This window comes from Pseudomonas sp. MT92 (assembly GCF_058792515.1).
The window spans coordinates 1-54115 of record NZ_JBXAFA010000026.1; the positions used below are offsets into that span (position 1 = coordinate 1).

The 54115-nt window shown below is 57.4% G+C and carries 61 protein-coding genes and 3 tRNA genes; 35 read left to right on the forward strand and 29 right to left on the reverse strand.

Annotated elements, in window-relative coordinates:
- Window position 1 precedes the first annotated feature (1 nt).
- The 5 genes from AC1Q6D_RS31130 (at window position 2) to AC1Q6D_RS31150 (ending at window position 6159) form a co-directional block, all read left to right on the forward strand.
- A tRNA-Asp gene (locus tag AC1Q6D_RS31130) sits at window positions 2-78 on the forward strand.
- A 506-nt stretch (window positions 79-584) separates the two neighbouring features.
- On the forward strand, window positions 585-3416 hold the full coding sequence (locus AC1Q6D_RS31135) for a xanthine dehydrogenase family protein molybdopterin-binding subunit (RefSeq protein ID WP_103406186.1): 2832 nt from the start codon (window positions 585-587) through the stop codon (window positions 3414-3416).
- A complete protein-coding gene (locus tag AC1Q6D_RS31140) occupies window positions 3409-3948 on the forward strand; it encodes a (2Fe-2S)-binding protein (RefSeq protein WP_007982256.1) in 540 nt (179 codons plus the stop codon). The genes AC1Q6D_RS31135 and AC1Q6D_RS31140 overlap by 8 nt, the downstream gene beginning before the upstream one ends.
- 2 nt (window positions 3949-3950) lie before the next feature.
- Window positions 3951-5186 carry a c-type cytochrome gene (locus tag AC1Q6D_RS31145; protein ID WP_103406187.1) on the forward strand — a complete coding sequence of 412 codons (1236 nt, stop codon included), beginning with the start codon at window positions 3951-3953 and terminating at the stop codon, window positions 5184-5186.
- Window position 5187: 1 nt separating this feature from the next.
- Window positions 5188-6159 (forward strand): XdhC family protein, encoded by a 972-nt coding sequence (locus tag AC1Q6D_RS31150; RefSeq protein ID WP_103406188.1) that lies wholly within the window; start codon window positions 5188-5190, stop codon window positions 6157-6159.
- Between the two features lie 52 nt (window positions 6160-6211).
- On the opposite strand, the gene AC1Q6D_RS31155 is transcribed toward AC1Q6D_RS31150, so the two are convergent.
- The gene (locus tag AC1Q6D_RS31155; RefSeq protein ID WP_047531210.1) at window positions 6212-7495 is read right to left on the reverse strand and encodes an NAD(P)/FAD-dependent oxidoreductase; all 1284 of its coding nucleotides are present in this window, start codon (window positions 7493-7495) and stop codon (window positions 6212-6214) included.
- A 183-nt stretch (window positions 7496-7678) separates the two neighbouring features.
- On the opposite strand from AC1Q6D_RS31155, the gene AC1Q6D_RS31160 reads away from it, so the two are divergent.
- Window positions 7679-7755: transfer RNA gene (locus tag AC1Q6D_RS31160), tRNA-Val, on the forward strand.
- A gap of 113 nt (window positions 7756-7868) precedes the next feature.
- Here the strand turns inward: AC1Q6D_RS31160 and AC1Q6D_RS31165 are convergent.
- From AC1Q6D_RS31165 to AC1Q6D_RS31205, 9 genes are all read right to left on the reverse strand, one after another.
- Complete coding sequence (locus tag AC1Q6D_RS31165; protein ID WP_103406189.1) at window positions 7869-9008, reverse strand: tyrosine-type recombinase/integrase; 1140 nt, start codon at window positions 9006-9008, stop codon at window positions 7869-7871.
- Window positions 9008-9241: a hypothetical protein gene (locus AC1Q6D_RS31170; protein ID WP_103406190.1), complete on the reverse strand. Its 234-nt coding sequence runs from the start codon at window positions 9239-9241 to the stop codon at window positions 9008-9010. Before AC1Q6D_RS31170 ends, AC1Q6D_RS31165 begins: the two co-directional genes overlap by 1 nt.
- Window positions 9242-9277: 36 nt before the next feature.
- Window positions 9278-9511 carry a hypothetical protein gene (locus AC1Q6D_RS31175; protein WP_103406191.1) on the reverse strand — a complete coding sequence of 78 codons (234 nt, stop codon included), beginning with the start codon at window positions 9509-9511 and terminating at the stop codon, window positions 9278-9280.
- 36 nt (window positions 9512-9547) lie between these two features.
- Window positions 9548-10042: a hypothetical protein gene (locus tag AC1Q6D_RS31180; protein ID WP_103406192.1), complete on the reverse strand. Its 495-nt coding sequence runs from the start codon at window positions 10040-10042 to the stop codon at window positions 9548-9550.
- A gap of 52 nt (window positions 10043-10094) precedes the next feature.
- Window positions 10095-10406 (reverse strand): hypothetical protein, encoded by a 312-nt coding sequence (locus AC1Q6D_RS31185; protein ID WP_103406193.1) that lies wholly within the window; start codon window positions 10404-10406, stop codon window positions 10095-10097.
- Between the two features lie 67 nt (window positions 10407-10473).
- On the reverse strand, window positions 10474-10911 hold the full coding sequence (locus AC1Q6D_RS31190; protein WP_103406194.1) for a hypothetical protein: 438 nt from the start codon (window positions 10909-10911) through the stop codon (window positions 10474-10476).
- Between the two features lie 66 nt (window positions 10912-10977).
- Window positions 10978-11274, reverse strand: a complete 297-nt coding sequence (locus AC1Q6D_RS31195) for a hypothetical protein (RefSeq protein ID WP_103406195.1) — start codon at window positions 11272-11274, stop codon at window positions 10978-10980.
- Window positions 11271-11555: a hypothetical protein gene (locus AC1Q6D_RS31200; protein ID WP_103406196.1), complete on the reverse strand. Its 285-nt coding sequence runs from the start codon at window positions 11553-11555 to the stop codon at window positions 11271-11273. The genes AC1Q6D_RS31195 and AC1Q6D_RS31200 overlap by 4 nt, the downstream gene beginning before the upstream one ends.
- Entirely contained in the window at window positions 11555-11869 is a 315-nt protein-coding gene (locus tag AC1Q6D_RS31205) for a hypothetical protein (RefSeq protein ID WP_103406197.1), read from the reverse strand. Before AC1Q6D_RS31205 ends, AC1Q6D_RS31200 begins: the two co-directional genes overlap by 1 nt.
- Window positions 11870-11956: 87 nt before the next feature.
- On the opposite strand from AC1Q6D_RS31205, the gene AC1Q6D_RS31210 reads away from it, so the two are divergent.
- The 6 genes from AC1Q6D_RS31210 (at window position 11957) to AC1Q6D_RS31235 (ending at window position 16742) form a co-directional block, all read left to right on the forward strand.
- Window positions 11957-12550, forward strand: coding sequence for a tellurite resistance TerB family protein (locus tag AC1Q6D_RS31210; protein ID WP_256590376.1), 594 nt, complete (start codon window positions 11957-11959; stop codon window positions 12548-12550).
- 394 nt (window positions 12551-12944) lie between these two features.
- Complete coding sequence (locus tag AC1Q6D_RS31215) at window positions 12945-13751, forward strand: hypothetical protein (RefSeq protein WP_146041521.1); 807 nt, start codon at window positions 12945-12947, stop codon at window positions 13749-13751.
- An 11-nt stretch (window positions 13752-13762) separates the two neighbouring features.
- Window positions 13763-14062: a hypothetical protein gene (locus AC1Q6D_RS31220; RefSeq protein ID WP_103406201.1), complete on the forward strand. Its 300-nt coding sequence runs from the start codon at window positions 13763-13765 to the stop codon at window positions 14060-14062.
- A gap of 579 nt (window positions 14063-14641) precedes the next feature.
- Window positions 14642-15175: a glycoside hydrolase family 19 protein gene (locus AC1Q6D_RS31225; protein WP_103406202.1), complete on the forward strand. Its 534-nt coding sequence runs from the start codon at window positions 14642-14644 to the stop codon at window positions 15173-15175.
- On the forward strand, window positions 15172-15687 hold the full coding sequence (locus AC1Q6D_RS31230; RefSeq protein WP_103406203.1) for a DUF2514 family protein: 516 nt from the start codon (window positions 15172-15174) through the stop codon (window positions 15685-15687). Before AC1Q6D_RS31225 ends, AC1Q6D_RS31230 begins: the two co-directional genes overlap by 4 nt.
- A gap of 191 nt (window positions 15688-15878) precedes the next feature.
- Window positions 15879-16742, forward strand: a complete 864-nt coding sequence (locus tag AC1Q6D_RS31235) for a sensor domain-containing diguanylate cyclase (RefSeq protein WP_103406204.1) — start codon at window positions 15879-15881, stop codon at window positions 16740-16742.
- 187 nt (window positions 16743-16929) lie between these two features.
- On the opposite strand, the gene AC1Q6D_RS31240 is transcribed toward AC1Q6D_RS31235, so the two are convergent.
- Window positions 16930-17139, reverse strand: coding sequence for a hypothetical protein (locus AC1Q6D_RS31240; protein ID WP_103406205.1), 210 nt, complete (start codon window positions 17137-17139; stop codon window positions 16930-16932).
- 617 nt (window positions 17140-17756) lie between these two features.
- The gene (locus AC1Q6D_RS31245) at window positions 17757-18011 is read right to left on the reverse strand and encodes a Pathogenicity locus (RefSeq protein ID WP_103406206.1); all 255 of its coding nucleotides are present in this window, start codon (window positions 18009-18011) and stop codon (window positions 17757-17759) included.
- A 438-nt stretch (window positions 18012-18449) separates the two neighbouring features.
- On the opposite strand from AC1Q6D_RS31245, the gene AC1Q6D_RS31250 reads away from it, so the two are divergent.
- Window positions 18450-18653: a hypothetical protein gene (locus AC1Q6D_RS31250; RefSeq protein ID WP_047531197.1), complete on the forward strand. Its 204-nt coding sequence runs from the start codon at window positions 18450-18452 to the stop codon at window positions 18651-18653.
- A 63-nt stretch (window positions 18654-18716) separates the two neighbouring features.
- On the opposite strand, the gene AC1Q6D_RS31255 is transcribed toward AC1Q6D_RS31250, so the two are convergent.
- Window positions 18717-19469 (reverse strand): carbonic anhydrase, encoded by a 753-nt coding sequence (locus tag AC1Q6D_RS31255; RefSeq protein ID WP_103406208.1) that lies wholly within the window; start codon window positions 19467-19469, stop codon window positions 18717-18719.
- A gap of 469 nt (window positions 19470-19938) precedes the next feature.
- Window positions 19939-20133: a carbon storage regulator CsrA gene (gene csrA / locus AC1Q6D_RS31260; protein ID WP_007938114.1), complete on the reverse strand. Its 195-nt coding sequence runs from the start codon at window positions 20131-20133 to the stop codon at window positions 19939-19941.
- Between the two features lie 250 nt (window positions 20134-20383).
- On the opposite strand from csrA, the gene AC1Q6D_RS31265 reads away from it, so the two are divergent.
- On the forward strand, window positions 20384-20749 hold the full coding sequence (locus AC1Q6D_RS31265) for a penicillin-binding protein activator LpoB (protein WP_103406209.1): 366 nt from the start codon (window positions 20384-20386) through the stop codon (window positions 20747-20749).
- Between the two features lie 129 nt (window positions 20750-20878).
- Here the strand turns inward: AC1Q6D_RS31265 and AC1Q6D_RS31270 are convergent, their stop codons facing one another.
- The 3 genes from AC1Q6D_RS31270 to AC1Q6D_RS31280 form a co-directional block, all read right to left on the reverse strand.
- Entirely contained in the window at window positions 20879-21568 is a 690-nt protein-coding gene (locus tag AC1Q6D_RS31270; protein ID WP_103406210.1) for an endonuclease, read from the reverse strand.
- 4 nt (window positions 21569-21572) lie between these two features.
- The gene (locus AC1Q6D_RS31275; protein ID WP_103406211.1) at window positions 21573-21842 is read right to left on the reverse strand and encodes a DUF1654 domain-containing protein; all 270 of its coding nucleotides are present in this window, start codon (window positions 21840-21842) and stop codon (window positions 21573-21575) included.
- Window positions 21843-22024: 182 nt separating this feature from the next.
- On the reverse strand, window positions 22025-23113 hold the full coding sequence (locus AC1Q6D_RS31280; RefSeq protein ID WP_047531181.1) for an asparaginase: 1089 nt from the start codon (window positions 23111-23113) through the stop codon (window positions 22025-22027).
- A 336-nt stretch (window positions 23114-23449) separates the two neighbouring features.
- Here AC1Q6D_RS31280 and AC1Q6D_RS31285 point away from each other — a divergent pair, with 336 nt between their 5' ends.
- The 8 genes from AC1Q6D_RS31285 (at window position 23450) to AC1Q6D_RS31320 (ending at window position 31074) form a co-directional block, all read left to right on the forward strand.
- Complete coding sequence (locus tag AC1Q6D_RS31285; protein WP_103406212.1) at window positions 23450-23908, forward strand: hypothetical protein; 459 nt, start codon at window positions 23450-23452, stop codon at window positions 23906-23908.
- 188 nt (window positions 23909-24096) lie between these two features.
- Window positions 24097-25053, forward strand: a complete 957-nt coding sequence (locus tag AC1Q6D_RS31290; RefSeq protein WP_047531179.1) for a sugar ABC transporter substrate-binding protein — start codon at window positions 24097-24099, stop codon at window positions 25051-25053.
- Between the two features lie 55 nt (window positions 25054-25108).
- Window positions 25109-26662, forward strand: a complete 1554-nt coding sequence (locus AC1Q6D_RS31295) for a sugar ABC transporter ATP-binding protein (protein ID WP_103406213.1) — start codon at window positions 25109-25111, stop codon at window positions 26660-26662.
- The gene (locus AC1Q6D_RS31300) at window positions 26659-27636 is read left to right on the forward strand and encodes an ABC transporter permease (protein ID WP_103406214.1); all 978 of its coding nucleotides are present in this window, start codon (window positions 26659-26661) and stop codon (window positions 27634-27636) included. The genes AC1Q6D_RS31295 and AC1Q6D_RS31300 overlap by 4 nt, the downstream gene beginning before the upstream one ends.
- A gap of 3 nt (window positions 27637-27639) precedes the next feature.
- Window positions 27640-28659: a LacI family DNA-binding transcriptional regulator gene (locus tag AC1Q6D_RS31305; RefSeq protein WP_047531173.1), complete on the forward strand. Its 1020-nt coding sequence runs from the start codon at window positions 27640-27642 to the stop codon at window positions 28657-28659.
- 24 nt (window positions 28660-28683) lie between these two features.
- Window positions 28684-29601, forward strand: a complete 918-nt coding sequence (rbsK, locus tag AC1Q6D_RS31310; protein WP_103406215.1) for a ribokinase — start codon at window positions 28684-28686, stop codon at window positions 29599-29601.
- Window positions 29598-30002, forward strand: a complete 405-nt coding sequence (rbsD, locus tag AC1Q6D_RS31315; RefSeq protein ID WP_047531171.1) for a D-ribose pyranase — start codon at window positions 29598-29600, stop codon at window positions 30000-30002. Before rbsK ends, rbsD begins: the two co-directional genes overlap by 4 nt.
- Before the next feature lie 73 nt (window positions 30003-30075).
- Entirely contained in the window at window positions 30076-31074 is a 999-nt protein-coding gene (locus tag AC1Q6D_RS31320; RefSeq protein WP_256590378.1) for a nucleoside hydrolase, read from the forward strand.
- Between the two features lie 3 nt (window positions 31075-31077).
- Here AC1Q6D_RS31320 and AC1Q6D_RS31325 read toward each other — a convergent pair whose 3' ends face one another.
- Window positions 31078-31287, reverse strand: a complete 210-nt coding sequence (locus AC1Q6D_RS31325; protein WP_047531169.1) for a hypothetical protein — start codon at window positions 31285-31287, stop codon at window positions 31078-31080.
- A 132-nt stretch (window positions 31288-31419) separates the two neighbouring features.
- Between AC1Q6D_RS31325 and AC1Q6D_RS31330 the strand changes: the two genes are divergently transcribed.
- Window positions 31420-31725: a hypothetical protein gene (locus AC1Q6D_RS31330; RefSeq protein WP_047531168.1), complete on the forward strand. Its 306-nt coding sequence runs from the start codon at window positions 31420-31422 to the stop codon at window positions 31723-31725.
- Between the two features lie 163 nt (window positions 31726-31888).
- Window positions 31889-32209, forward strand: a complete 321-nt coding sequence (locus AC1Q6D_RS31335) for an I78 family peptidase inhibitor (protein WP_047531166.1) — start codon at window positions 31889-31891, stop codon at window positions 32207-32209.
- A 68-nt stretch (window positions 32210-32277) separates the two neighbouring features.
- On the opposite strand, the gene AC1Q6D_RS31340 is transcribed toward AC1Q6D_RS31335, so the two are convergent.
- Together AC1Q6D_RS31340 and AC1Q6D_RS31345 are read right to left on the reverse strand one after the other, a co-directional pair.
- On the reverse strand, window positions 32278-32490 hold the full coding sequence (locus AC1Q6D_RS31340; RefSeq protein WP_003179963.1) for a cold-shock protein: 213 nt from the start codon (window positions 32488-32490) through the stop codon (window positions 32278-32280).
- A gap of 292 nt (window positions 32491-32782) precedes the next feature.
- Window positions 32783-33085: a hypothetical protein gene (locus AC1Q6D_RS31345; RefSeq protein ID WP_103406217.1), complete on the reverse strand. Its 303-nt coding sequence runs from the start codon at window positions 33083-33085 to the stop codon at window positions 32783-32785.
- Between the two features lie 376 nt (window positions 33086-33461).
- Here AC1Q6D_RS31345 and thrS point away from each other — a divergent pair, with 376 nt between their 5' ends.
- The 9 genes from thrS (at window position 33462) to AC1Q6D_RS31390 (ending at window position 40918) form a co-directional block, all read left to right on the forward strand.
- Entirely contained in the window at window positions 33462-35384 is a 1923-nt protein-coding gene (gene thrS / locus AC1Q6D_RS31350) for a threonine--tRNA ligase (RefSeq protein WP_103406218.1), read from the forward strand.
- Window positions 35384-35935 (forward strand): translation initiation factor IF-3, encoded by a 552-nt coding sequence (gene infC / locus AC1Q6D_RS31355; RefSeq protein ID WP_172668659.1) that lies wholly within the window; start codon window positions 35384-35386, stop codon window positions 35933-35935. Before thrS ends, infC begins: the two co-directional genes overlap by 1 nt.
- Before the next feature lie 60 nt (window positions 35936-35995).
- The gene (rpmI, locus tag AC1Q6D_RS31360) at window positions 35996-36190 is read left to right on the forward strand and encodes a 50S ribosomal protein L35 (protein WP_002553160.1); all 195 of its coding nucleotides are present in this window, start codon (window positions 35996-35998) and stop codon (window positions 36188-36190) included.
- Between the two features lie 28 nt (window positions 36191-36218).
- On the forward strand, window positions 36219-36575 hold the full coding sequence (gene rplT, locus AC1Q6D_RS31365; RefSeq protein ID WP_007905879.1) for a 50S ribosomal protein L20: 357 nt from the start codon (window positions 36219-36221) through the stop codon (window positions 36573-36575).
- Between the two features lie 109 nt (window positions 36576-36684).
- Complete coding sequence (pheS, locus tag AC1Q6D_RS31370) at window positions 36685-37701, forward strand: phenylalanine--tRNA ligase subunit alpha (protein ID WP_047531155.1); 1017 nt, start codon at window positions 36685-36687, stop codon at window positions 37699-37701.
- 26 nt (window positions 37702-37727) lie between these two features.
- A complete protein-coding gene (pheT, locus tag AC1Q6D_RS31375) occupies window positions 37728-40109 on the forward strand; it encodes a phenylalanine--tRNA ligase subunit beta (RefSeq protein ID WP_103406219.1) in 2382 nt (793 codons plus the stop codon).
- Between the two features lie 3 nt (window positions 40110-40112).
- Window positions 40113-40415 carry an integration host factor subunit alpha gene (ihfA, locus tag AC1Q6D_RS31380; protein ID WP_002553164.1) on the forward strand — a complete coding sequence of 101 codons (303 nt, stop codon included), beginning with the start codon at window positions 40113-40115 and terminating at the stop codon, window positions 40413-40415.
- Window positions 40396-40752 carry a MerR family transcriptional regulator gene (locus tag AC1Q6D_RS31385; protein WP_003179985.1) on the forward strand — a complete coding sequence of 119 codons (357 nt, stop codon included), beginning with the start codon at window positions 40396-40398 and terminating at the stop codon, window positions 40750-40752. Before ihfA ends, AC1Q6D_RS31385 begins: the two co-directional genes overlap by 20 nt.
- A gap of 89 nt (window positions 40753-40841) precedes the next feature.
- Window positions 40842-40918, forward strand: a tRNA-Pro gene (locus tag AC1Q6D_RS31390).
- Window positions 40919-41378: 460 nt separating this feature from the next.
- On the opposite strand, the gene AC1Q6D_RS31395 is transcribed toward AC1Q6D_RS31390, so the two are convergent.
- Window positions 41379-41888 (reverse strand): ProQ/FinO family protein, encoded by a 510-nt coding sequence (locus AC1Q6D_RS31395; RefSeq protein WP_103406220.1) that lies wholly within the window; start codon window positions 41886-41888, stop codon window positions 41379-41381.
- Between the two features lie 296 nt (window positions 41889-42184).
- Here AC1Q6D_RS31395 and AC1Q6D_RS31400 point away from each other — a divergent pair, with 296 nt between their 5' ends.
- Window positions 42185-44560 carry a hypothetical protein gene (locus tag AC1Q6D_RS31400; RefSeq protein WP_103406222.1) on the forward strand — a complete coding sequence of 792 codons (2376 nt, stop codon included), beginning with the start codon at window positions 42185-42187 and terminating at the stop codon, window positions 44558-44560.
- A 62-nt stretch (window positions 44561-44622) separates the two neighbouring features.
- On the opposite strand, the gene AC1Q6D_RS31405 is transcribed toward AC1Q6D_RS31400, so the two are convergent.
- From AC1Q6D_RS31405 to AC1Q6D_RS31435, 7 genes are all read right to left on the reverse strand, one after another.
- Window positions 44623-44859, reverse strand: coding sequence for a hypothetical protein (locus tag AC1Q6D_RS31405; protein WP_103406223.1), 237 nt, complete (start codon window positions 44857-44859; stop codon window positions 44623-44625).
- Window positions 44844-45515, reverse strand: a complete 672-nt coding sequence (locus AC1Q6D_RS31410) for a hypothetical protein (protein ID WP_146041523.1) — start codon at window positions 45513-45515, stop codon at window positions 44844-44846. The genes AC1Q6D_RS31405 and AC1Q6D_RS31410 overlap by 16 nt, the downstream gene beginning before the upstream one ends.
- A 275-nt stretch (window positions 45516-45790) precedes the next feature.
- On the reverse strand, window positions 45791-46393 hold the full coding sequence (locus tag AC1Q6D_RS31415; RefSeq protein ID WP_103406225.1) for a hypothetical protein: 603 nt from the start codon (window positions 46391-46393) through the stop codon (window positions 45791-45793).
- Between the two features lie 38 nt (window positions 46394-46431).
- A complete protein-coding gene (locus AC1Q6D_RS31420; protein ID WP_103406226.1) occupies window positions 46432-46704 on the reverse strand; it encodes a hypothetical protein in 273 nt (90 codons plus the stop codon).
- A 400-nt stretch (window positions 46705-47104) separates the two neighbouring features.
- Window positions 47105-47434 (reverse strand): hypothetical protein, encoded by a 330-nt coding sequence (locus AC1Q6D_RS31425; protein WP_103406227.1) that lies wholly within the window; start codon window positions 47432-47434, stop codon window positions 47105-47107.
- Between the two features lie 401 nt (window positions 47435-47835).
- Window positions 47836-49836 carry a UvrD-helicase domain-containing protein gene (locus tag AC1Q6D_RS31430; RefSeq protein WP_103406228.1) on the reverse strand — a complete coding sequence of 667 codons (2001 nt, stop codon included), beginning with the start codon at window positions 49834-49836 and terminating at the stop codon, window positions 47836-47838.
- Complete coding sequence (locus AC1Q6D_RS31435; RefSeq protein WP_103406229.1) at window positions 49833-51995, reverse strand: ATP-dependent nuclease; 2163 nt, start codon at window positions 51993-51995, stop codon at window positions 49833-49835. Before AC1Q6D_RS31435 ends, AC1Q6D_RS31430 begins: the two co-directional genes overlap by 4 nt.
- Window positions 51996-52274: 279 nt before the next feature.
- Between AC1Q6D_RS31435 and AC1Q6D_RS31440 the strand changes: the two genes are divergently transcribed.
- Window positions 52275-53606, forward strand: coding sequence for a DUF5623 domain-containing protein (locus tag AC1Q6D_RS31440; protein WP_256590379.1), 1332 nt, complete (start codon window positions 52275-52277; stop codon window positions 53604-53606).
- A gap of 190 nt (window positions 53607-53796) precedes the next feature.
- On the opposite strand, the gene AC1Q6D_RS31445 is transcribed toward AC1Q6D_RS31440, so the two are convergent.
- The coding region (locus AC1Q6D_RS31445) for a hypothetical protein (protein ID WP_256590380.1) at window positions 53797-54115 on the reverse strand (319 nt) is incomplete at its 5' end.

The following is a 54115-nucleotide window of genomic DNA, read 5'->3' on the forward strand; positions in this document are numbered from 1 at the left end:
CGCAGCGGTAGTTCAGTCGGTTAGAATACCGGCCTGTCACGCCGGGGGTCGCGGGTTCGAGTCCCGTCCGCTGCGCCATATCTGCTCCGAGGCCCACTGAACGCCTTGGAGCTACGAAGAAAGCCAACTGCGCTACTTCGAGTCGATAGCAAAGACCCTGGTCGAAAGACCGGGGTTTTTTGTGTCTGAAATTTGACCTTTCTCCTGTTTCCCTCCTGGCTGCAACCCTATATCCAGTGCACATCCCTGTAGGAGCGAGCTTGCTCGCGAAGGCGTCGGCACATTCAAAATTTACATCAGCTAGAAGGGCGCATTCGCGAGCAGGCTCGCTCTTGCAGGGAGAGTAGATGTCAGTTCGGCCGGTGGTCTGCTGTGGTGCAAAGCCGCAGTTTTTTGATTCTTTGGTCAGTTTTTTGTATCTGGTTATTTGCCGCGAGCGCATAAGCCTATAAACTTAACCTTTCGGTCAGCTTTGCACTGCCACTACAGCCCTTTGCAGCGTCAAGGAAGGGCTTCTGCAAGACTCGAGATTTCCAGTACATAACCAGAAGGGCGGATCCCCATAACCGCCCAGAGGATGATCCATGTCCAACCGTGAAATATCCCGGCGTTCGTTCCTTCAGGGCGGGCTGGTAGCGGGTGTGAGCGTGACGCTTACACCGCTCAGCAGTCAGGCGCTGGCCGCCTTGATGGAAAACAGCGTGACCGTGCCATCCGAGCAATGGCTCGGCAACAACGGCAAGGCGCGTGCCCGTAACGATGCCTTGTCCAAGGTCTGCGGCAGCAAGGTTTTTGCCCGTGATATCCGTTCCAGGGACATGCCTGGTTGGCCGCAACAACAAGGCCACGCGATGCTGCTGAAAACCGTCAAGGCTGATCGCATTTACGACGGTTACGATCTGTCATGGCTCGGTGCCGACCTGCAGCCGGACCGCATCGTCACCGCCGAGGATCTGGTCAAGGACGGCATCGTCTTCCCGGAAGAGCACGCTCCCGATCCATTGTTGCCAGCCGGCAAGGTGCCGATGTTCATTGGTCACCCGGTGGCGATCCTTATCTGGAATGACTTCGAGCGTTTCCGCCAAGCCAAGGCCAAACTCAAGTTCAATGACAAGGCGATTCGGTACGGGGCCCAAGTGCCGTACTACGAAGGCGATCCCTATGGCAGTTTCCGCTATGTGCGGGTGGGCGGCGCGACCTCGGCGGACGAAGACGAATTCGCCAGCCTCAAGGATTCGATCCTGTTCCCGATGCTGCGCAATCGCCGTCCGGTGTGGAATTCCCAACCGAACCTGCACGGTAACCTGACTGAGCGCGGCTTGTTCTACGCCGAGCGCATGAAGCAACAGCTCGAGACGCCGCCAGACAACTGGCTGGTGTTCGACGAGCGTTACAAGACCCCGTCGATCGAACCGGCGGCGATGGAGCCGGACAACGGCAACGGCTGGTATGACCCGGCGACCAAGACCCTGCATTTCGTGGTGGCGAACCAGTGCCCGCTGGAAGCTGCAACCGAGACCGCGAAGATGATCGCGCCGTCGCGTTTCGGCCTGGCGAACCTGAACATGCACCCGGGCTACACCGTTGGCTACGGCTCGAAAGACCACAACATTTTCGTTTATTACGCCGCCTTGGCAGCGCTGTACGGCGCCGGTGTGCCGGTGCGTCTGGCCAACGACCGCTACGAGCAATTCCAGAGCGGCATCAAGCGTCACCCGTTCGATATTCGCTATCAGCTGGCGGTGGACAAGAACGATCACAGCTTCAAGATTTTCCGCGCCGACATGAGCGTCGACGGTGGCGGACGGGTCAACTACAGCCCTTCGGTGGCGGCGGTGGGGGCCACGGCGGCGCAATCGATCTACTACATGCCGCAGAACGATTTGCAGGTCACGGCCTATCATTCCCGCGCCGTTGAAGCCGGGTCGATGCGTGGCTATGGCACCCTGCAGAGCATGGCGTCGACCGAGATGATGGTCGACGAAATCGCCGGTCGGCTGGGCGTCGATGCCATCGACCTGCGCAAGAAAAACGCCCTGCGTTCGGGCATGAAAAACACCCAGGGCGCAGTGCCGGCAGGGGCGTTGCGTCTGCACGAGATTCTCGACAAGGCGGCGGTTCACGAGGTCTGGAAAAACCGCGACGCGATCAAGAAGCAGCGCGAGGCGGCTGATCCGGATCACTGGTATGGCATCGGGTTCGCCATTTGCCAGAAAGACTTCGGCACCGGCTCCGAAGCGCCGATGGCCAGCATCGAATTCACTGCCGAAGGCCGCATCACCCTGCGTCACATCGGCATCGAAATCGGTACCGGCATGTCGACTTCGCAAGCGATGGTCGTGGCCGATTTCCTCGGTAACCCGGCGCACGAAGTAAAGACCGGCGAAACCGAATGGAAAGAGATGCAGCTGATCACCGGCGGCAACCCTTACATCATGAGCCAGGCCGAGCAGGACAACTTCCTGCGCAATCCGCGCTGGGTCGGCAAAATCGCTTCGGCCTCGTCGGCGACCAACTCCGCCTACTACTTCAGCCACGCCACCCGTGAAGCGGCACGCGTGCTGTTCAACCACGGTTTGTGGCCGGCGGCGCTGGAGATCTGGCGCCAGGGCCCTTATGGCGGCCAGGCCAACCCGTATGTGGTGCGCCGCGAGGACGCTCACTGGGTCGACGGCAAACTGACCGCCAACGGCATGGAGCCGTTGCCGTTCGAAGTGCTGGCCAAGCGTGCTCACGAGCGTGGTCTGGTGACGGCTGCCACGGTGCACGGCTTCAACCGCTGGAGCTGGGCCGAGGCCGAGTTCAGCATCGATGGCGTGCGTGAGCGCTTGCCGCTCGATGGCCTGGCGGTCAAGTACGGCGACGGTGCACCGAAGGCGAAGCTGGCGCAAATGAACAGCGCCGGTTTCCATTTGCTGGATCGGCAGAACATCGCCTACCCGGCGACCCAGTTGAACAACGCAGCCGTGACCTACTACAGCCCCGTCGCCACACTGGTCGAGTTGAAAGTGAACAAGGGGTCGGCGGAAGTCGAAGTGCTCAACCACCACTCATGGGTCGAGTGCGGCCGGGTACTGGTGCCGGAGCTGGTCAAGGGCCAGATCGAAGGCGGCATCGCCATGGGCATCGGCCATGCGCTGATGGAAGAAATGCCTCTGTACGAAGGCGGACCGGGGGAGGGTGACTGGAACTTCAATCGTTACCGCTTGCCAATGGCGCGCCACGTGGCGGTGTGGAAACAGACTGCGGAAATCCTGCCGCCTCTGTCGCCGAGCGACCCGTCCAAGGGCATCGCCGAGGTGGTGATGATCCCGGTGGTCGGTGCCATCGGCAACGGTGTGGCCCACGCCATCGGCAAGCGCGTACGCGACCTGCCTATCACTTCTGCACGCATCAAGGAGGCACTCAATGGCTAACCGTCCGCTTCAACTGACCCTCAACGGTCAATCCGTCGGCCCGGTGGACATCCCTGATGACCTGCCGATGATCGACTACCTGCACGAATACAAGAACCTTACCGGCTCGCGCCTGGGTTGCGGCCAGGGCATTTGCCATGCCTGTGTGGTCATCGTCGACAACCCTGACGGCACCAGCGAAGAAGTGCGCACCTGCATCACTGGCGCGCATTATTTCGAAGGCAAGAAAGTACGGACCATCGAAGGTCACGCGACCCGCGACGAGCAGGGCAAGGTCACCGAGCTGAATCCGATCCAGCAGCGTTTCGTCGACGAGTTCGCCTTCCAGTGCAGCTACTGCGCGCCCGGTTTCGTCAACGCGGCGACCGTGCTGGTGGAAAAGCTGCAGCGCCAGCCCATCGTCAAAAGCCAATTGGAAAAGGTCATCGAGGACAGCCTTGGCCACCACATCTGCCGCTGCACCGGGTACGTGCGCTACTACAGCGCCACGCGCAACGTGCTCACCGATCTCGGCCTGGTCAAGGAGGGTTAAACATGAAGCAACTACTTACCCGCCTGGCGCTGGCGGTCGGCCTGGCTGCGCCGGTGTTTTTGGTTCATGCCGATGATCAGGTTAAACGCGGCGAATACCTCGCCCGCGCCGCCGACTGCATGGCCTGTCACACCGCGCCGGGTGGCGCGCCGTTCGCGGGCGGTCTGCCGATCGTTTCGCCGTTCGGCACCATCTATGGCACCAACATTACCCCGAGCAAAGAGCACGGTATCGGCCTGTACAGCGATGACGAATTCTTCGCCGCGTTGACGGAAGGCAAGCGCCGCGACGGCGCGAATCTGTACCCGGCGATGCCGTACACCTCGTATCACTTGATGCCGCGCGAGGACTCCGACGCGATTCATGCGTACCTGAAGACTGTCGAGCCCATCGAGCGCGCCGCGCCGGTAACCCACCTGAGCTTTCCGTTTAACGTCCGCCTGGGCCTGACGGGCTGGAACATGCTCTACGGCAAAGATGTGAAGCTGGCGCCGGCTGAAGGCAAGAGCGAAGCCTGGAAGCGCGGCCAGTACATGGTCGACGTGCTGGGGCACTGCGGCGAATGCCATACCCCACGCGGCTTGCCTGGTGCGATGCAACAGGACAAGCGCATGACCGGCGGTCTGCTCAATGGCTATCTCGCGCCGAGCCTGCTGGCCACTGACCTGGCGGCTCGGGGGTGGAGTCATCAGGACCTGAGCTCGTTCCTCAAACACGGCATGAGCGCCCAGGGCACGATGTTCAACGAGATGTTCCCGGTGTTCCACAACAGCACCCAAGGCCTCAATGACCCGGACCTGGCAGCCATGGCGACCTTCCTGCTCGGCGATCAACCACCGGCGGAAAAAGTGCTGACCGATGTGCCATTGGAGCAATTGACTGCGAGTGCCCAGCGCGGGCGTCAGGAATATTTGAATGTTTGTGCCGGTTGCCATGCGGTGGGTGGTGAAGGTAAACCGCACGTCGCCGTGGCCATGCGCGGCAACACAACGCTGCGCCTGGAAGATCCGCGCAACCTGGTGCGGGTGATCGACGATGGTATCGGCGAACAGAAATTTACCGGGTTCGAACACATGCAACCGATGCCGGGTTTTGCCCAAAAGCTCAGTCAGGAGCAGCTCACTGATCTGCTGAACTACCTGCGTCAGGGCTGGGGCGGGCAATCGGGTGACTTGGCGGTAAACGACGTGCAGAAGCTGCGGGCAGAAGCTTCGCCGCTCGAGCACAAGGCGCACTGACATGCAGCATCTCGACCTGCAAGTGGTGCGCCGGGCTCTGGAGTGGTCGGCGGCCGGTCAGCGCGTCTGGCTGTGCACCGTGCTCGCCACCTACGGCTCGGCGCCCCGAGCGCCGGGCTCGCTGCTGGCGGTGAATGCCGAAGGGCTGTGGATCGGATCGCTGTCCGGCGGCTGCGTCGAGGAGGACTTCCTTGAGCGCGTCGCCGAGGGCGCCTTTGAGCAAGCGGTCAGCGTCGTTCGCTACGGCGAAGGCGATGACCCGCGCTCGCGGGTGAGCCTGCCCTGTGGCGGCGTGCTCGATGTGCTGGTGGAGAAGCTCGAGCCCGGTTGCGAGGAGCAGGCGCATTTGCGGGAACTGGAGGCGGCGCTGTTGGGTCGACGCCGGTTGATCCGCGAAGTCGATCTGGCCAGCGGCGCGCGCAGTCTGTTCGATGATCGCGAGCAGGGCGTGCGGGTCGAGCGTGAGATCGACCGGGTCCGACTGCGCATCGGCGCGGCTCAGCGTTTGTTGCTGGCCGGGTATTCCAGCGTGGCGCACGCCTGCGCGGAGTTTGCCGTGGGCCTGGGCTTTGAAGTGATCCTCTGTGATCCGCGCGACGAGGTGCTGGAAGGCGTGGTGCTGGAGGGCGTGGAGATCCGTCGCCAATTGCCCTCGGTGTTCATCGCCGATGGCGGCTGCCATAGCGATACGGCGGTGGTGGCACTGACCCACGATCCGCGCATCGATGACCTGGCAATGATGGAAGCGGTGCGCACCGAGGCGTTTTACATCGGTGTGATGGGGTCGGTGCAGACATCGCAAAAGCGCTTCGAACGGCTGCGGCGCATTGGCGGGCTGGGTGATGTTGAGCTGGCGCGGATTCACGCACCGATCGGTCTGAAGCTGGGCAGCAAGACGCCGGCGGAAATCGCGCTGGCCGTGCTGGCAGATATCTTGCGAATTCGCAGTGGAATTGCACGGGATCGACTTTGAAGCGCTATTAAAAGAAAGGGCCGCATCAAGCGGCCCTTTTCATATCTGGCGGTCAGTACCCGAACTTGTCCCGCAATCCGTAATACCAGGCGCCCAATGCCGCAAAGGGTGTGCGCAGCAATTGGCCGCCAGGGAACGGGTAGTGCGGCAGGTCGGCAAAGGCGTCGAAGCGCTCCGCCTGACCGCGCAATGCCTCGGCCAGCACCTTGCCCGCCAGGTGCGTATAGGTCACGCCATGGCCGCTGCAACCCTGGGAATAATAGATGTTGTCGCCCAACCGTCCGACCTGAGGCAGGCGGGACAGGGTCAGCAGGAAATTGCCGGTCCAGGCGTAATCGATCTTCACGTCCTTGAGTTGCGGGAAGGCCTTGAGCATTTTTGGTCGAATGATCGCTTCAATGTTCGCCGGGTCGCGCGCGCCATACACCACGCCGCCGCCGAAAATCAGGCGCTTGTCACCGCTGAGGCGGTAGTAGTCGAGCAGGTAGTTGCAGTCCTCGACGCAGTAATCCTGGGGCAGCAGGCTTTTCGCCAATGCATCGCCCAAGGGTTCAGTCGTAATGACCTGTGTGCCGCACGGCATCGACTTGGCGGCCAGCTCGGGTACGAGATTGCCCAGGTAGGCGTTGCCCGCCACGATGATGAATTTGGCCCGGACCTTGCCCTGCGGTGTGTGCACCACCGGGTTCGTGCCGCGTTCGATGCGCACTGCCGGCGATTGCTCGTAGATCGTGCCGCCCAGCGACTCGACCGCAGCTGCTTCGCCCAGCGCCAGGTTAAGCGGATGAATGTGCCCGCCGCTCATGTCGAGCATGCCGCCGACGTACTGATCGCAGTCCACGACTTCACGAATACGCCGTTGATCCATCAACTCGAGCTGCGTGTGCCCGAAACGTTCCCACAAGCGCTTCTGGGATTCCAGGTGACCCATCTGCTTGGCGGTGATGGCAGCGAACACGCCACCGTCCTTCAAGTCGCACTGGATGTTGTACTTGGCCACTCGCTCACGAATGATCCGCCCACCTTCGAACGCCATTTGCCCCAGCAACTGAGCCTGCCTGGGGCCGACACTGCGCTCGATCACGTCGATATCGCGGCTGTAGCTGTTAACGATCTGGCCGCCGTTGCGTCCCGAAGCGCCGAAACCCACCTTGGCCGCTTCAAGCACCGTTACCCGAAAGCCGTTCTCCAGCAGAAACAGAGCCGAGGACAACCCGGTATAACCGGCGCCGATCACACAGACATCAGTCTCAACGTCATCCTGCAAAGCCGGACGCGGTGGGGTCGCATTGGCCGATGCGGCGTAGTAGGACTCTGGGTAGGGGGTGTGCGCCATCCTGCAGCCTCTGTTTAATATATTTTACGAGTGTGTTGATCCTACCCGAGTTAAAAAACGACCGCCAGCCACCGGAAAATCTTCTTTGCAGCAGCAAAATTAAATATTTTGCATATTCATAGGGTTAGCTCGAAAAAAGGTGTTGACACCCCTCCGGAATTCCGTAGAATGCCGCCTCACAGCAGGCACGTAGCTCAGTTGGTTAGAGCACCACCTTGACATGGTGGGGGTCGTTGGTTCGAGTCCAATCGCGCCTACCAAACAAAATCCGCTCTGCTGGGCGGTCTAGAAGGGCTCACCGAAAGGTGGGCCCTTTTTTGTTGTCTGGCGTTTGGGCAAACTTTGGGAATATTTTGGGCAAACGACCACCGCGCTACACTTTTAGGTCTGCTTTCACCTTCATATAAACCACCGCATCATCGCCGTGTCCTGCCTGGTAGTGCTCGGTCATTTTCACATCCGCATGCCCCATCAAACCTTGAATGTATTCCTGATCGAAACCCTGCTGTTCGTACAGCCAGGCGCCGAGCGCACGGATCTCATGGAAAGTAGGGCGCTCGCCGGCCGGAATGTCGGCGTAGGCTTTCGAATCGTCCCGAGCCTGGGCAAAAGATTTGGTCAGATAATCAGCCGTCACCGCATTCCAGTGAAGCTTGGCATCCAATTGGGAACGCTTACGGGCCTTCGGCGAGTAGTGGATTAGGTACGGGCAGACGACCGGTGACTTCATGCACTCCATCACTACCTCGCGTAATGCTTGGCCCATAACAATCTCCAAGTGCACGGGCTTCTCGTAGTTCTGCGTCTTCCCGGGCGACACCTTAATAGTGTTCTGCTCGAGGTCCACGGCCGATTTCGGCCACACCACGATATCTTCCCGCCGCTGAAGACTCAGCAATCCGAGCCGAATGGCGCGCTTCAGCCAGATCGGCGTCCCGACATACTCCAAAATCTTGTTCAGTCCCTCGACCGTATGGCGCTGGCGCTTCTTCTCAGCTTCCTTCTTCACCAGGGTAAGCTCCGCCGAGTTGCGTTCGCACAGGCCCTTGGCCACGGCAAACGCAAACACTTGGACCAGCAGGCCGCGGTGCTTGGTGTAAGCGTTGTTCTCGAAGCCGTCCAGGTATTCGGCAATTGTCAGCACATCCAATTGCCCCATCATCAAATCGCCCAGGTCCTCGCGGTACCGGGCCAGCTTGAATTTGATTTCCTTCAGCGTGCTGGCGGCGTAAGACCTTGTGGTAAGCCATTCATCCTCAAATCGCTCCAGGCAGCGAGTGAACTTCGGCGCGGCGTCACCGGTGATCATGGCCAGCAACGACCCGTCATCGGCCAGCAGCGGGAGCAGCTTGGCGTTGGCGGCGTTCGCCAGCTTGATGGCCTCGGCCATTGGCTTGTTGATGCTGGTCTTCTTGCCGGTGATCGGGTTTTTGTATTGCCAATATTTCCCGTTCGGGTACAGGTTGGCCGGTAGATCACGATTTTTAACGGTTCGGGCGCGCGGGGGAGCCATCAGCCCACCTCCATCATCTTGGCGAGCAACGGATCGTTTGAGCCAATCACGGCCGCCTGCAGGTCCACGAAATACATCCCGCCTTTTACTTCTCCAACCACTTCGCCTTCCTCAATCCATTTTTTCAATTGTTGCAAACTCGGCTTGCCGCCGGCGTAACGCAGTTTCCGATACTCGCCTGCTTCCATGAGTCGCGGCAGTCGGGCGGTGATCTGAGCTATGACCTTTGCCATATTGGTGTCCTATTCCCCGTCCGGGGCCGTGAATGTCTAATTGGTCGCGAGCGGGTTTTTTCGGAACTGCCAGGTGTGGCCGCATTGACGACATTTGCCATGAGTTCGGCCAGTTGTATCCAGGAGCGCGGTGGGAGTGATCTCGACCACCTTGCCACTTCGAAGCTCGTACTGGTCGTTACCGACAAACTCTTCTGTAATCTGAATGTTGCGACTGCCGCAGGGAGAGCACTTTGCATCTACGGCTTCCCCGATTTCTTTTGCGGGCATGAGTTGCTCCATGCCGCGCGTGGCGGCAGAAGTTGGTTATTGGGTGGCTTTGGCTAGGGCAGCGTCAGCGATCTTCATCGCCGCCTGGGCCTCGGTGACATAGGCTGGATCGAAACCACCGCACAGGTGGATGGTTGCTTGGCAAGCACGAAGGTTCTCTCGGGTGAGCTTCAGCGCCGCGACCAGCTCTTCGCAGAGCGCGCGTTCTTCCCGGCCAATATCCCAGAAGCGCTGACCCCAATGCCCGGCCGGTGGCGGGTTTCTGTTCTGCACGCCGAAGGCCATCGCTCCCACAGCTGAATCAAGCACGTCGCGCTTGTAGGCGTTGTCGCCGTCGATGCTCAGGCCGCGCCGGCGCAGCGTGGAAAGTACTTCGTTGAGGTCCAGGCCTTTGTCCTGCAGGACGATGTCGAGTTCTGGCTTTTCGGGGGTGTAGATGGCCAGGCAGATTTTGGCGCCCGGCGGCAGACTGGTGCTGATCTGCTCCAGTGCATGGCTGGCTGTTTCGTGGAATCGGTTTAATGCGGACATAGCGAATCCTCGCCCGCCGTTCACCGGCAGGCTGTTGATTACTGGTAGGGGGTTAGTAGCGGTCGAAGAAGTTGCCGCCGCGCCGGGCGAATGGCGTCGTTGCCAGTTTCTGCGCCGCGTATCCGGCCTGCCGCAGGCTGACCTGTTCGTGGTCGCCATAGCCGGTATGCAGGACCTCGTCGCCAGATGCACCGCTCAGCACGATCATTGCCGCCAGTGGCTCGCGCTCTACGTAGTTGCCTTCGACGTGTGCCGCGATTGTGCGGAACCAGTCCGCCAGCTTTTTGCGTTGAGCCTGGTTCTGCTCGACTACTCGGTTGTGCAATCTGGCGCGCGCCGGGAATTCAAAGATCTCAGCACTCATCACCGCTGCCCCTTGTAGCAGTACACGCAGGCGGACCAGGTGAGGGCTGGCGCTGTGAGCAAAATCATCAGCAATACCCCCAGCCCAGTCCCTGGATGTGCTCGTTCGGGATGATCAGCTTGTCGGTGACGGGCGCCTCATTGGTCACGGACAGATCACCGAAGTAGCCAAGAGCCGCCCGGGCGCGCTCCAACGTCAGTTCGGCATGCCCCAGCTGACGCGACTTGCGGATCTTGTAGGAGCGCAGAGCATGCGCCTTGTCAGGGTAGGCGAACCGCTTGCCGCCGGAATCCTTCGATACGCGCTTGCGGCGCTTCTTCACGGCTTCAGCGGTCCAGCTGTGCTGGTAGCCGTTGATCATGTTCACCGTGTAGTCATCGGCGATGTACCAGCACTGCGCGGTTTCACCGATCACCTGATAGGTGATGCAATGAACCTCAAGGCCATCGGGGCCGATTTCATCAACGTAGCGATAATGGTCCGGGCCGAGCTTTTTCTTTTCCATGGTCGAGCGCGTCCTTGCCGCTTTAGCGGCTGACTTTGAAGGGGGGGGAGTTACTGCGTTCTGGACCTAAACGCCGGGGCGACCTTTGAAGGCGAGCCAGATGTAGTGGCGCCCTTTGGCGGTGACCTTGATTTTGCTGGTCTGCTTGTTCCAGCTGATCAGGCGTAGCTCGTCCAGGATGGTGGTGAGCGTGTGGCCCTGGTGCCAGCCGGCCAGCGCTTTGATGCAGCCTTGGCCGAGCAGGCCACGAAAGTCAGTGTGGCCGAAGTTTGTGCCTTGGAAGGCACCCTGCATCTGCTCATCAGTCACAAGGTCGGTAACGGCTTTTACGTCCGGATCGCGCCGGTAGCATTTGTGGGTCATGGCAGTTCGTCCCCGACGATCATCTTGCACGGGCCTTGCCGCGCTTTTGCAATTTCTGCCGAAAGCTCATCAATCCGCCGGTTACGTCGAGCGATTGCGGCCTGAAGATCGTCAATGGTCTGGTCTGCGGTGGTCAGGCTCAGCTGTAGGCCATCACGCTCGGCGGTGACCCGGTCGAATTCGGAAGCCATGACAACCTCTGGCCCGTGAGGGTCGTAGCCGATTCGGTTACCGCCCTCAGAAAGCATTGTCACAACGGTGTAGCGATGAACTTCGCTCATCATGCAATCTCCATCGATACCAGGTCATGGGCATTCGCGACTGGTGGCATGTCGTGGCCAGGGCAGCCACCGCCCGCAAAGTCGAAGCCCTCGCAGGGTGGCCCCATCGGGAGCACTTCTTTGCCCTGTGCTAAGCACTCAAGCAGATGATCCTTCGCCTCTTCTGCGGTGCAGTCGCGGCCACCCTCCATGCTAAACATTCCTTTGAGCTGGCGTTTGCTGAAGTCGCGCAGCGCACCGCGCACGCTCAGATGAATATGGAAGGTGCGACCGTTTGGGCCGAAGGGCGCGGCCGGTTTGTTTTCTGTGGGCATGGGGCGTCCTAGCCGGGGCATGCCCGGGCGGTGGAGGGTGGGGGATCAGCTACAGTTGAACGACCAACAAACGGAGGTGGATATGGAATGTTTTATCTGTTCAACCTTGACGAAGTTGCTCGGGGCGATCAGCCAATCGAACGTGGCGCGGAATGCTTTGGCACCGTTGCGACCAGGAACCTTGCCGGTCAGGAACGGGGAGTTTTTCACCTGGAAGAAATATTCGGCCCAGAAATTGAGGTCGCGGTGAACATCGCTTTCACGCCACCGGGCCTGCAATTTCGCTTTGCGGTCGCTGTTCAGGATCGCAACTGCTGGCAGTTCGTCGGTGGCGGGCTGCTGGTAGCGGCAGCGGATGGCGAGATTGAGCCTTCCGAAGTCTCGAAGCTCGACGAGCTGATTCGCGCAAACCCAAGCCTGTCCCACTTCGGTAGCGAAATCACCGAAACCATCAATCGCTTCACCGCACAGCTGAATGCGAACTTTCAAGTTGGCCGACTCGCCATCAAGCGCGAACTGGCCGACGTGAAGAACTGCCAGCAGGACGCAGAAGAAGCCTTCGTGAACATGATCGCCATCGCCCAGGCAGACGGTGAAATCGAACCGGCTGAACTGGTCGTGCTGAAAGAGATCGGGCTTCACTTCGGTCTGCGCCTCAGTGACTTCGGTATTGAGGCGTGAGGCAGCGCTCAAGGCAGGCGCTGATCATCTCTGCCGCAGCCATCGCCCTGGCAGTCATTGCCAACAGCGTCATCAATCGCGGCATCTGCTCCTACTACGGCTACCAGACTGACAGAGAAACGAAATACGCCCCGTTCGTTGGCTGTATACCGATACCATCACCATTGACCCTAACGCCTCAGAAACGATTGACGGTGTGGCAACCCTGAGACTGGGCAGGGGTGAAGGTGTACAGGTTATCTGCGACGGAGTTAGTTGGCAGACTGGTAGTAAGAAGGCAATACGGGGGTACGTGGAGAACTTTTCTCCGGCGACTTCACGTCCCTCGGCGACAGTTCACCTTGCGGTCGCTATCGGTGCTGGTGCAGCGGCGTCGAATACGGCGGCAATTGCGATGGGTTTTGCCAGCTCTGCGGCGGCTGCCTATTCAGCTGCGATTGGTAACAACTCCGCTGGCACAGGCTCCCAAGTAGCAACAGGCGCCGGCGCCATGGCCCTCGGCGGCTCCTACGCTTCGGGCGTCGACAGCTTCGCCGCGGCGATTGGTAACAACACGTCGAGTTATGGGGCGCTAGGTGCAAGTAGTATCGCCATAGGTGATCGAGCTTTGGCATCCGGCGGCAACTCAGTCGCAGTGGGCGGTCGGCTGAATATCGCATCAGGCACGTATTCAACAGCTCTGGGTGGATTTGGTAATACAGCGTCCGGCATCTATTCTCAGGCCTCTGGTGCATATGCTGTAGCGGATAAGTATGGCAAAAAGGCCTTCGCATCCGGGCAGTTCTCCGTTGCCGGCGATGCCCAGGCCGGAAAGATGGTCCTGCGAAGGAAGACGACCGATGCAACCCCCACAGTCTTGACCAGTGATGGGGTTGCTGGGTCTTCCACAAACCAAGTCATTCTGCCGGACTACTCAACCTTCACGTTCCGAATCCAAGTCGTCGCCATGCAGAAAGTTGGGGATGGTTCGAAAACTGCTGGCTACGAATTCACCGGGGTCATCCGCCGAGGTCCCGGCGCAGCCTCTACCGTAATCAAGAGCTCCACCAAGAACGTCCTCTATGAAGACGATGCTGCATGGGATTGCAATGTCTCAGCTGATGGTGTGAGCGGCGGCCTGTCCATTGCCGTGACCGGCGCCGCTTCCACCAACATTGCCTGGGCGGCCACCGTCTGGACCACCGAAGTCACTTATCTCTAAGGAGCCAAACTATGGCAATTCAAATCGACCTCACCAGCTCCAACTTCGGTATTCCCTTCGCAGGCGCTTACTTCCGCATCGTTACAGCGTGCGTCTCTCGGGAACGTCAAGAAGACCCTCGTCATTCCGTACTCATCGATGTTGTGGGTTACGCCGCCCAACCAGAAGACGAAGACACCAAAGAAGTGGACTTCCGTCGCTATCACGTCCCTCTCGCTGAAATCGAGGCTCAAGCAGGTCCTGACTTTCTTGAGAAGGCCTACCAGTGGGTGATGGTACATCCGGATATGACTGGTTCGATTGCTGCGTGACCGCCTGCGGAAACCAGCGCCACTGATGACTGATCCGCTACGCAACCGACCGCCTTGAGCGGTTTTTTTGTGCCTGGAGAATGCCCGACCCGTTCGGGGTTTTCTTCGTCTGGGGATTGAAAAGACGAAGCCCCAGTGAGCTGTAATCACCAGGGCTTCTATTTTCCCAGCTCTACCGCAGGGGAACGTGGCGCAAATCCTACCAGCGGTAATATAAAAGCAAAACCCCGGCGGTTCGCAGTCGCCAGGGTTTCTATTTTCTCCCGCACCCTTTAATACGGGAGAACATGGCGCGGATCCCAGTCCAGATAAACGGTGAGTTTCAAGGGATAGCCGGGCAAAATCACATCGCCATGCTTCCATTAGGAAGGCCGTCGAAACTCAACAAGGAGTGAGGATGTATCGATTTTTTGTCGCCGTACTTTCTGGATTGTTACTCGCGGGATTTGTGTACGCCTCGTACGCTGCGTACTCAGGTCTATTGTCCATGCCTGGATGGGGCGCCCTATAAATAGCCTTTGAAAATTATTATGAGAGAAGCCCGCCACTGCGCGGGCTTTTTTTCGCCTGGAGAAAAGTATGCCCATCACCACGCAGCAACTGCTGCAGATCCTCCCGAGCGCCGGCGCCAAAGCCGGCGTTTTTGTTCCCGTCCTCAACCCCGCGATGGGCCGGTTCCAGATTGTCGGCTCCAAACGAGTGGCCGCATTCATTGCCCAGATCGGACATGAGTCCGGCCAGCTGATCTACGTCCGTGAGATCTGGGGACCGACTCCCGCCCAGGCCAAGTACGAAGGCCGCAAGGATCTGGGCAACACCGTCCAGGGCGATGGCTTCAAGTATCGCGGGCGCGGCCTGATCCAGATCACCGGACGGGCGAACTATGCGGCGTGCGGCGAAGCCCTGGGCCTCGACCTGATCAACCAGCCTGAGCTGTTGGAGAAGCCGAAGAACGCCTGCCTGTCTGCGGCATGGTTCTGGGCAACCAATGGACTGAACACCCTGGCTGATGCTGGCGACTTCGAAAAAATCACCCGGCGGATCAATGGCGGACTCAACGGACAGGTTGATCGGCTGAAGCTGTGGAGCAAGGCGACGGCGGTGCTGGCATGACGACCTATGCCAAAGCCGGCGCGATCCTGCTGCTTATTGCTCTCGCCGTCGGCGCTCTGTATGGCGCCTACGACCACGGGCTATCAGTGAAGGATGCTGAATGGCAATCAGCCTGGAGCGATCGCGATGTTCGGGACAGCAGGGCCAAAGCCGACAACGAGGCCGCCGAGCGCGCCCTGGAGCAAGCCCGACAACTTTCAATCAATAAGGCGGTTCAAGATGGCCAACGCATCATCGATCAAGCCACGGCTGATGCTGCTGCCGCTCGCGCTTCTGCTGACGGCCTGCGCGGGGCAGTCGACGACCTTACCGCTCGGCTCGCAGCCAGTGATGCCAGCGGCCATTCCTGCACTGCCGCCGCAAGCCAGGCAGCTGCCCGCGCGGCAATGGTGCTTGCCGACGTGCTCAAGCGCGCTGACCAGCGAGCGGGCGAACTGGCTGAAGTTGCTGACCAAGCCCGGGCCCGAGGACTGACATGCGAACAGGCCTACCTTTCACTCGGGGAAAATTAGCGTGCCGCCGGCGACTGAGGACTGAGAGCCCTCAGTCTTTGGGTAGCGGTAATGACCTGTGCGCATTATATTGGCGAAGCGAACTGATATCTGACTTTGCGTATACCTACTATGAAGTCTGCAGGATTCCTTGCCGGCGTCCTTCGCGATCGGGCTATGATCAAGCTATATAAACCGGACGCTTCTGACCTATGCCCATTGACCTACAAGCGCTCTACCCCAAACTGATCCACCTGATGCTGGACACGGTCTTCGTGGTTGATAGGGACAACCAGATTGAATTTGTGAGTGATGCCTGTGAGGCACTGCTCGGTTACCGTGCCGAGGAGCTGACCGGCACCTTGATCACTGACTATATGCATCCTGACGACTTGGCGGCCACGCGCGCCTCCATTATCCGGGTCATGAATGGTCAACCCCACATTGATTTCCGCAACCGTTATATTCGCAAGGATGGAAGTATCGTACACATCCTATGGGCGGCCTTCTGGTCCGAGGAGGTGGGTGCGCGGATCGGTGTCGCGCGGGACGTGACGGCCCTCAGTGAGGCCGAGGAGGAATTACGCTTCCTCGCCCATCATGATCCGCTTACAAAACTGACCAACCGGTCACTTTTCAATGATCGACTGGACTCGGCCCTGCGAGCGGCACACCGCCACAGCAGCACTCTGGCGTTGCTGTTTCTGGATATCAATGACTTCAAGGGTATCAATGATGTCCATGGACATGCAGCGGGCGACCGTGTGCTCTGTATGATTGCACGACGGCTGGAAGGCTGCGTACGTGAGACAGACACGGTGGCCCGGATGGGCGGTGATGAATTCACTGTTCTATTGACGGATATCCAGTCGGAGAGCGCCGTTTCCGAGAAGATGGCGCAAATTCTCGCGATCATGGCCGAGCCGCTGGGCGCTGAATTTGGCGGGATCAAAATGCCGTCCTGCAGTATCGGTGTGGCCTTTTATCCTGCGGACGGGGAAGACGCGGATACTCTGCTCCGCCATGCGGATGGCGATATGTACCGGATAAAAAGGCATTGTTCTGCAGCTGGGTGACGAGCTACAGGGTTTGGGATTGTGTTCGGTCGGCAGGACGCCGTGAGAAGGGATGGATCTCGTACCAGATTCTGTACCACTTGATGTTCCCTTGAGGGCCTCTAAGGGGTCTCAATAAGCGCTGAAACCCCTTGTCTAGCGCCTTTTGAATACGCCAGCTAATCCGCACAACGCGTGCTGTCCATGCTCACTCCGGGGTCATCATGACCGCGAGCGTCATATTAATGAATTCCTCGTTGCGGTCGATGGCGACCAGGGCGCCGCGGATGTTATCGGCAACATCGGCCGAGCCCCGCTGCTCGACCCAGTTCGAGAGCTCCATGATGGCGGCTTCCAAGGCAAGCTGGTTTTCATTGATCTTGAAGAGCAGGGAAGGGAGTAGGTCTGAGTTTGGCATGTGCTTTTCCTCCGTGGACAAGGAAAGCGTAGCAGTCGGTAAGCTGGTTTGGATGGAGGGTATTCAGTCGGCAGAACGCCAGGGAGGGGGTAACTACTGTAGGAATATACAACGCTAAGTTATTGATTCTTATAGGGTGATGTAGCGGTTTTTCACCTGTTGAAAAGCACCTATTTTTCCTTATAGATCAAATGCTTGTGTCAGTTTCGGGGTCACCTTGACATGGTGGGGGTCGTTGGTTCGAGTCCAATCGCGCCTACCAAACAAAATCCGCTCTGCTGGGCGGTCTAGAAGGGCTCACCGAAAGGTGGGCCCTTTTTTGTTGTCTTGGATTTTCAAAACTTTTGCATAACGTTTGCAGAACTCCCGCCTCAAAGCGCCAATGAGCCGTGAGCGTAATTTGGGTCAGTGATCATCACGTCATGCGTTCAGGTGGGCTTTCGCGTTCATGAGTGCTGCTTGGTTATCGCTGTACCCGTCTTGGTCTCGTGGACCCGCAGAAGGTCGCGAGATCTATCCAGTGGATGACCGGTCATGACGATCACGGCCTATCAAGATGGCGTGATCGCTTATGACTCCAATGTCCTTGTTTCTCTTCGCTGTGGCTGCAGGTGAGGTCAGCGAAGTGAGGAGGGCAGCTTTGAGCCTTTCGCAAACTCGACTGCCGCGGTAATGGCAGCCCGGGCTTGAGGGCTATTCTTCCAGCATGTCGAGCCTGACGCTGCGGATGCCTGGGCCAGGATGTCACTAACATTCGATGTGCCGAGTTCGGCAAGCGATTCGATCCCCATCTGTTCAAGCCGGGCAATGACAGCCGGGCCTACCCCCTTGAGCGCTAAAAGAGCGGTTCTTTCTTCCAGTGAAAATGGCATCCGTGAAGTCCTTTTGATCAGTGGGCCCTATTAAGTTGGCCCAACGCTGTGGTTAAAGTCGGCAGGCTGCTGAATAAATAATGCAAAAACCAGTAGCTGTCACCGTCGTCGCGCAGACTGGTCTTCATGCCTTGAGCATTGATGAAAAACTGAATAAAAATCAGTTCCAGCTACATTGAACTGTGATCGTTGAATTGCATCCAACTAAAACAGACCACCCAACGTTTGTTTCGCGAAATTAAGCGGGAGGGCAAGTTGATGGGGCGGCGATCGATGATTCGTTTTTTTGCGGCTTACTTGTCCATTTGCCTCTTGCTCCAATGGGCGGTGGTTCAGGCGTCCCCCTGGATTGCCTCTCGTGTTCTTTTGAGGTGGATCCTCTAAGGCCGTAATTCAGGCGTAAAATGAGCCGTGCTACCTCCCCACGAGGAGTCTCCCATGATTTGCGACCCAACAAACAAACAGGCATCCGACGACAAGCTCGTCTGGGATCAATACTTTTGCGCTGCCTTGATTGCCGAAAGTAACCTGACCGCTCCGGTCGTCGGCGGCACCACTGGCGCTACTCACGAAGACAGACAGAATATGTTGATCGAAAGGGCCAAGGCGCTTGCCGACAAAATGATGGAAAACAGAAAGTGAACAGAGCCCAGCCATCGCGCTGGGCTCGTTTTTTCTACGGCCTGCCATGAATGGCTTTTCGGCTCAGGCGATCAGCTCGACTTTTCCGGTCGCCAGGCGATAGATGCCGCCCACTATTTTCAATTTGCCTTTGCTCAGCGCATCAGTCAGCAGGGGCGTGGCCTTTTTGAGGCGTTCGACCGAGTTTTTGACATTTTGCACGGTCGCATTTTCCACCAGATCCCCAGGTTGTTTGAGGGCGGCCTCGACAGATGACTTGAGTGCGTCAGTCAGTTTCGGAATATGCCCCGGGAATACGGTGTGGTCTTTGACGGCTTTTATGCCGGCCTCGATGGCGCCGCAACTTTCGTGTCCCAGTACGAGAACCAGTGGTGCACCGAGCACGGCGACGCCGTATTCAATGCTTGCCAGTCCTTCGTCGGTAACGAAGTTACCGGCAACGCGTATGGCGAAAAGATCACCTCGCGCGGTATCAAATGCGTATTCGGGTGCGATGCGCGAGTCAGAGCAACTCAGTACGGCCACGAAGGGATTCTGGCCGGAAACCAGTGCTTCGCGCTCGTCCTTGAAGTCGTGGGTCTTTGAGTTACCGCTCACGTACCGTTCATTTCCCTGGATCAGCCGTTGCAGTGCCTCGTCAGGGTTGATTGCATTTTGAGGTTTTGGAAGGGCGGATGTTTTTTCGGCTGCCTGGATGATTCGGTTGGGCAGTGCGCCGGCGAGAAGCAGAGCGCCTGCTCCCAGTCCGGCAAGCCGAAGAAAACGGCGACGATCATTTGTGGGTGGGGCAGAGTTTGAATCACATGATTCACACATGATTTTGTGTACTCAAGTCAACACGGTGGGAGTGACTGCTGTTGGGGGTGGTGGCTGCAGGAGCCTGCAATTGCCAGCGTGTTGGAGTCTAGTCGGTCCGGAGCGCCGCGTTCTCCAAGGGGGGGGGCTCGAATGTCGACAGTTTGCGAGGCGGCGCAATCCATCGATTCATGGGCTACTACTGACAGGCCGTTTCAACTTTGTCCTGACAGGAGTTTCTCGATGCTGATTCACTGGACCCTTGCCGCCGTTCACCTAATTGCTGATCATCGTGGCGGCCACGGGCATGGCGCGGGGGGTGACCTATGGTTGAGCGTTGGGAGGGGGCGGCGAGAATATCTGGCCGTCATGGCCTGCGACTTGGTCTGAATCAGCCAGGTCAGCGACTGAGCGGAGTTTGTGGTGACACCTGAATCTTTAGCCAGCCGTCGTTCCGGAGCGAACGGGCTGGCTACTGACGGCGCAGGGTTCAGGGAGTTTGCGGTTTGTCGGGCGCGGTCAGGCCGGCCTGAATGCGCTGGTAAATTTCTTCGCGATGCACCGCAACGTCTTTCGGAGCGTTGATGCCGATCCTGACTTGCTGGCCGCTTACGCCCAGGATGGTGATCGTAATGTCATCACCAATGTTTATGCTTTCACCGACTTTGCGGGTGAGTATCAGCATGGTCTTCTCCTTGATTGCTTTGTGGGGCACCTGATTCGGACAGTGCAGAGGTCGGTGGTATGTATAGATTAGTGCGAAGTCTCAAAGTTTGGGTGCCTCTTTCTGACGTGCAGATGCAGCATTAATTCCCAAGGCGTAACTATACAGAGGCCGCATCCATCATTCTCGTTGTTTTAAGCCCATTTTGCGGCACTCGAGAAGTATTCATGAATGATAAAATCGCTGTTTTAGGCATTCAGAGGGAAACGCTGTGCGCAAAATGGTCTTGGTTATGGCAGTGCTGGCGCTGGCGGGATGCGGTGAGGGCAAGCGCGTTGAACCACCTAAGCCTGTGCCGGCAACGGCCGCTGCTCCAGTGCAGGCCTCGGGTCCTCAATGGGATCTCGAGGTTCGAGGTGAAACGCCTCAGGCTGTCAGCGACCTCAGCGGCTGGTTGATCGAACACAGTTTCATGTCCAGTGTCGTCAAGGAAAACGGCAAGGTCCGCATTCTGATGGGCCCTTACAGTTCGAAAGCCGAAGCCGAGGCTAAACAGGCCGAGGTGAACGCGGCCATCGTCCGAGCGAAGAAACAGAATGTTGAAGTGCTGGTCCTTGAGCGTCCGACAGCTCAGTAACGATCCATTTTACGGGTGATGTCCGGTGGTGCCTCCTGGAGGATGTCTACAGTGACTCGTTTTTCGGCGGTCTGAAAATAACAAGGCCTCGGGTGTTGAACCCGAGGCCTTGTTCGTTTCGTAAAGCGACTAACCGCAGGCTTTCATGTCTACTGGCCCGACAAACTCGTTACCGCGCCCCATCACGCACGCCACGCTCTGGTTACGCTGACGTTCCCAAGCCTGGACCGGATAGGTTTTGTCCCAGGCTTCGTACAGTTGCCGATCCTGTTTCGACAAACGCAAGCCGTACTGTTTGCTCATGTAGAAATAAGTCCGGGCGATCATGCCGCGAATGGAGGGGCGCGGCATGACTTTCTTTGCCTTGAAATCGATTTGGGTCAGGCACGAGCCATATTGGCCAGGCTGTTCCGGCAGCCAGCCGAAACTGAAGTTGCTGCGATCGCCATTCACCTCCCCGATGCTCGGCACCAGGTTATGCAGATCCGCCTCAGCCTTCTGATAGGTCGGATCGTAGCGCGTGCAATTCTTGCGGCCTCCCTCCTGCCAGCACTGGCGCTGGTGACCGATTTGCCAGGCTGGAACAATGTGTTCCCACTCGATGCGCGTCGCGCGTTTGGCATTTTTACGCGGCACATAACCGCAGGCCGAGAGATTCACCCGGTTACCGGTGTATTTGCAGCCGCAATAAAATTCGGTGGACTGTGGGGCGTACAGCTTCCAGGCAACTTTCTTGGCTTCGTTGAAGGTGCGCGGTGCGTCAGCCTGGGCCCCCATGGCGAACAGCAGCAACAGCAAAGCAAAACAGCGGACAATCATTGACTCAGTCTTCCTTCGGCACAACCCAAAAAATCTGCACGCCGCCATCGTCGCGATAGGCGAGGGTCACGTTGTCGTTCTCGTCAATTTCTTCGAGCAAGCGCTCCCACTCATCCACCGGCTCATCGGGTTGTCGGAAGATCAGTGCGGCCTTGGCTTTTTGGGCAGTCGGGGAGTTGATGATTTTCTGAACGCGCAGACCCATGCGTACATAGGCGTCATGTGAGGCGGAGGTGGTGTCCACAGAATTATCCTTATTAAGCTGTACGTGCATACAGTATTTAACTGTAGGCAATTTCGCAACTGCTTAAAATTCCAGAACATCCTCTGACAGCCGTTTTTTCCAATTGGTGTAGGGCGGTAGGCGTTTTTTTGTCAGGCGAGGTGCGAGCCACTCGCCAAAGATCGGCGAGTGGCGAAGCAGTGCCCGACCGGAACCGGTCAGGCGAGGGCGAATCAGTATTCCCAGAACATCCGTTGCAGCTCTTTGCTGTCGTTGGTCTTGGTCAGGGCGACCATGGCCAGGATGCGGGCTTTTTGCGGGTTCAGGTCATGGGCCACGACCCAGTCGTATTTGTCGTCAGGCTGTTCGGCGTTACGCAGGACGAAACCACCGGCATTGACGTGTGACGAACGAATGATCTGCACGCCGTCCTTGCGCAGTGCCTGCAGGGCTGGAACCACACGCGAAGAGACCGAGCCATTGCCGGTGCCGGCGTGGATGATGGCCTTGGCGCCTGACTGAGCCAATGCCTTGTAAGCGGTGTCGCTGACGTTGCCGTAGGAGTAGGCGATTTCAACATCGGGCAAGCTCTTGATGGTCTTGATGTCGAATTCCGAGTCCATGGTGTGGCGCTTGGCCGGCAGGCGGAACCAGTAGGATTTACCTTCAACCACCATGCCGAGCGGCCCCCAAGGGCTTTTAAACGCCTCGGTCTTGATGTTGATCATTTTGCTGACGTCGCGACCCGACTGGATTTCATCGTTCATGGTCACCAGGACGCCTTTGCCCCGCGCATCTTTACTGCTGGCCACGGCCACAGCGTTGTACAGGTTCAGCATGCCGTCGGCGGACATAGCGGTACCTGGGCGCATGGAGCCGACGACGATGATCGGCTTATCGGTTTTTTCCACCAGGTTCAGGAAGTAGGCGGTTTCTTCCAGGGTGTCGGTGCCGTGGGTGATCACGATGCCATCGACGTCATTGCTGTCGGCCAATTCGGCCACGCGACGGCCCAATTGCAGCAGGTTCTCGTTGGTGATGCTCTCGGAGGCGATTTGCATGACCTGCTCGCCGCGGACGTTGGCCACTTGACTCAGTTCGGGGACGCCGGCAATCAATTTGTCGATACCGACTTTTGCCGCTTGGTAGGTCGCGCTGTTGGCGGCGCTGGCGCCCGCGCCGGCGATGGTGCCACCGGTAGCCAGAATGACCACGTTTGCCAGTTTTTGTTGGGTTTCAGCTTCTTTTGCCTGAAGAGCGGTCGGCAAAAGCAGAAGGAGGGCCAAGGCGCCCGGCACAAAGGTCTTGAAAGCAGATGTCATTATTTTTCTCTCTAGGGGTGACGGTGCAGATGCAAGTTCATCTAGATGTGCCCCAAACGAATCTGAACGCTTGGGGTGTCGGATCAACAGCAGGATCTGTACCAGACACTCTTTGAATGGAGAAAATGGCTTAACCGCTTGATTTGTTTAGTGAATTAAACTTTCTGTCGGCGCGCGATGGCCGTTGCGTGTCCGGGTTTCCGATTTTTTGCAGCTTCTGTGTTCGGCTCTCCGACAGCCTTGTTGAATCCCCCCTGTTTCAATTGTGAATCATTGCTAAAGAAACTCGCGCTCAGGTCGATGCTCTTTCAATGGATTTTCATTTAAGGAGTTCACATGTCGTTATCTGTAGGTTTTCCAAACGCGGCGGGCATCACCATTGGTGGACAGTCGGCCACGACGCTTCGTGCACTGAGTGATGCGGCCGCCGATGCCGCTGCTCAAGCGCTAGGCACGAAGGAGGATGACGACAAACAAGTCAGGACCGGCCCTGTTGGTTTGGACAAAAGCGCAGACACTCAAAAGTCCGAAGCCGACGATAACACCAGTGTCGCCGTGAAAGTCTTGCTCAAGCGCCTGAAAGAGCTGCAGCAACAGTTGCGCGAGCAGCAACAAACACTGGCGGCAGCTCAGGCAGCGAGCTACCCCACGCCGGAAACCAAGATAGCCATAGTGTCAGGCATTCAAGGGCAGATCGCGCAAACCAACAGCGCCATCCTGGAAGTCAGCGCCAGCTTGATCAAAGAAATGGCCAAGGGCAGCAGCACTGGATCGGTAGTCAATACTACGGCCTGAGGTGAATGCCGGCCGTCGCGCTATTCAGCGCGTCACGGTCGTTGACAAATATCAGCAGGGTTCGCATAGTTCGATCTACGCAAACGTTTGCGCGGCGTCATCGATGAGTTAAATCCATCGCCGGGCGCCATCAAGCCAAACGCCAGCGCAAGCATTGCTCAAAATAATCATAAGATCGGAGTGAACCCATGAAGCTGCCATTCGCTGGACGCCTTCTCGCTGTCGCTATGCTGGCTGCCGCATCCGTCGCGCTGCCTGTTTCTTCGGCCTTCGCCGAGACGCCTGCAAAACCAAAAGTCGCGCTAGTGATGAAATCCCTGGCCAACGAATTCTTTCTGACCATGGAAGACGGCGCCAAGGCCTATCAGAAAGGCCACTCCGATGAATTCGATCTGATTTCCAATGGCATCAAGGACGAAACGGATACGGCCGGCCAGACACGTATCGTCGAGCAAATGATCCTGGCCAAAGTCAATGCGCTGGTCATCGCCCCTGCTGACTCAAAAGCCATGGTGCCGGTAATCAAGAAAGCCGTTGATGCGGGTATCACGGTGATCAACATCGACAATCAGCTGGATCCAGCCGTCGTCAAAAGCAAGAACATCAATGTCCCGTTCGTAGGGCCGGATAACCGCAAAGGTGCGCGTCTGGTCGGTGAGTACCTGGCCAAACAGCTGAAGGCCGGTGATGAAGTCGGCATCATCGAAGGCGTGTCCACCACCACTAACGCTCAGGCTCGTACTGCAGGCTTCAAGGACGCGATGGAAGCGGCGCAGATCAAGGTTGTGTCCGTACAGTCCGGCGACTGGGAAATCGACAAGGGTAATAAAGTCGCCGCTTCGATTCTGAGCGAGTACCCGCAAGTGAAAGCCCTGCTGGCTGGCAACGACAGCATGGCCGTGGGTGTGGTGTCTGCCGTGCGTGCCGCAGGCAAGGCCGGCCAGGTGCAAGTGGTGGGGTATGACAATATCAACGCCATCAAGCCGATGCTCAAGGATGGCCGGGTCCTGGCCACTGCCGACCAGTTTGCGGCCAAGCAAGCGGTGTTCGGCATCGAGACTGCGCTCAAGATCATCAAGGGTGAAAAAGTCGACATCGGCGCCAATGGTGTGATCGAGACCCCGGTAGAGCTGGTTACCAAATAAGCCCTTGGCGACACAAAGGTGCTCGCCCGTCCGGGCGAGCGCATGGAGAGTTTTTATGTCCGTTCGCGACCCGAACGCTGTCCTCTCGGTCAGCGGTATCGGCAAGACCTACGCCCAACCGGTCCTGGCCGGCATCGACCTGACGCTCATGCGCGGTGAAGTGCTGGCGCTGACCGGTGAGAACGGCGCTGGTAAAAGTACGCTGTCGAAGATCATTGGTGGCCTGGTCACGCCCACCACCGGCCAGATGCAGTTTCAGGGGCAGGATTATCGCCCTGGCAGCCGGACCCAGGCTGAAGACCTGGGCATACGTATGGTCATGCAGGAACTCAATCTACTGCCGACCCTGTCGGTGGCGGAAAACCTGTTTCTCGACAATCTGCCGAACAATGGTGGCTGGATCAGCCGCAAGCAACTGCGCAAGGCCGCCATTGAAGCCATGGCTCAGGTCGGCCTCGATGCAATCGACCCGGACACGCCGGTCGGTGAGCTGGGTATCGGTCATCAGCAAATGGTCGAGATCGCCCGCAACCTGATCGGCGATTGCCATGTGCTGATCCTCGACGAACCCACGGCGATGCTCACGGCGCGTGAAGTCGAAATGTTGTTCGAGCAGATCACCCGCCTGCAGGCACGGGGTGTATCGATAATTTACATCTCCCATCGCCTCGAAGAGTTGGCCCGGGTGGCGCAGCGCATAGCGGTACTGCGAGACGGCAACCTGGTGTGCGTCGAGCCGATGGCCAATTACAACAGCGAACAGTTGGTCACCCTGATGGTGGGCCGTGAACTGGGCGAACACATCGACATGGGGCCGCGCACCATCGGCGCTCCGGCGCTGACGGTCAAAGGGCTGACCCGCTCCGACAAGGTTCGCGACGTGTCCTTTGAAGTGCGTGCCGGTGAGATCTTCGGCATTTCCGGTTTGATCGGGGCAGGGCGCACCGAATTGCTCCGGTTGATCTTTGGCGCCGATATCGCCGACAGCGGCACCGTGGCCCTGGGCTCCCCGGCGCAGGTAGTCAGCATCCGGTCTCCGGTGGATGCGGTCGGTCACGGCATCGCCCTGATCACCGAAGATCGCAAGGGGGAAGGCCTGCTGTTGACGCAATCGATCGGCGCCAACATTGCGCTGGGCAACATGCCCCGCATTTCCAGCGGCGGCTTCGTCAACAATGGCGAAGAGTTTTCCCTGGCCCAGCGGCAAATCGACGCCATGCACATCCGCAGTTCCGGCCCTGCACAACGGGTGTCCGAATTGTCCGGCGGCAACCAGCAGAAAGTCGTGATTGGCCGTTGGCTGGAGCGCGATTGCTCGGTGCTGCTGTTCGACGAGCCAACCCGTGGCATCGATGTCGGCGCCAAGTTCGACATCTACGCCTTGCTCGGCGAACTGACTCGGCAGGGCAAGGCGCTGGTGGTAGTGTCCAGCGATCTGCGCGAGCTGATGCTGATCTGCGACCGCATCGGCGTGCTGTCGGCAGGGCGCCTGATTGACACGTTCGAGCGCGACAGCTGGACCCAGGATGACTTGCTTGCGGCCGCTTTTGCCGGCTACCAAAAACGTGATGCGCTGCTCAACGAAGCAGCGCCTAGGGATCTTCAATGAAAACCGCATCTTCCGCCGGCAAACGCAGTGGCAATTTTTACGGTCTCGGCACTTACCTGGGCCTGGCCGGTGCCTTGCTGGCGATGGTGGTCCTGTTCTCGCTCCTGAGCAGCCACTTTCTTTCTTACGATACCTTCAGCACGCTGGCCAACCAGATTCCGGACTTGATGGTCCTCGCGGTCGGCATGACGTTCGTGCTGATTATCGGTGGCATCGACCTGTCGGTCGGTTCGGTGCTGGCGCTGGCCGCGTCGACAGTCAGCGTGGCGACACTGGGCTGGGGCTGGAGTGTCCTGCCCGCCGCGCTGCTCGGCATGGCGGCCGCCGCATTGGCCGGGACCATCACCGGTTCCATTACCGTGGCGTGGCGGATTCCGTCGTTCATCGTGTCACTCGGCGTGCTGGAGATGGCGCGTGGCGTGGCGTATCAGATGACCGGCTCGCGCACCGCCTACATTGGTGACGCCTTTGCCTGGCTGTCCAACCCGATCGCCTTCGGCATTTCACCGTCCTTCATCATTGCCTTGCTGATTATCTTCATTGCCCAGGCCGTGTTGACCCGCACGGTGTTCGGGCGCTACCTGATTGGCATCGGCACCAATGAAGAGGCGGTTCGCCTGGCGGGGATCAATCCCAAGCCCTACAAGATCCTGGTGTTCAGCCTGATGGGGCTGTTGGCCGGTATCGCGGCGTTGTTCCAGATTTCGCGCCTGGAAGCGGCGGACCCGAATGCGGGTTCCGGTCTTGAGCTGCAGGTGATCGCCGCCGTGGTCATCGGCGGTACCAGCCTGATGGGCGGCCGCGGTTCGGTGATCAGCACGTTCTTTGGTGTGTTGATCATTTCCGTGCTGGCGGCCGGCCTGGCGCAGATCGGCGCGACCGAACCGACCAAGCGCATCATCACCGGCGCGGTGATCGTGGTGGCGGTGGTGCTCGATACCTACCGCAGTCAGCGCGCCAGTCGGCGGGCCTGAGTCATGGCAACGATCAAGGATGTAGCGGCACTTGCGGGCATTTCCTACACCACGGTTTCCCATGTGGTGAACAAAACCCGGCCAGTCAGCGAGGAAGTACGGGTCAAAGTCGAGGCTGCCATCAAGACCCTCGACTACGTTCCCAGCGCCGTGGCCCGTTCCCTCAAGGCCAAAACCACCGCGACCATCGGCTTGCTGGTGCCCAACAGCCTCAACCCGTACTTTGCGGAGCTGGCGCGGGGCATCGAGGATTACTGTGAGCGCAATGGCTACTGCGTGATTCTCTGCAACTCCGACGACAATCCGGACAAGCAGCGCAACTACCTGCGCGTACTGCTGGAAAAACGCATCGACGGGCTGATCGTCGCGTCGGCCGGCGGCGACAGCAGCCTGGCCCAAGGCCTGGCGGGCGTGCGTACACCGATGGTGATCGTCGACCGAGGCCTGGAAGGTGTCGATGTGGACCTGGTGCGCATCGACCACGAATACGGCGCGTATCTGGCGACTCGACACCTGCTGGAGTTGGGGCATAGGGATATCGCCACCATCAGCGGGCCGACCACCACCAGTGTGGCGCAAATGCGGCTGGCCGGATTTTGCCGTGCACTGACGGACGCAGGTATCGAGGTGCCACGCGAACGCATGCTGGAAAGTGACTTCACCAGTACCGGCGGTTACAACGCTGCCGCGATCCTGCTGGAGCGCAATCCGCCCAGTGCAATCTTCGCCGCCAACGACATGATCGGCATCGGTGTGCTGCGAGCCGCCGCGGAGCGCAACATTCGCGTACCGACACAGTTGTCGGTGATCGGCTTCGACGATATCCAGATGAGTCGCTATGTCTATCCGGCATTGACCACCGTCGGCCAGTCGATCCTGCAGTTGGGCGAGATGGCGGCCGAAGTGCTGCTACGACGGATCGCCAAGCCGCAACTGAGCACTGAGCAACGGATTGTGACACCCAGCATCGTGATGCGTGAATCGACCGCGCCATTAGCAGGCGTGTTTGCCGAATATCGCTGAAACAGAACGAATGAGTAGTGATGTATGCCAGCAAAAGTAGTGGTAATAGGCAGTCTGAACATGGATTTGGTCACCCGCGCGCCTCGGCTGCCGCGGGGCGGGGAAACGCTGATTGGTGAATCCTTTACCACGGTTTCCGGCGGCAAGGGCGCGAATCAGGCCGTAGCCGCCGCGCGACTCGGGGCGCAGGTGTCGATGGTTGGCTGCGTGGGCAGCGATGCCTACGGTAAGGAGCTGCGCGAAGCGCTGTTGGCCGAACGGATCGATTGTCAGGCAGTCAGTACCGTGGACGGTTCCAGTGGCGTGGCGTTGATCGTGGTCGATGACAACAGCCAGAACGCGATCGTGATCGTCGCCGGTGCCAACGGTTTGCTGACGCCAGCCGTGATCGGCTGCTTCGACTCGGTGCTGCAATCGGCCGACGTCATCATCTGCCAGTTGGAAGTGCCGGATGCGACGGTCGGCCATGCGCTCAAGCGTGGTCGAGAGCTGGGCAAGATCGTGATCCTCAACCCCGCGCCGGCCAGTCGTCCGCTTCCGGCGCACTGGTACGCGAACATCGACTATCTGATTCCTAACGAGAGCGAGGCGTCGGCACTGAGTGGCGTGTTGGTGGACTCTCGGCAATCGGCGCAATCAGCCGCTAACCGATTGATCGAGATGGGGGCCGGAAAAGTGATTGTCACGCTTGGGGCCGATGGCGCCCTGTTCAACGATGGCACGCGTTCCGAGCATTTTCCGGCGCCAGCGGTGAAGGCGGTTGACACCACCGCGGCCGGCGATACCTTCGTCGGCGGATTCGCCGCCGCGCTGGCGTCTGGCCAAAGTGAGGCTGAAGCGATTCGTTTCGGGCAGGTCGCTGCGGCGCTGTCGGTCACCCGTGCTGGTGCGCAACCCTCCATTCCCACCTTGTCCGATGTACAGGCTTTTAATACACCATGAAAAAGACACCCTTGCTCAACGTCGCGCTGTCGCGGCTGATTGCTTCGCTGGGCCACGGCGACAAAGTGGTGATCGGCGATGCGGGGTTGCCGGTGCCTCCGGGGGTCGAGCTGATTGACCTGGCCTTGACCCACGGCATTCCGGACTTCATCAGCACTTTGAACGTTGTACTCAGCGAAATGCAGGTCGAAAGCCATGTGTTGGCGCAAGAGATTCTGGAGAAAAAGCCGTCGGCGCTGGTCGCGCTGGACAAGCTGAACGCCGAGGGCGCGCTTGGCCGGCGTGAGCTGCTGAGTCATGAACAATTCAAAGTCCTCAGCCGGCAAGCCCGGGCGATCGTTCGTACCGGTGAATGCCAGCCTTACTGCAATATCGTCCTGGTCGCCGGAGTGACGTTCTGAATCGCTTGGTTTCTCTGTTTCTGTCCTGCACAAGGCATGGGTCATGTGTCGCTATACTCGGAAACTGTAACTCTTGCGTCGGAGTCTGTTGCTTTTGTCCCTGATTAACCCAAGCAGCGTTCAGGCTGTGGAAAAGATCGACTTGATCATCGATACCGACCCCGGTGCTGACGACGTGATCGCATTGTTGTTTGCGCTGGCATCGCCGGACGAACTCAATATCCATGCGTTGACCACGGTCGCTGGCAACGTTCGGCTGGACAAGACGTCACGCAACGCACGATTGGCCCGGGAGTGGGCGGGGCGCGAGGACGTGCCGGTCTACGCCGGGGCACCGACACCGCTGCAGCGAACGCCTATCCATGCCGAAGATATTCATGGCAAGGAGGGTCTGTCGGGTGTCCTCGTTTACGAACCGAAGAAAGGTTTGGCCAAGGGCGGTGCGGTCGACTTCCTGATCGACACCCTGAAGGCAGCCAGGCCCCACAGCATCACCATCGCCATGCTGGGGCCGCAGACCAACCTGGCGCTCGCGCTGATCCAGGAGCCCGAAATCGTCCAGGGCATCAAGGACGTCGTGATCATGGGCGGTGCGCATTTCAATGGCGGCAACATCACACCTGTCGCGGAATTCAACCTGTTCGCCGATCCACACGCTGCCGAGGTTGTACTCAAAAGTGGCGCAAGGCTGACTTACCTGCCGCTGGATGTGACCCACAAGATTCTCACCAGTGATGCGCGACTGCAGCAGATCGCGGCGCTGGACAACAATGCCAGCAAACTGGTCGGCGATATTCTGAGTGAGTACATCAAGGGCGACATGGAGTACTTCGGTATCCCGGGTGGCCCCGTGCATGACGCTACGGTCATTGCTTACCTGCTCAAGCCGGAGCTGTTCAGCGGTCGCCATGTCAACGTAGTGGTCGACAGTCGCGAGGGGCCGACCTTCGGTCAAACCATTGTCGACTGGCATAACGGCCTCGGGGCGCCGAAGAATGCGTTCTGGGTGGACAGCGGCGACGCCCAGGGATTCTTCGATCTGCTGACCGAACGCTTGGCCCGCCTGAAGTAACCCTTACGAGCGTTCGGAATGTCCGCCGCCCTGATGGGGCGGGTATTTCTCGAAAATCTGTTGGATAAAGGATTGGGCAGCTTCGGTGCCCAGTTCCTTGACCAGTAAATCGATACCGATGATTGCGAGCTCTTCCGGGCTGCCGGGGCTATAAGAGCTGTGGCCCTCTGACCACTTGGCGTTAATGGCGGCGTCGATGCTTACGGTGGTCATTGTGGTGCTCGTGCGGTCGGGAGGGTCTGAGTGCCGAGTTAACCATTTTGCAAGACTTTTGGCACTCCAACTTAGGCATCAATGGAGGGCTATGCGACACTTGGTCTTTAACGACTTTTCAAGGACTGCGCTGTGCAGATCGATTTGAACACGCCTGATGGCTTGACCCTTGAGGCGGTGCGTCAGCTGCTGGCTGCCGCCAGCGATGATGAGCACACCCAGTTGCGGGTGACCAAGGGCGGTATCGCCTATATTTCATCGGGTGTCGTGGGCGGCACCGATATCGACGGGTTGCTGTTTCGCCTGGAGACTTGGGCCAAGGGTTCTGGTTATGTCGGACGGGTCGCGGCCAGTGACGAGGTCTGGGTCATGCAAATCTTCAATGCGCTGAAGCAGAACTGGCCGAAGCCGGCATTCGATTACATCGACGTCTACTGACCCGTTCATATTCAGTCACGATTAAGGCATGAAGGGCAGGGCAATGCTCAGGCAAACTTGCCGTTTGTCTGCGGCGGCGGCCTTGTTGCCAGAACGCTCGATGAACCAAGCGCCGGATTGGCGGTCGCACAAATTCAGCTTAACTATTGAAAAAGGAGGCTTCATGCCTTGGAAGCTCGCGTCATTGGGTGCTCTGTTGGCCGTTGCCACGCTGGCCGGTTGCAGCACTGCCGCTACCGATTCGGCAACTGACCCTGTCACGACGACTGACACAGGTCACAGCCGTTGCGAAGCGAAAGCGGCCGAATTCACCCTGGGCAAAACGGCTTCGGCTGAACTGCTGGAGCAGGCGCGCAAGCGTGCAGGCGCACAGAATGCGCGGTTCCTGTCGCCAAATGACATGGTGACCCTGGAGTATCGCTCCGATCGTCTCAACCTGAGCACCGACGCCAATAAAGTCGTGACTCGCGTGAACTGCGGCTGATCGCCAACTTTTGCGTTATCCATAAAAAACCCCGTCACATGGACGGGGTTTTTTAGTGCGCCTGGAAATTACTCTGGGCGAACTTGAGCAGCTTGCATACCCTTTTGGCCTTTCTCAGCCACGAAGGAAACGGTTTGGCCTTCTTTCAGGCTTTTGAAACCGTCGCTTTCGATAGCTTTGAAGTGTACGAACAGGTCGTCACCGCCACCTTGAGGAGTGATGAAGCCGAAGCCTTTTTCATCGTTGAACCATTTAACGGTGCCGGTTTGGCGATTAGACATGGTGTATCTCCAAGAAACATATATTTTCAGTAGTACTGTGCTGCTCAGGCCAACTGGGCACACCGGGGTATCATAGTCGAAATGTTCGCTTTGGGAGCCCCCCACGGGTGCTGTTTGCCCTGCAGTCGCACATTCTTTGTTGGCTGATATCGCTGAAAGCCCTGATTTAAAAGGCTTTCAGCCGAAAGTAAAGGTGATAAAAAAAGCTGTAAAACCTGCATAAAATGTCCGAAAAAGCGATTTTCAGGGGCTGTTTGCTGGCTGAAAATGCCTTTTTGAAGCTTGAACGGGCTTATTTTTGCGTCGGATTGGTGGCCTTGCACTTGGCAATCTGGGTAAGGGCTTGCTGTTGCAGTTCATTGCTGGCCTTGTTGTCCATCAGGGCCTGTAGATCTTTGGCGGGGTACGATTTGATTGCATCGGCACCGCAAGCACAGTGGGCCTTGGCCGCAGCGTCGCCGATCCTTTGTGCGGCCGCAGGGACGCACTGAGCCATGTATTTATCGCGCGCGCCTTTGGGCCATTCAGCGTGGGCGGCCAGCGGCAACAGCAGGACGATGGGTGCGACTACAGCGAATAAACGATTCAGACGCATGCCGAGGATGCTCCTTTGTGGGTCGATGACTTAATGTTCGAGGGGTAAAGCGGGGATCAAGTTCAGCACTCTGGCATAAAAACGTAAGATTTACCCTGTTGGTAAAGCTCTGCACCGCGACGACCATTCATCTGTGCTAGCATGCCTGGCTCGGGCATTTGCAGGCTCCGGTCGACCTTCAGTCCCGGTCGCGGCAGGCGCACGAATAACCCTGATTTGAATCCCAGTCACTCTGGTTCGGTTTTCCGGTTGGCCGCAAGGCTCCTGCCGCTGTAAGGCAGGCGTTCGTCAGTGAACGGCCTGGATCGGATCTTGTACTGGCTCATCCCAACCCACGTGACCTTTGGTAGGGGTCACCACTAGGAGAGGAGGCGCCATGCCAACTATTACTCTTCCCGACGGCAGTCAACGTTCATTCGATCACCCGGTATCCATCGCCGAGGTCGCAGCATCCATTGGTGCGGGCCTGGCCAAGGCCACGGTGGCCGGTAAGGTCAATGGCAAGCTGGCCGATGCCAGCGACATCATCGACAGCGACGCAACGCTACAAATCATTACGCCAAAGGATGAAGAGGGGCTGGAGATCATTCGCCACTCTTGCGCCCACTTGGTCGGCCACGCGGTCAAGCAGCTGTATCCAACCGCCAAAATGGTGATTGGCCCGGTCATTGACGAAGGCTTCTATTACGACATCGCCTTCGAGCGTCCTTTCACTCCGGACGACCTGGCCGCCATCGAACAGCGCATGCAGCAGCTGATCGAAAAAGATTACGATGTCATCAAGAAAGTCACTCCGCGCGCCGAAGTGATCGAAGTGTTCAAGGCTCGCGGTGAAGACTACAAGCTGCGTCTGGTCGAGGACATGCCGAACGAACAGGCAATGGGCCTGTACTATCACGAAGAATACGTCGACATGTGCCGCGGTCCGCACGTGCCGAACACCCGTTTCCTGAAATCATTCAAGCTGACCAAGTTGTCCGGCGCCTACTGGCGTGGCGATGCCAAGAACGAGCAGTTGCAGCGCGTTTACGGCACCGCATGGGCTGACAAAAAACAGCTGGCGGCGTACATCCAGCGTATTGAAGAAGCTGAAAAGCGCGATCACCGCAAGATCGGCAAGCGTCTGGGCCTGTTCCACACCCAGGAAGAAGCGCCAGGCATGGTGTTCTGGCACCCGAACGGCTGGACGCTGTACCAGGTGCTCGAGCAGTACATGCGCAAGGTTCAACGCGACAATGGTTACCTGGAGATCAAGACTCCCCAGGTCGTTGACCGCAGCCTGTGGGAAAAGTCCGGGCACTGGGCCAACTACGCCGAAAACATGTTCACCACGCAGTCGGAAAACCGCGACTACGCCATCAAGCCAATGAACTGCCCTTGCCATGTGCAGGTGTTCAACCAGGGCCTGAAGAGCTACCGCGAGTTGCCAATGCGTCTGGCCGAGTTCGGTGCCTGCCACCGTAACGAGCCATCGGGTGCCCTTCACGGCATTATGCGCGTTCGTGCGTTCACTCAGGACGACGCCCACATCTTCTGCACCGAAGAGCAGATGCAGGCCGAATCCGCAGCGTTCATCAAACTGACCATGGACGTTTACGCCGACTTCGGCTTTAAAGATGTCGAGATGAAACTGTCCACTCGTCCGGAAAAGCGCGTCGGTTCCGACGAGTTGTGGGATCGCGCCGAAGCTGCATTGGCTGCAGCCCTTGATAGCGCAGGCTTGCCGTACGATCTGCAGCCCGGTGAAGGTGCGTTCTACGGTCCGAAGATCGAATTCTCTCTGAAAGATTGCCTGGGTCGTGTCTGGCAGTGTGGTACCCTGCAGCTCGATTTTAACCTGCCAGTCCGACTGGGTGCCGAATTCGTCTCCGAAGACAACAGCCGCAAGCATCCGGTGATGTTGCATCGGGCGATCCTGGGTTCCTTCGAGCGTTTCGTCGGAATTTTGATCGAGCACTACGAGGGTGCATTCCCTGCGTGGCTGGCGCCGACTCAGGCAGTGATCATGAATATCACTGATAAACAGGCAGATTTTGCCGCCGAGGTCGAAAAAACTCTCAACGAAAGCGGGTTTCGTGCCAAGTCTGACTTGAGAAATGAAAAGATCGGCTTTAAAATCCGCGAGCATACCTTGCTCAAGGTTCCCTATCTCTTGGTTATCGGAGATCGGGAAGTCGAGATGCAGACTGTCGCTGTGCGTACTCGCGAAGGTGCTGACCTGGGCTCGATGCCCGTCGCCCAGTTTGCTGAGTTCCTCGCGCAAGCGGTTTCCCGGCGTGGTCGCCAAGATTCGGAGTAATTATTATTAAGCGTGAAATGAGACAAGATAAACGAGCTGCACCGAAAGCCCCGATCAACGAGAATATCTCGGCACGCGAGGTTCGGTTAATTGGGGCTGAAGGCGAGCAGCTTGGGATTGTGTCAATTGAAGACGCGCTTCTTAAGGCTGAAGAGGCCAAACTGGATCTGGTGGAAATTTCCGCCGATGCAGTACCCCCTGTTTGCAAACTGATGGACTACGGCAAGTCGATCTTCGAAAAGAAGAAGCAGGTTGCTGCGGCCAAGAAAAACCAGAAGCAGATTCAGGTTAAAGAAATCAAGTTTCGTCCAGGGACGGAGGAAGGGGATTACCAGGTAAAACTGCGCAACCTGGTACGTTTCCTGAGTGACGGGGACAGGGCCAAGGTATCCTTGCGATTCCGCGGCCGTGAGATGGCCCACCAGGAGCTGGGGATGGAACTCCTCAAGCGAGTTGAAGGTGACTTGCTCGAGTACGGTTCGGTCGAACAGCATCCTAAGATGGAAGGACGCCAGCTGATCATGGTCATCGCCCCGAAAAAGAAGAAGTAATCAACAGGGCACGGCAGGCCTTCTGATTATGTTTATCAACTGAATGCGGAGTATCCGAACATGCCAAAAATGAAGACCAAAAGTGGTGCTGCTAAGCGGTTTCTGAAAACTGCTAACGGTATCAAGCACAAGCACGCTTTCAAGAGCCACATCCTGACCAAAATGTCGACCAAGCGTAAGCGTCAACTGCGCGGTAGCAGCTTGCTGCATCCGTCTGACGTGGCAAAAGTCGAGCGCATGCTGCGCCTTCGTTAATTTTAGTCAAGAATAGAGGAAGTAACTCATGGCTCGTGTAAAGCGTGGCGTCATTGCCCGTAAACGTCACAAAAAAATTCTGAAACTTGCTAAAGGCTACTACGGCGCTCGCTCGCGCGTATTCCGTGTTGCCAAGCAAGCGGTAATCAAGGCAGGCCAATACGCCTACCGTGACCGTCGTCAGAAAAAACGTCAGTTCCGCGCTCTGTGGATCGCTCGTATCAACGCTGGTGCTCGTATCAACGGTCTGTCCTACAGCCGTTTCATCGCCGGCCTGAAAAAAGCGTCCATCGAGATCGACCGTAAGGTTCTGGCTGATCTGGCAGTGAACGAAAAAGCGGCGTTTGCTGCGATTGTCGAGAAAGCTAAAGCCACCTTGGCTTAAGTACCCCCGACAGTCACCCGGTCTCACCTCTGTGGGGCCAGGTGTTAAACGTCATAAATAGGGGAAGAGCCTTCAAGCTCTTCCCCTATTTTGTATCTGGAGTCTGTACATGGAAAACCTGGATGCGCTCGTCTCGCAAGCTCTAGAGGCTGTGCAAAGCGCTGAAGATATCAATGCCCTGGAGCAAATCCGGGTTCACTACCTTGGCAAAAAGGGTGAATTGACTCAGGTGATGAAGACCCTGGGGAATTTGCCGGCAGAAGAGCGTCCGCAAGTCGGTGCGCTGATCAACGTTGCCAAGGAGCGTGTCACAGACGTTCTCAATGCGCGCAAGGCATTGTTTGAAGAGGCCGATCTGGCCACCAAACTCGCAGCCGAGTCCATTGACGTGACCTTGCCTGGCCGTGGTCAGACCTCTGGTGGTCTGCATCCGGTTACTCGCACTCTGGAACGCATCGAGCAGTTCTTTACCCATATTGGCTACGGTATTGCCGAAGGCCCTGAGGTCGAAGACGACTACCACAACTTTGAAGCGCTCAACATCCCAGGCCATCACCCGGCCCGGTCGATGCATGACACCTTCTATTTCAATGCCAACATGTTGCTGCGCACCCATACCTCGCCGGTACAGGTCCGCACCATGGAATCCAAGCAGCCGCCGATCCGCATCGTCTGCCCTGGTCGTGTGTATCGAAGCGACTCGGATATCACCCATTCGCCGATGTTCCACCAGGTCGAAGGCCTGCTGGTCGATCGCGACATCAATTTCGCCGACCTCAAAGGCACCATCGAAGAGTTCCTGCGCGTGTTCTTCGAAAAAGAACTGGCCGTGCGATTCCGCCCTTCTTACTTCCCGTTCACCGAGCCATCCGCCGAAGTCGACATGGAATGCGTGATGTGCAGCGGTAAAGGCTGCCGTGTCTGCAAGCAGACAGGCTGGCTGGAAGTGATGGGCTGCGGCATGGTTCATCCGAACGTGCTGCGCATGTCCGGGATCGACCCGGAAGAGTTCTCGGGCTTTGCCTTCGGCATGGGCGTTGAGCGTCTGGCCATGCTGCGTTACGGCGTGAACGACTTGCGTCTGTTCTTCGACAACGACTTGCGGTTCCTCGCGCAATTTCGCTAGTCGTAACGAATTCTTAGGAGAGCAGGATGAAATTCAGTGAACAATGGCTGCGTGGCTGGGTAAGCCCGCAGGTAAGTCGTGACGAGCTGGTTGCTCGTCTGTCGATGGCCGGTCTTGAGGTCGATAGCGTCACGCCGGCCGCCGGTGTATTCAGCGGCGTCATCGTGGGCGAGGTGCTGAGCACCGAACAGCACCCGGACGCCGACAAACTGCGTGTTTGCCAGGTCAGTAATGGTTCGGAGACGTTTCAGGTCGTTTGTGGTGCGCCAAACGTACGCCCGGGCCTGAAGATTCCGTTCGCCACCATCGGTGCCGAGCTGCCGGGCGATTTCAAAATCAAGAAAGCCAAGCTGCGTGGCGTTGAATCCAACGGCATGCTGTGCTCCCAGGCCGAACTGCAAGTCGGAGAAGGCAACGACGGCTTGATGGAATTGCCTGTCGATGCGCCTGTAGGCCAGGACATTCGTGAGTATCTGAACCTGGACGACAGCAGCATCGAGGTCGACCTGACCCCGAACCGCGGCGACTGCCTGTCCCTGGCGGGCCTTGCTCGCGAAGTCGGCGCGCTGTACGCCGCCCAGGTCACTCGCCCCGTAGTGGCTGCGGTCCCAGCGGCGCATGATGAAGTGCGCTCGGTTGAAGTGCTGGCACCTGCCGCCTGCCCGCGTTACCTGGGGCGTGTCATCCGTAACGTCGACCTGTCCCGGCCTACGCCGCTGTGGATGGTTGAGCGCCTGCGTCGCTCCGAGGTGCGCAGCATCGACGCTGCTGTCGATATCACCAACTACGTCATGTTGGAGTTGGGTCAGCCGTTGCACGCCTTCGACCTCGCCGAAATCAACGGCGGCATCCGCGTGCGGATGGCCGAAGAGGGTGAAAAGCTGGTTCTTCTCGATGGACAGGAAGTCAGCCTGCGTAGCGATACGCTGGTGATTGCCGACCATACCCGTGCGCTGGCAATTGCCGGTGTCATGGGTGGTGAGCACAGTGGTGTCAACACTGCGACCACTCGCGACATATTCCTGGAAAGCGCGTTCTTCGATCAGATCGCTGTCGCTGGCAAGGCCCGTTCCTATGGCCTGCACACCGACGCGTCGCACCGCTATGAGCGTGGTGTGGACTGGCAACTGGCCCGTGAAGCCATGGAGCGCGCCACTGGCCTGCTGCTGGAAATCACCGGTGGCGAAGCGGGTCCGATCATCGAAACCGTCAGCGAGCAGCACCTGCCGTCGATCGCGCCGGTGACCCTGCGTAGCCAACGCATTGCCCAGATGTTGGGGATGGAAATGGATTCGGCCGAAGTCGAGCGTCTGCTCAGTGCTTTAGGCCTGGGAATTACCGCCGACGGAGCAGGGCAGTGGCGCGTAGAAGTGCCAAGCCATCGTTTCGACATCAGCCTGGAAGTCGACCTGATCGAAGAGCTGGCTCGTTTGTACGGCTATAACCGCCTGCCGGTTCGTTACCCGCAAGCGCGTCTGGCGCCGCAAGCCAAGGCTGAAGCCCGTAGCGATCTGCCCGAACTGCGCCGACTGCTGGTAGCTCGTGGTTATCAGGAAGCGATCACCTACAGTTTCATCGATCCGAAACAGTTCGAGTTGTTTAATCCGGGTGTTGAACCGCTGCTGCTGGCCAATCCGATTTCGAACGACATGGCTGCGATGCGTTCGTCCTTGTGGCCTGGCCTGATCAAGGCGCTGCAGCACAACCTGAACCGTCAGCAAGACCGTGTACGTCTTTTTGAAAGCGGCCTGCGCTTTGTCGGTCAACTTGAAGGCTTGAAGCAAGAGCCAATGCTCGCGGGTGTGGTTTGCGGTAGCCGTCTGCCTGAAGGCTGGGCGCAAGGTCGCGACACCGTGGACTTCTTCGACGTCAAGGCTGACGTGGAAGCGGTGTTGGGCTTTGCCGGTGCGCTGGACGCGTTCACGTTCGTGCCGGGCAAGCACTCAGCATTGCACCCGGGTCAAACTGCGCGTATCGAGCGTGAGGGGCGTCTGGTCGGTTTTGTCGGCGCGATCCACCCTGAATTATCGAAAACGCTTGGGCTGGACCGTCCCGTGTTCGTTTTCGAACTGGTTCTGGCAGAGGTCGCCTCGGGCAAAATGCCTAAATTCCAGGAGTTATCGCGTTTTCCTGAAGTGCGTCGTGACTTGGCATTGATTGCGGACAAAGACGTTGCAGCTGCGGCTGTGCTGGACGTAATCCGTGAAAATGCAGGCGAATGGCTGACAGACCTCAGGCTATTTGACGTGTATCAGGGTAAAGGCATTGATCCTGATAGAAAAAGCCTCGCAGTTGGCTTGACCTGGCAGCATCCATCGCGCACTCTTAATGACGATGAGGTGAATTCTGCGACGCAAAACATCCTCACCTCGCTCGAACAAAGGTTGAACGCCACGTTAAGGAAGTGACGTATGGGGGCTTTGACGAAAGCTGAGATGGCGGAACGTCTGTATGAAGAGCTGGGCCTGAACAAGCGGGAAGCCAAGGAATTGGTCGAACTGTTTTTCGAGGAAATCAGGCACGCTCTTGAAGACAACGAACAAGTCAAGTTGTCCGGTTTCGGCAATTTTGATCTTCGGGACAAACGCCAGCGGCCTGGCCGCAATCCGAAAACGGGAGAAGAAATCCCGATCACGGCTCGCCGTGTGGTCACCTTTCGTCCAGGGCAGAAGTTGAAGGCCCGAGTTGAGGCTTATGCTGGAACCAAGTCATAACGACGAGCTACCCGTCATCCCAGGCAAACGCTACTTCACCATCGGTGAAGTCAGCGAGCTATGTGCGGTAAAACCGCACGTGCTGCGCTATTGGGAGCAGGAGTTTCCTCAACTCAACCCCGTCAAACGCCGCGGAAACCGCCGGTATTATCAGCGTCAGGACGTGCTGATGATCCGGCAGATCCGAGCGCTTCTTTACGATCAAGGATTCACCATCGGCGGCGCACGCCTGCGTTTGTCCGGTGATGAAGCCAAAGACGACACCACGCAATACAAACAAATGATTCGCCAGATGATCGCTGAGCTGGAAGATGTTCTGGTGGTCCTCAAGAAGTAAATTCCTGCTTTTAAATACTTCCAGTTTTCAAAAGCTTGCGATATATTCTTGAGCGTTCCTCGAGATGAGGAACAGGTCTCACGCCTAGTCGGGGCGTAGCGCAGTCCGGTAGCGCACTAGCATGGGGTGCTAGGGGTCGAGTGTTCGAATCACTCCGTCCCGACCATATTTTTCAATGACTTAGCCCAATTTTTCAGATTGGGCTTTTTCATACCTGGAAAATTACTCCCACATTTACTCCCACGGATATCTTGGATCTCGGTAGCTAAACCATCTGAGAGGCGTTCGAGTCTCGTGTCTCCGGGTAGTAGCCCGTACCAATGCAAGAACCTGAAGATGCGAAGACGTTCGTAAATGGGTTGCTGATCTGGACATTCCGCGAGGCAAGCTTCGGGTGATGGCTATAGGTAGCGCGGGGCTCTCTGTTGCTGGCGAGGTGATCCGGACATTCGCTCATACTCCGGTAGAGTCATCGGATAGCTGACCTCAAGCTGCGTGCTGTTCCCGTTCAATCTCGTCAGGCCCACGATCTCTTTCCAAAGGCTGATCAACAGCGCGGGCGGGTAGCAAGCGGCCCCCGCCAGTGATTCGAGTGGCTGGAGACACGATGCAGGGCGCGACTGGGTTCAGTCCGCAGTCGGTTGCATGGCCGTATCAGCAGCGGGGGGCGTGACACGCGCTTTTCGCTCCCCACTATTTCGTCGAGCTTGTCCGCGTTGGCGCGATGCTTGCTGCTTCGCATGCATCGCCTGAGAGGCGGTAACTGTGCCGACTGCTTGACCGCTCAAATCCAAGCGCGCCGCATTCTCGACCATGCTCGCCCAATAACGGGTTCCCCGGCACCACGTAGAGATGCCCAATTTGAGCTGTTCGCGGGTTATTCCGAGTAGCTCCAGATGCTGCTCAGCATCCTTGAGAATCCCCTCCTTGAGCGGAACCTTGGGGACAGGATTGACAGGAAATGCCAATGGAAAATGCTTCTGCAATGGCCAGATCGCATCCACTGCTGGATCCTGGTTACGAGTCTTTACATGCGGTGAAGGCATGCGTTTGGGGTGTGTCGTACTACCGGTTTTTTCCTGTTCTGTTTTAGCTCGCAGGCGGTCGCGTAGTTCAGCTAGCTGTTCAAAGCCCATCGTTCAAATCACTGCTTGGAGGTTGGTTGCGTAGCGCAAGGATATGGCATGCAGCACGTGGGTGCAGCTTAAACAGGAACAATCGCCGCTGGTTAGTGAAGGCACGTTGATTGATGCTGGCCGATTGCAGCTGGTGGCGCAGGTCACGTTGGGGGTGGATTCTGCTGGTCAAGGCTACCAACTCCGTCTCCCGCCGCTCCAAGCCAGATTTGAAATCAAAAAAGGCTCTACAAGGCCCATCACAGCTCGTGTTTTAATTCTTGCCTGGTGAAAGGCAGCGCATGTGAGAGGGGCGGATGGACAAGCATCAAGGAAGTGAGATAGCGACAGAAGCCCCTGATGATGGGCATGAGGCCGATAGCCAGGATGGTCAGGTCGAGACAATTCTGAATTACTGGCGCACCGTCTGGACTGATCTCAGTCGCACTGATGAGGTTATTGCGCAAGGCCCGAGCTTCGTCCTTTGGTATTCCGATACGAACGGGCTCGAGAATCCAGGCGCCTTCTTTTCTGTTGACGCTATCGACCAGCTGATTCCGGCTGAGGAAATACGTCAAATGCTGCGCGAGCAGCTGGCCGCGATTGATCATTCGCGCGAGATGGCTGTGGTTCTGGTATTGAAAGATCTACCCGTAGCCAGTGCAGCACTGGGAGTGATACCCAAGACAGCGGTGCGCAAGCCGCAGACCTGGTTCGAGATGGCCAAGATCCGAAGGGCGTCTGTCGCAGACAAAGTTTGGATTACGCTTCGTGCTAGCTCGGTGCTCAGCAAAGAAGGTGAGTATGGTCGCGAAGGCTACCTCGAAGAGTATTTCGGGGTCGGCTCGGTGATGTTTGATCTTGGGTACCGAGAACAGATCAGCGAGTTGGACTGGGGTGACCTCGGTGGGAACACCTTTATCGGTGGCGAGGTAACGGAGTACGTCTGGCCAGAGCGTAATGGATCGGCGAATGTCGCTGATGCCGGCGGGTCTTTAGAAGATACTAAGCCGGCTGAGGTCGGGCAGGGCAAGCCACTTGTTTCTTTCCGCGTGCCTTTTACAAATGTGAATCTCGCCTTACGTGTGCAGGCAGCGGAGCCTGAGCCCGCAGAGCCGGCAGCCTTGGTAACCCCACCTGAACCTGTTGAGCGGGCAGAGCCTGAGAAAATCACGACCTACCATTGGGCAGGTGATTGGGGTAGCCACCGTGGGGATGCGATAGGCACCGGGCTTGTGATTGAGCAGAGTTTTGACGGTGAAGCGCCCACTGAGTGGCATTTGCATCAGGACTTCGTCATTTCTTTAGGCTTGCAGCGCCAGGGTGACATCTGGCTGCGACCCATTGAGGGCTTTCAGGAGGTCGTGAGGTTGGTGCGCGACGAGCGTGATCGTCCTGTTCGGCTGGATGTGCGTACCGAGCATCTTCGTGACTACCTGAAGGCACGGGGGATGTATCTGCTGATTTCGAGCTACCGGAGCCGCCGGCAAATCGTGGCGGATGCCTCCCATGTCAAATGGGCTTTGGCGGCTGTGGAGGAGGTGAAAGATGGGGGCAAGTGGGAGGGCGTCAACCGTGCAATTCACGAAGGCGGGATGCCCTACGGTTCCTCTACGGGTGTTTTCCACGCTTCTCGCACAGACATTGACGAGGATGACGAAGTCCCCGTCCTGGGGCTCCCAGACGATGATTCCGTGGTTTCGAAAACATGGTCGATCCAGCACCAAGGAAGAAAGCTGTACGACCTGAGTGGTTCGCTTTGGAAAACTGAAGTCGTAGAGCCAGGGAGGGTCAGTGAGCGAGTACAAGGGGAGTCCCCGCTCGCCAAGGTGGACTTTGCCGTGGATGGCTCAGGGGAGCGTCTGAATGGTGATGAACTGGAACACTGTGGCCGTTGGCTGTGGTTCCGGCCAAACGTTACGGCTCTTCTTGGGAGCTATCGTGGATCTTCACTGAGATGGTTTACCCGAGACACCGGTGTCATCGGCATCTCATCCGGACACAGCGTCCATTTTGGTCTTAATGATCTGGGTCTGATCAACGTGTATGCCAAGGACATCGGGCAGCTTCCACTGTGGCAGCAGCGCGTATGGGCTGGGGCAAACCTAGTGCCAGATGGTGGCGTGTCAGCGGAGCTGTTGGCATCGCAGGCTAATGCCAAGCCGGCATCCACTAAAGCTCCAGAAATGCAGATGCGCTCGGTCTATGACGATCTCAACGCTGCATTTCAAAAACTAGCTGGTAAGAAGTTATTTGGCGAACATCACGCTCTGGATGAGATCTTCCGCCGGATTCACCGCTTCCGGGCTCTTGAAAAAACAGGAGTGCTCGAATTGGCCAAAGATTTGGCCAGGGTGACGGTAGAGTCCTTGGATGGAGACGCCTTGTCATTGCTCGCGCCCACTCCCAAGGGCATGAAGCCTGGCTCGGTCAAGCACTTGGAGGCTGCATTGCAAAAGGGGGTGACCCTTGAGCAGGCGAGGGCATTGACCAAGGTGTTGGTGGGTATCATTGAGCTCAGACAGGCAGACGCTCATTTACCTTCTTCCGGGTTCGCCAAGGCATTTGATCTGGTTGACGTTGATCAGCAGGCTGACCCCGTCATGCAAGGTCGTCAGATGCTGGTGTCGCTGGTTGAGTCTTTGGCTCAAATGAGCGAGGTGTTCTCTCAGCTCCCTCGCAAGGACAAGTGAGGCCCTGAGACCATTGTTATGAAAGGGGAGAGCATTTTGGCTCTCCTCGAACAAGCTTGGCCTCAGAGGTCGATATTGCCAAACTCTTCGTAGTGGTCGATCAACCGCAGTCGGTAGGTCTCATAGCCCTCTGCAAGGATGTCTTGGCCGTTGTACTTTCCATTCAGGAAGAAGGTCATCACGGCCCTCTGTGCTTCATCAACATCCCGATCCTCGATCTTGAGCAAGTACTTCGCAATGTAAATCCGGCAGATGTTCTGGAGTAGCAGCGCTACAACGCCCGCTACCTGCAGGGACACCTCAGGGTTTTCCGCAATGTCGAGCTTAATCGAGCCTGAATGCGCAATTGCATTCGAAGCTTGTTCAACCATTTTAGCCGGTTCGGAGCCTTGTCATTAGGATTTTCCGGATACATGCCGCCGTCCTTCAAGAAGGCTGTGAGCTTAGCGAGCGCCGACTCATTCGCAACGTTTGCCAGGCGGGGCATTATGTCATTGATAAGATCCTGGCTTACACCTGCTGTTTCCAGATGAGCCTTGAAGGCCTGCGCTGCAGCCTTGACCTTCGCTTTTTCTTCCTCGGTATAGCGATTGGTGTAAGAGGCGCTAAACCATTGGGTGTTCAACCCGTCGAGCGCCGCCGATCCCATCGCGATCTTCACGGCGACATTGCCGCTCGTCATTGCCAGCATCACCGCTTCCATCGCTTCTCCGGCACCAGCTGCTTGTAAGGCTGGAAGTAATGACCAATCGATCACCGGATGAGTGCGGAAAAAGTTATTACTGGTTAGAGCCAAACCAGCTGAAACAGGCAGATAGGGTTCAACATCGTTTCCTACCCGCACATGGCGACCGGTGAGAAGCGAAAGGGTGACAGACAGGTCGTAGGCTCCATCCACCCATGGATTGTCGGGCAGGAGCACGGAAGCTTGATCTAACCCTTCGTGCTCAGCCACAGCAGCCGTTACGCTCCAAGAACCAGGACTGGCTGGTTCTTCAGTGACTGTGTTCTTGAACCCGGACGATTTGAAAACGCCACCAAATACGAGCCGTTGTGACCGGGCAAAGTCGGCCTCAATGAGCTCCTTGCTGACGGTGATTCGGTAGGGGCCAATTGTAAACCCTCCCTCAGAGGAGAGGTGGTGCTCTAAGTTGAAGACGTCTCGAAATCCGTTCTGCTCGACGCTGATGTTTTCCCCTTGAATAACGTGTGGTGTCAGCGCGCTTCTGACTATTGCTCAAGAATTGGATGGCCGTTGAAATCGAAGCCTGGCAGCGCCCGCTCTAGATAGCTCAGAGTCTGGATTTGAAGTCGGGCTTTCGCTTCAGGTAGGCACTCCAGCATGTCGGGCTTGGTCGGTGTTCGGCCAAGTTTTTTTTCTTGGATGGCTTTGCTCAAAAATCCGCGGAGTCGGAATGCCATCTGTGTGGGGGCAAGCCGCGCAAACACGGAATTGCGTACGATAAATGTGGGGAAAGCCTCGCGGTACGCGTCTACGAGCCCAATCCATCGGGGGTCATTGTATTCGCGGCCCACAATGGCCTTTGCCAATCGATGCGCCTCGTACAAAGGCTCTCGGCTTTTTTCCCAAGCCCGATGGCTTTCTTCCATCTCGACCGCATGCTCATTTAACTGCTCAACAGTCCATTCCTCAATCCAACTGATCACTTCCTGTGCTTCGGTTATGAGCGCTGGAGCATTCATGATGATTCCTACATCGATTGCGAGGAGCGCTGCTCCGCGCAGGTATTCTTCATCCTCTTCCTGAGGATTTTTCTGAAAGGCTGCAAGCTTCATCTGAAGCGCCTTGCTGACGGCCTGTAAAGCGTTCAACCAATGTTCCTTTTGAATATGTGGATCTTGAGCCAGCCTTACCGTGTCGCTTTCCAGGTTGGGGCGACAGGCTCTGGTCGGCGTGCGTTTACCCCCAGCTGGGTATTGATCTTGTCGAAATTCATGCGCGCTTGTTCCTCCAAGTTTGCAAACGCCCCATTGGGCAAAATCTTGGCGTCGCGGAGCGATTCGATATATCCGTATGCTCTGCCAAACAACAGCACGAGGCTTTCAAGGTCGGTAGCCGTACCTATGAAATCGATGAGTTCATAGGCCTTTACCAGGCGCTGGTTGTGTACGGTGTCAATCATTGTTGTTTCCTTGAGTAAGCTCAGCGATGGAAGCTGGATTCCATCACGACGTGGCAATACAGATGCTGGGTCGGGTGGCTTGATCGAGGGCTATTTCACTACTGAAAGTGAACTTTTGGATGGATGAGTAGCAAATTGCCCCTCTAACGGTTGCAATTTCATCTCGTCAGGACTCGTAGTAGAGGTGTGGGAGCAGTCCAAAACTCGTATTTGGCTTGCCCCTTCCGGGTCGGCTGTCGTGAACCAAGCCCGGTCATGCTGCCCGGTCTCGATCCTCCGGGCTTCCATCCTCACGCCTGCGCGCTCCGCTTGCATCGGCCAGTCGAGCTGATCCACTTAGTTGCCCTGCCGCGCTGCTAGCTCCCACGACTTGATGTTAGGCCAAGGCAGAGTGCTGTAATTAAACAGCCTCCAGTCCCGCACGTGCCGCTGCGAGCGCGGCTGTTTCCTCATAGAGTTGGCGTACCACTACATTGAGCAAGTCGGCGAAGGTTTCGGCGTAGAATTTTGGTTCAGTTTTGAATGGATGGCCCATTGAAGCCTTGTTGACTCCGAGGTGTTCAGCTTGATCCGTGAGCCGCTTGAATGACTTCATCACACCGCTACCCGTCGTGCTTGGGTACTGGAACACCTCAGCATGCCCGGTTTTGACCAGCGCGTTCATGATGGTGGCGGCGTCGAAGGAGACGCCGTGATCCGCGATTAGGGATTTGAGTGTTTTGGCTTGCATGCAGAGCTTCCGTGCAATTCAGTGATGGCGCTAGGCCATGGATGGTCTTCTTTTCTTCATGCTTTTACAACCCACCCTTCGTCGACTGGCGCGGCGTGGAAGGGGGGGAGCGGGCAGAATTCACGCTGATTGTATTTTTGCTCGTCGGCCCCATAAAACTCCCCGGGCCGCAGTGCCAAGAGCGTCATCCTGGCAAGTGGAACAGGGGTAGCCGGTAGCAATGGCACTCCACTGACACGGGAGTCTCGTGGACTAAGGAATTCTCGAAATAGCCAGCCAATGTGGGATGAGTTCTCCCCACGGCGGCAAGTACCTATTGAGATAGAAAACAGTTTTTAATAGGTACCGAGCCTTCAGGCGTATCGGGATAGCGTTACGGATGAATGCTGATCTTGTGATACCTACAGATGCTGAATATCCCAACCGTGTTCATGCAGCTGCGCGCAGTTGGCATCAAACTCTTCTCCCTCACCAAGCGTCCGCCTACTAATCGCCAAACAAAGCAAGTGGGTCGGGCGGGTCATGGCCACATACATAGCAAGCAAGCGCTGGATGATCCGCTTTCCGGGCTTGGCACCGCCATGGCTTTTCTGCCCAGAAGCCCAAGGCAAAAGGCTACCGATGAAGTGCCCGTGGTTATAGGTTTCGAGCACAAGCGTCGCAGTGTGGGTTTGTCCTTTGCTCGAATGAATAGAGCCGAGCTTGATGTCTACCACGCCAGTGTCGTGAGTGCTTCTGAAGGTATTCACAGCAAGTTGTACAGCGCCCTCCTGCACGACCTCTGAACTTTCCGGCACCCACGCTAGGTACTCCTGCGCCGACTCAGACTGTTCATGCGCTCCCGCTAGGACTGATGCCAAATTCCAAAAGCGCCGAGCGAGGGATGACCAACTGTCGGCACTGATGGAATTTGACGTGAACAGCAGCTCGACTACCAGCTGCTGGTAGCTGGTCAGGTCTTCCGAACTGGTAAGCAGTTGCTGAACTTGGACGTGTTGTCGACTTCCCACTTTGATCTTGGTGGTGAGATTGGTGAGGTTCACCAGGTGGAGAATGCCCTTGGCGATCTCTTCGGCACCGTGGTGAGCGGTATCGCTCTTGACGAGGTTGCGCTTCGCTTGACGAACTCGTTCGATCAGCGTCGGCGGGCGGTACACCCCCAGACCTGCGCTACGATCGTAGCCCTCCCAATAATGCCCGACAGTCTTTGGAAAATGGATTGGGTCAGCGTCGGCGGGATTGACGTCTTTATGGGTATAGCCGAGGGCAGTGACTGTCGCGTTGCCGTGTAGGTCAGGGGGGAGCTCTTGGAGAACCAGGCGCCCATAGGCGTCCAGTACCCCGCTACAGTCACCGTCAGGAAAAACAAAAATGGTGTGGCGAAGTGGCCCTGTCGCTTCTACGTTGCGCCGCCCGGAAAGCCGGTCAGCCACGGGATAAAATGCAAAGGGGTTTGCCAGCGCCGCGATCGACTCATCGAAGCGAAAGCTGCTGGAGATGTCGACTGCTCTGCTTCGATCCGGAAAGTCGCTGCCATTGGTGTGGAGGTCTGATTCGAAAATAGCTTGGTTGGAATCGCCAACTCGTGTCACGCATATCCCGGAGTTGTCGCGGGGGAAAATGGCGCTCAGGTATTGGTTCTGCATCGCCGAGGTATCCTGCATCTCGTCGACGAAGACGCATGGGAAGCGATGCCTCAATCCCTCAGCTACGCCTGGCCGCTCAGCCAACTGAGCACTGCCCAACACGAAAATTTCGTCGTAACAAAAGTAGCCTCGTTTGGCTGCCTCACCGACTGCCTTCGCCATGATTTGGTAGCTTTGAGTACCTGGCCCGCACGGAAGGTTACCTCTGGCGACCTTAATTATGGGGTTGGCAAAGTCTGCTGTGGCTAAGCGCAGTGCTGTGGTGTCAAACGTTCTACGGGCCAAGAAATTGCGTATAAACCTTCTCTCCTCCGCTGACATACACCTGGAGCGCATCCGGTGAGTCAGTTCATCATCGATCGCGGTGAAACGATGCTGAGCGGAGAGTAGCCACGGCGTGGCAAGAAAGCGCCTGACGAACCCGTGAATCGTGTCGATGTAATGGGGGTAGCTCAGCAGTCGCCGGCCAACCTCAGTGTTCCCTAGGCGCTCCTCGATTTCATGGCGAGCGACGTTGGTGTGAGATAACACGCAAATCCCGCGTGTACGGCTTTTCCATTTGCGCGCAAGAATCGCGAGCTTGGCGACAACTAGCGTGGTCTTCCCGCTTCCCGGGCACGCCGATACGTCGAGGGTTTCTCGCGATCGAAGAAATGCCAGGCGCTGCTCATCCAGACCTTCAAGCTCCATGAGCCCTGAGACCCAGTCAATGTCTTCGTCAGTGATTTCAGGCACAAGGGCGCGAAACGCGATCATGGCATGTCTCTCTGCGGCAGCGAGGGGTGCTGCTCGGGGGCTAATTCCAACCGAGACGTTACATAGGTGATCGCCTCAACGAGGTAGCTGGGGAGTATCTCCCGCACGCTCTCGGGAGCCACTGATGTTCCCTCATAGCGTTGTTCCAGAATATCCACGAGGTACTGAGCCGCGATTGCCTTGGAGGCTACCTTGCGGTGGAAGAGGGCATAGATGGTGGAACTGATTTGCTCTGGGGACATGCCAGAATTGTTAAGGTTTTCATATTCAGCCACGGCCTGCTCGATCACTTCATCATGTTGTTCCCGACCAGCGTGAATTGCATCATCCTTCGCAGCCAGGCGCGCGGCGGTCAGGACCTCGCGTGCCATGCCGCCGAAAGCCAGATCATATTCCAGTGTCCATTGCCCGGCCACGAACGTTTTTACGTTCTGCTCGTCGTTCGCTTTACGCAAGCGGCAACGCTCATTCAAGCCAAGACGCTGGCTCTCATCATCTGCTCCGAAGTCACGGATCGCTCGCCACTTACGACTTCTGGATTCCCACTTCGGGTCGTCATCATTTTCCACCAGGCCCAGAATCTGTGGTGCGCAATCTGGCATGACGTCCATGTCCGAGATACAGGCTACAGGGATGTTCAGGACGCCACTTTCTGGGTTCGCACGTTGAAGGATACGAGCATAGCGGCCGAGACCAACCCCTCCGACGTTAACCACCGAGACTCCATGGCGGGTCAAGTCTCGTCCGAGCAGCTTCGCGAGCGCCGGCAACAGGATGGCCTCAGCATCTCCCTCGACGATGAGCACGCCACGTGCAAAGAACAGATTCGCCTTGGTCACGTCCAGGAAACGAGCAAGGAACCGATAGTCTCCTTGGCCTAGCTTCGTGTGCTGCTTACCGAGTGAATAGGCCTTGCGACCGTTCATGAGCACAAGATTGTCCAGAGCAATTTTGGAGCTGAGGTTGGGACTATGGGTAGTGAGGATGACCTGTACAGGGCGCGTCTCGCTTTCCTGGCTGACCTCTGCGTCAGTCGTCTCGCGATTGCCAGATGGCTCAACTGACGGGGCTGCTGAGCCAACGTTCCACGGGAGTGCGTCTTCCACATTCTCATTGTTCACCAGCGGTTGCACTACAGCGGGTGAGCCGACTCTGGGCTTTGCTGCAGCCGTCAAAAACTCCATCAGGCGCAACTGGCGCTGTGGATGGAGATGGGCCTCAGGCTCCTCGATGAGTAGCAACGGCAGACCATCAGGCTCTTTGCCCAGCAAGAGCAACTCGCACGCCATGAACAGCAGGTTGTTGGAGCCCAGTCCGTACTCCCCACGAGCCTCTTGTGACCCTTGGTCGAGCAAGCTCAGCTCCATGCGTTCCAGAATCTGCCTGAGGCGAGCAGACTCTGAACTCCCGTCGACGAAATTGATGCGTCCGTGTAACTCATCCCCTTCAAGCGAAAGGTGAGACAGGTAGTTGTCGTTAACTGACTCTTGTGCAGCAGCTACACCTGGGTGCAGGTTCACCAAATGCCGTAAGTACCCGGCCAACCCGGTGAGGCTCAGCGATGCGGGATTTTCCAAGGGGCGATCGATATCGAATCCACTACCGCCCTTGATGCTTGGGAAGTTTTTGAGCACCTGCGACAGTCGTGATCCACGTCCCGGAGACATTTCCCGCGTGGCGTCGCGAAGGGGGCGCAGGTAGGCAGCAGCCAGCAGTTGCCGGACGTTGGTGTCGATGCTTGGGCCACCGCCGCTGTGGCCACTGCGCACGGCAATATCAACCCAGCGACGTGCCAGGACGTCGTCCGAGAGTCTTCGAGCTGTCCAGTGAATGTAAGCGACTGCAGCGCCACCATTGAACGTGACGTACTCGGACAGCGCCCCCTGATCAGCGACGGACAAGTCTGCAAACTTTGCTACGATTGTGATCTGGGTCGCCTGAGGCCCTTCGACTGGGATGTGAAAGTCTTCGGGCTGCAGCCGTAGGTACTCTCCGTCACGCGTTTGGAGAACGAATCTCAGGGCATCGATGACCGATGATTTACCCGCGTCGTTTTCCCCCACCAGGGCAGTGACGCCCTTGTTGAATTCGATGAATAGGTTGTTTGGCTCGGCGCCAAACTGACGGAAATTCTGAATTTTGAGTGCTGACAAATACATCCATGTGTCCTGTCATAAAGGCCTGCAGTGCAGTAGGCGGGTTAGTCAATAATACTGGAAACCGAGCAAGCAACTTGCTTGTCGGCGAGATTCAGGTGGGCAGTTGCAAATCCAGTTCTGTATCGATAATCTCTGAGTTGCGCAAGGTAGGCGTACCTCACCCGTCAGTGAAAGCTGGAAACGGCACTACCTGTAACAGCACGATCTCCTAGGCCATGATTTTTTGCGGCCCCAGTAAGACGTAGGCGGGTGGCGTTGATCATGGGGTTGGAGAAAATTATGAGCACTCTGTCCTCGCTCCCCGAGCGTATCAGCTTCAGCAACACCCTCCCTAAGACTATCCAAGGGATCAAGAAAAGAGCCAAGAAGATTGGCGTGCCTGGCCAAAAGCACACCGAGGCGCTCGATATCGTTGCGCGCGAGATGGGCTATCGCGACTACCGTCAGGCACAGCAGGCATTGGCATCTAGTGAAGGGTTCTCAGAAGTAAACCAAACCGGGTACCCAGTCTTCCTCTGCGCTTACTGGCGGAACACGGATACCACTCCTCGCTCGGCGGGTTGTGAGACGCTGAGAGTCTACCTGCCTCGTCCGATGAACGATTTTGTGTCGAAGCATCAGGCAATGTATGCGCGCAATCTTGAGGGATTCCGGCAGGAAGCACCCGATCACCTGGAAATGATCTCCAACACGAGCAGCCAAGCCCGGGCGTGGGAGCTGCTGGTGCGCGCAGCGCTTTCGCTCCAATTCATGGAGATGAGTGGGCTGCGCCCGGCAACCTCTCAAAAGCAGTTGCAAGCCCTTGAGCAGCTTGAAGGCTTTCCATCGAAGGATCACGTTTCGCTGTGGATCGACCCAACGTCGGGCATGTGGGTCGCGCTCGACGAGCCTTACGGCCATGTGAATAACGAGCCGATGGTGAAAGCGCGCACCGCTTGGATTACGCATAACACTCTGCATCTGACCAAGCCAGCTTGGGCAGGTCTGTACTACCCAAATCACGCGGTACCGCATCTGGTATCCCCTTCAGAGCACTTGCTACGCAAAACCACCGTAGCACTTGAAGGGCTGTCGCCTATTGCGGTAGTGCCGTCCGAGGAACAGCCGTGGGGTGGCACGTCTGAGCCCTACAGCTCGCAGTTCATCAGCCCGGAAAGGTTGGCCAGTGGCATTGCGCGGCGGGCTCGACCTGGCACCACCTACGGCTTCAGCAAAGGTGCAGTCGAATATCATCGTGAAGCTGGATACCCATCGCTCTGGCGTCCAGAGACGCCACTGAGCCAGGCAGATCACAGAAAGGTTGGTGCTGAGCTTCAGTGTCTGATGATCTCGCCCATGCCCTTCAAGGCCTATCAGAAGATCCGCACTTGGTGCTCTACCCTCGAAAACTGGATGTACTCGGAATACCGGGGCGGTGACCGCAACCAGGACTTCGACATTACCTACTACGGCGGGGAACCTTCCGTATACCCCACGGAGCCGGAACAACTCTCCGCCCTGAAGCGTATTCGAACGATCATCATCAATGGGTACGTGGAATGCAAGCCACGTAGAGACCTGCTGAAGGGCCTCGACATCGCTACGGCAATCATCGAAGGGCAGGCCACTTAGGTCTCCTCTTGCAAACTGTCAAACCAGCCTTCTATCGCCATACCAGCAGAATTATGGCGGTAGATGACCTTCGCAATACCACAAGGAGCCGGAGGCCAGTGTCCTTGGCAGTGCAGGATGGCTCGATCTAGATGGAGCAGTTCTGACGGCACAAGTGCTGTGCGCGAAGAGGCAGAATCTCAGCATTCGTTCAGTCAGTGAGATAGCTCTCTTCCATGTCAGGATGCGTCTCAAATCTTTCCGTTCCAAGGTAGATCAGGCCTACTTCCTTCGGAAGCGCATCCAACCTCTCAACCGTTTTGTTAATTCGTGCGCACTGCTCGGAGTTGACATAGAAACGATGGTTGTTTAACCAGTTACGATGGTCATGGTAGTTATCTAGCGTCGCTGCTTCCAAACCAGCAATATGATTTTCGATTAACTTACGGCTAACTGGACTTGCCCCTACAAAACCGGACACCAACTCCCTGTTAAATTGATGCTGCCGCCAAGCGCCTGAACTCCCTCGG

What these genes read in the sequence shown, in the direction of transcription:
- AC1Q6D_RS31250 (WP_047531197.1), top strand. Translation starts at nt 18,450, where the DNA reads ATGATTTGCGACCCAACAAACAAACAGGCATCCGACGACAAGCTCGTC.
- AC1Q6D_RS31275 (WP_103406211.1), bottom strand. Translation starts at nt 21,842, where the DNA reads ATGCACGTACAGCTTAATAAGGATAATTCTGTGGACACCACCTCCGCC.
- thrS (WP_103406218.1), top strand. Translation starts at nt 33,462, where the DNA reads ATGCCAACTATTACTCTTCCCGACGGCAGTCAACGTTCATTCGATCAC.
- AC1Q6D_RS31280 (WP_047531181.1), bottom strand. Translation starts at nt 23,113, where the DNA reads ATGACATCTGCTTTCAAGACCTTTGTGCCGGGCGCCTTGGCCCTCCTT.
- AC1Q6D_RS31255 (WP_103406208.1), bottom strand. Translation starts at nt 19,469, where the DNA reads ATGTGTGAATCATGTGATTCAAACTCTGCCCCACCCACAAATGATCGT.
- AC1Q6D_RS31340 (WP_003179963.1), bottom strand. Translation starts at nt 32,490, where the DNA reads ATGTCTAATCGCCAAACCGGCACCGTTAAATGGTTCAACGATGAAAAA.
- AC1Q6D_RS31175 (WP_103406191.1), bottom strand. Translation starts at nt 9,511, where the DNA reads ATGCCCGCAAAAGAAATCGGGGAAGCCGTAGATGCAAAGTGCTCTCCC.
- AC1Q6D_RS31205 (WP_103406197.1), bottom strand. Translation starts at nt 11,869, where the DNA reads ATGCCCACAGAAAACAAACCGGCCGCGCCCTTCGGCCCAAACGGTCGC.
- AC1Q6D_RS31295 (WP_103406213.1), top strand. Translation starts at nt 25,109, where the DNA reads ATGTCCGTTCGCGACCCGAACGCTGTCCTCTCGGTCAGCGGTATCGGC.
- AC1Q6D_RS31170 (WP_103406190.1), bottom strand. Translation starts at nt 9,241, where the DNA reads ATGGCAAAGGTCATAGCTCAGATCACCGCCCGACTGCCGCGACTCATG.
- AC1Q6D_RS31155 (WP_047531210.1), bottom strand. Translation starts at nt 7,495, where the DNA reads ATGGCGCACACCCCCTACCCAGAGTCCTACTACGCCGCATCGGCCAAT.
- AC1Q6D_RS31335 (WP_047531166.1), top strand. Translation starts at nt 31,889, where the DNA reads ATGCCTTGGAAGCTCGCGTCATTGGGTGCTCTGTTGGCCGTTGCCACG.
- rbsK (WP_103406215.1), top strand. Translation starts at nt 28,684, where the DNA reads ATGCCAGCAAAAGTAGTGGTAATAGGCAGTCTGAACATGGATTTGGTC.
- AC1Q6D_RS31420 (WP_103406226.1), bottom strand. Translation starts at nt 46,704, where the DNA reads ATGATTGACACCGTACACAACCAGCGCCTGGTAAAGGCCTATGAACTC.
- AC1Q6D_RS31440 (WP_256590379.1), top strand. Translation starts at nt 52,275, where the DNA reads ATGAGCACTCTGTCCTCGCTCCCCGAGCGTATCAGCTTCAGCAACACC.
- AC1Q6D_RS31225 (WP_103406202.1), top strand. Translation starts at nt 14,642, where the DNA reads ATGCCCATCACCACGCAGCAACTGCTGCAGATCCTCCCGAGCGCCGGC.
- AC1Q6D_RS31135 (WP_103406186.1), top strand. Translation starts at nt 585, where the DNA reads ATGTCCAACCGTGAAATATCCCGGCGTTCGTTCCTTCAGGGCGGGCTG.
- pheS (WP_047531155.1), top strand. Translation starts at nt 36,685, where the DNA reads ATGGAAAACCTGGATGCGCTCGTCTCGCAAGCTCTAGAGGCTGTGCAA.
- AC1Q6D_RS31345 (WP_103406217.1), bottom strand. Translation starts at nt 33,085, where the DNA reads ATGCGTCTGAATCGTTTATTCGCTGTAGTCGCACCCATCGTCCTGCTG.
- AC1Q6D_RS31165 (WP_103406189.1), bottom strand. Translation starts at nt 9,008, where the DNA reads ATGGCTCCCCCGCGCGCCCGAACCGTTAAAAATCGTGATCTACCGGCC.
- AC1Q6D_RS31400 (WP_103406222.1), top strand. Translation starts at nt 42,185, where the DNA reads ATGGACAAGCATCAAGGAAGTGAGATAGCGACAGAAGCCCCTGATGAT.
- AC1Q6D_RS31305 (WP_047531173.1), top strand. Translation starts at nt 27,640, where the DNA reads ATGGCAACGATCAAGGATGTAGCGGCACTTGCGGGCATTTCCTACACC.
- AC1Q6D_RS31185 (WP_103406193.1), bottom strand. Translation starts at nt 10,406, where the DNA reads ATGAGTGCTGAGATCTTTGAATTCCCGGCGCGCGCCAGATTGCACAAC.
- AC1Q6D_RS31290 (WP_047531179.1), top strand. Translation starts at nt 24,097, where the DNA reads ATGAAGCTGCCATTCGCTGGACGCCTTCTCGCTGTCGCTATGCTGGCT.
- pheT (WP_103406219.1), top strand. Translation starts at nt 37,728, where the DNA reads ATGAAATTCAGTGAACAATGGCTGCGTGGCTGGGTAAGCCCGCAGGTA.
- AC1Q6D_RS31180 (WP_103406192.1), bottom strand. Translation starts at nt 10,042, where the DNA reads ATGTCCGCATTAAACCGATTCCACGAAACAGCCAGCCATGCACTGGAG.
- AC1Q6D_RS31300 (WP_103406214.1), top strand. Translation starts at nt 26,659, where the DNA reads ATGAAAACCGCATCTTCCGCCGGCAAACGCAGTGGCAATTTTTACGGT.
- AC1Q6D_RS31145 (WP_103406187.1), top strand. Translation starts at nt 3,951, where the DNA reads ATGAAGCAACTACTTACCCGCCTGGCGCTGGCGGTCGGCCTGGCTGCG.
- AC1Q6D_RS31150 (WP_103406188.1), top strand. Translation starts at nt 5,188, where the DNA reads ATGCAGCATCTCGACCTGCAAGTGGTGCGCCGGGCTCTGGAGTGGTCG.
- AC1Q6D_RS31230 (WP_103406203.1), top strand. Translation starts at nt 15,172, where the DNA reads ATGACGACCTATGCCAAAGCCGGCGCGATCCTGCTGCTTATTGCTCTC.
- AC1Q6D_RS31385 (WP_003179985.1), top strand. Translation starts at nt 40,396, where the DNA reads ATGCTGGAACCAAGTCATAACGACGAGCTACCCGTCATCCCAGGCAAA.
- AC1Q6D_RS31220 (WP_103406201.1), top strand. Translation starts at nt 13,763, where the DNA reads ATGGCAATTCAAATCGACCTCACCAGCTCCAACTTCGGTATTCCCTTC.
- AC1Q6D_RS31195 (WP_103406195.1), bottom strand. Translation starts at nt 11,274, where the DNA reads ATGACCCACAAATGCTACCGGCGCGATCCGGACGTAAAAGCCGTTACC.
- AC1Q6D_RS31395 (WP_103406220.1), bottom strand. Translation starts at nt 41,888, where the DNA reads ATGGGCTTTGAACAGCTAGCTGAACTACGCGACCGCCTGCGAGCTAAA.
- AC1Q6D_RS31425 (WP_103406227.1), bottom strand. Translation starts at nt 47,434, where the DNA reads ATGCAAGCCAAAACACTCAAATCCCTAATCGCGGATCACGGCGTCTCC.
- AC1Q6D_RS31200 (WP_103406196.1), bottom strand. Translation starts at nt 11,555, where the DNA reads ATGAGCGAAGTTCATCGCTACACCGTTGTGACAATGCTTTCTGAGGGC.
- AC1Q6D_RS31140 (WP_007982256.1), top strand. Translation starts at nt 3,409, where the DNA reads ATGGCTAACCGTCCGCTTCAACTGACCCTCAACGGTCAATCCGTCGGC.
- csrA (WP_007938114.1), bottom strand. Translation starts at nt 20,133, where the DNA reads ATGCTGATACTCACCCGCAAAGTCGGTGAAAGCATAAACATTGGTGAT.
- AC1Q6D_RS31245 (WP_103406206.1), bottom strand. Translation starts at nt 18,011, where the DNA reads ATGCCATTTTCACTGGAAGAAAGAACCGCTCTTTTAGCGCTCAAGGGG.
- rbsD (WP_047531171.1), top strand. Translation starts at nt 29,598, where the DNA reads ATGAAAAAGACACCCTTGCTCAACGTCGCGCTGTCGCGGCTGATTGCT.
- AC1Q6D_RS31215 (WP_146041521.1), top strand. Translation starts at nt 12,945, where the DNA reads ATGGGTTTTGCCAGCTCTGCGGCGGCTGCCTATTCAGCTGCGATTGGT.
- AC1Q6D_RS31430 (WP_103406228.1), bottom strand. Translation starts at nt 49,836, where the DNA reads ATGATCGCGTTTCGCGCCCTTGTGCCTGAAATCACTGACGAAGACATT.
- AC1Q6D_RS31285 (WP_103406212.1), top strand. Translation starts at nt 23,450, where the DNA reads ATGTCGTTATCTGTAGGTTTTCCAAACGCGGCGGGCATCACCATTGGT.
- AC1Q6D_RS31210 (WP_256590376.1), top strand. Translation starts at nt 11,957, where the DNA reads ATGTTTTATCTGTTCAACCTTGACGAAGTTGCTCGGGGCGATCAGCCA.
- ihfA (WP_002553164.1), top strand. Translation starts at nt 40,113, where the DNA reads ATGGGGGCTTTGACGAAAGCTGAGATGGCGGAACGTCTGTATGAAGAG.
- AC1Q6D_RS31240 (WP_103406205.1), bottom strand. Translation starts at nt 17,139, where the DNA reads ATGCCAAACTCAGACCTACTCCCTTCCCTGCTCTTCAAGATCAATGAA.
- rpmI (WP_002553160.1), top strand. Translation starts at nt 35,996, where the DNA reads ATGCCAAAAATGAAGACCAAAAGTGGTGCTGCTAAGCGGTTTCTGAAA.
- AC1Q6D_RS31235 (WP_103406204.1), top strand. Translation starts at nt 15,879, where the DNA reads ATGCCCATTGACCTACAAGCGCTCTACCCCAAACTGATCCACCTGATG.
- AC1Q6D_RS31325 (WP_047531169.1), bottom strand. Translation starts at nt 31,287, where the DNA reads ATGACCACCGTAAGCATCGACGCCGCCATTAACGCCAAGTGGTCAGAG.
- rplT (WP_007905879.1), top strand. Translation starts at nt 36,219, where the DNA reads ATGGCTCGTGTAAAGCGTGGCGTCATTGCCCGTAAACGTCACAAAAAA.
- AC1Q6D_RS31270 (WP_103406210.1), bottom strand. Translation starts at nt 21,568, where the DNA reads ATGATTGTCCGCTGTTTTGCTTTGCTGTTGCTGCTGTTCGCCATGGGG.
- AC1Q6D_RS31435 (WP_103406229.1), bottom strand. Translation starts at nt 51,995, where the DNA reads ATGTATTTGTCAGCACTCAAAATTCAGAATTTCCGTCAGTTTGGCGCC.
- AC1Q6D_RS31190 (WP_103406194.1), bottom strand. Translation starts at nt 10,911, where the DNA reads ATGGAAAAGAAAAAGCTCGGCCCGGACCATTATCGCTACGTTGATGAA.